Source organism: Spirochaeta dissipatitropha, from assembly GCF_054657935.1.
In genome coordinates, this window is record NZ_BAAHXT010000004.1 from 287,031 (window position 1) to 329,916 (window position 42,886).

Consider the following 42,886-nt stretch of genomic DNA (forward strand, 5'->3'; position numbering starts at 1 on the left):
AAATAAATGCGTCCTTTATTTCTTCCGGGCTGACTTTCTTCCCGGTTTCCTCAAGGATACTGGTGAGGGGTTCAACAGCCTTGTCCTTGATCTCCGGCGGTACCCAAATTACCTTGAAGAAGGTATCCAGAGGAATCGGTCCTACAAAACAGATAGCATTAATCATTATAAGATTTTCTATTTCAGTTACCAGAACATTGGCTATCTTTTTGCCACCGGCTCGAATACCTCCACGATGTTTATAAAAGCAGTCTACACCATAGTCCTTGAGTACCTTGACTATAAGATTACCGACCTTTGAAAATGCCTCTTCGTTACTCTGAAAGGTTTCCTTTCCGACAACCATCTGAAGGCTTACAGTAGATTCAGGTCCGACAAACACCAGAGTTCTGTTGCCAGTTAAAACAATATGTTCAAGGTGCGGTGTCTCCGGCCGTATTTCATTGATAAGGTTTGCAAAATTACTCAATGTAATAATAATACGGGCCTGGCAATCATTCAGAATATGAGCGATCTCTCTTCCCTTATACATAGTATTAAAGGGAACAGCTACCGCTGCCAGTTTCTGGATTCCGAAAAAACAGAACAGGAAGTCCGGTGAATTCGGAAGCATCATTGCAACCCGATCACCTTTCTTGATGCCTAGTTTTGATAATCCATTGGCAACCTTGTTGGCGTTTTCATCCAGCTCTCGATAACTGAATTCACGGCCTTCAAACAAAATAGCCTGTTTCTTTTTATATTTTTTAGCTGCATGCTCAAGCATGGCTCCGAGGGTTTGTATATCTGCCATGATTATTTTTCTCCCTCCTGTTTGTGCTCATGAATGAGTCGGTCATCTGTAGTTTCACCCCTGAGCTCTTTTCTGAGAACCTTGCCGGTAGCATTTTTGGGAAGAGCAGACATGAATTCAACTCGTTTCGGCATCTTGTATTCAGCGAGGTTAGCCCTGCAGTATTCGAGTACTTGTTGTTCAGTCAGCTGCACATCATCCTGAGGGACTACAAAGGCCTTGACCATTTCGCGGTCACGCTTGTCGTGTACAGATGCGACGGCAGCTTCCCTGATGCCAGGGTGTCCGAACAGAACCTCTTCTATTTCTCTTGGGCTGATATTGAATCCGCCGCGTATAATCAGATCTTTCTTCCTGTCGGTAATAAAAAAGAATCCGTCAGCATCCTTGTATCCAAGGTCACCGGTATATAACCAGCCATCTCTTATTGATTCAGCTGTTTCTTCAGGATTTTCCCAATAACCGGGTGAAATTACATCTCCATAAATAATTATTTCACCTTCAGTACCATCCGGAACCTCTTTCCCGTCATCGTCCACAACAAGCATTTTTATGCCTGGTGCAGGTACACCGATCGAACCGGGCTTGAAATTCTCCCCGGATTTGTTAAGACAGACAGCAGATGTACTTTCTGTCAGTCCATAACCCTCGGCAATTACGGTTCCAAAAGCCTCTTCAAATTCCTGCAGGGTTGCCAGCGGAAGCGGAGCACCGCCGGACACACATGTCTTGAGTGACTGAGGTATGCTTGCTTTCCTGACCTTGGCAATCTGAAGCAGATGCATGTACATGGTAGGTACTGCAATCAAAACCGTCGCTTTGGTTTTTGAAATTGTTTCAAGCAGTACTGACGGTGTGTATTGTGGAACAACTACCATAGCTGAACCGCCGTTAACTGCAGTAACCACACCGTTGGCAAGTCCATATACATGATACAAGGGAAGTACAAGTACAATGCGGTCCTTGTCATCGGTAGGCAGAATTTCTTCTGCGTTTCTGCATTGAGTAGCGAAATTCCGGTGGGTCAGTGTAACCCCTTTTGGTTTCCCGGTGGTTCCGCTGGTATACAGTAATACCGCAGGATCATCCGGCTCGGCCTCAACAGCCTTGAACTTTCGTGATGATTCCTTCAGCAGATCCTGTAAACTGAGGGTGTCTACAGGCTTCGGACCACCACGTCCGCTGCGGGCCATGATTGCAACATCTATATCATTTTTGGCCGCAATTTCTTTGTTAACTTCTACTTCAGCTCCGGCCAGAATGCCGTTGCGCTTGTAAGCAAGCACAACGACAGTATTCGGCAGGGACTCACCGGAAAGCATATACTTTCCGGCAATACGTCCCTCAATCAGGGCAGAAGGATAAGCCAGCATGTCCGCGGTTCCAGCATCTGGAATAAATAGGCTTCTCCAGTTTTCTCCCATAAAAGAACTCCTTATCGATTTGAACTTTCCGAGCGAAGGAACTCATCGACTTCGTCAAAAAATATTTCCTGAATCTCTTCACGTGGGGGAGGAGTAACAAGACTCACTACAATAAATACGAGAAGATTAAGAATCAGTGTTGGAATTACAGGATGAAGGTTGAACAGCAGAAAACGTCCACCATCAGCACCTGTTATAAGCAGGCCGAGAATCAGGTATATAACCCCGGCGGATGTTCCGGCTACCGCACCCTGTTTGTTGGCCCGTCTCCAGAGCAGACCGCCCACAAGTGCCGGAGCCCATTGTGCGAATCCTGGAACACTTACGTCGGTGAGGTACAGAGCCATTGCTTCATCTCCGATACCAAGCATTACCGCAAGTGTAACACTGAGACTGAGAATGACAATGCCAATAACAGCCCATCTAGCAGCTGCTGTAACCTGTTTATCGGTTGCATCCGGCTTGAAAATTCCCTGTACGAGATCCCTTGCTACAATAATACTGGTGGTCATGAGCTGTACGGCTGCAGTACTGACTGCGGCAGCTACAACGCCCATGAGAACAAAGACAGCAAACCATCGGGGAAGTGCATCAATAATAATGGTCTGTACAATCTGGTCAGCTGCACCGGCGTCGGTAATGCCAGGCATTGCTGCAGGAGCAATAATTGATCCCCAGATAAAGGGAATAATATAGAAGAAAAGTCCACCGAATGTGAAGATCAGAAGCGGCAGCCATTTAAAAAGATTCTTGTCACGGGCAGTCATACCACCGATAACTACGTGAGGCCAGCTGAAAGCCAGCAGACCAACAACGAATGTTCCAATCATGAGAACGGAACCGTATTCACCCATTGGACCAGGTGTAGCAAGTTTTTCCGGACTGCTGACAAGTACCTGCTGAGCTGCTTCTGCCAGGCCTCCGTTCGGGAAAAGTACGGCAACTACCCATATCAAGGAGCCAAGCAGGGCTGTAACGTAAACCGCACCAAGGAATATATTGACCCAGGCAACGATTCTCATTCCGCCAAGCAGTACAAGAACCAGCAGCAGAACAACGGTGTAGGTAGCACCAACCCAAAGCGGCATGCCGGTGAGGGCTTCAAATCCACGTCCGACACCAAGGGGTTGAATACCAACGTAAGGAATAATGAAAGCCAGCATGGTGACCGAAAGGATTATGCGGAGGTTCTTCGACTCATAGCGTTCCGCCAGCACTTCAATTGGTGACAGAAAACGATTCAGCTTTGAAAGTGCCCAGAGTTTAGGGCCGAGAAACATGTAGAGTCCGGCAAAACCGGCAACAGAACCCCAGATGAAAAATACATAGCCAGGGCCATGCAGGTACAGCATTCCGGGAAAACCATAGAAGGTCCAGCTTGAAGAAATAGCGAAGAGCACAAAAAAGAACATAACTACAACACCGATTGAACGACCGGCGAGCATGTAGTCTTCAGCTGTCTTGGCTGATACCTTGTATCCATAGGCCGCCATAAAAATAATTACGAGGCCAAATACGCTGAGCGCAACAATATCTAACATTTAATCAGTCTCCTTTATTCGCTTTTTTTAGCGGTATGGCCAGAATTTAAAGAAATAGACGAGGTAGGCAGCAAGCCATGCCAGTACAAACAGGATTCCAATTACCAGCGGCATTGTCATCCAGCCGAAGAGCAGAACAGGATCGGATCCCTCGGGGATTTCTGTAACACCCATCGAGATTGCAACAGACATGAGAATGATCGTTGCAAGTAAAAAAAGTAGAAAGATTCTTCCGGGCCAATGGCCCATAATTTCTGTCATTTTAAACCTCCATATTGATTTTCAACCGATGGCTGATTAGCGAAATAGTAAGTCGGTCAGCGGCCGATGTCAAGTATTTTCTCGGCCAGTAGCCTAGAAAAAGAAAAGCGCCTGCAAGTGTCGGAAAATGGTCTGCTTGTGATTGAATTATGAAGAAAAAAGATCAATACTGTGAGATATGACAGTTTCAAGGATAATGACCCGGGACCCAATCACTGTGACATGGAACACGCCGGTAACAGATGCTCAGGCACTTATGAGAAATAACAAGTTTCACCGCTTGCCTGTTCTCAGTCGGCATGGAAATCTCGCTGGAATAATCAGTGAAAAGGATCTTCTTTATGCGGCACCTTCACCGGCAACCATTCTGAATGTATATGAAATGAATGAGCTATTGAATCGCCTGACTGTTTCCGAGGTTATGACAGAAGATGTAATCACCATCAGCGAACATACACTGGTCGAAGAAGCCGCAAGAATTATGATCGATAATAATATCGGCGGTTTACCGGTAATGAGGCAAGAATCTCTTATCGGTATTATTACTGAAAGTGATATATTCCGCATTTTTATTGAACTTTTCGGTACACGCCGTGAAGGTATGAGGGTCAGTCTCCTCGTCAAGGAGAAGAAGGGAGTAATAGCTGATATTACAGGAGCCATCGCCCAGGCTGGAGGAAATATAGTTTCCCTTGGAACCTTTCCCGGTGAGGATCAAAACAGCGCTACCGTGATAATGAAACTTGAGGAGATTGAGCAAAAGCTTCTTGAAGATCTGCTCGAACCGCTTGATGTGCAGCTGCTGGAGATCCGTCACGAATAGTCCCTGCATGCAATCCCTTCATACGATAATGTCGGCTGGCTTGTCGAGCTTTGCATAAATATGCTAAATATGAATCAATCTTGCGGTATAAGGAGTTTTGTATGTTGGAAAACCTGTTCCAGTTAAAGGAACACAAAACAACGGTGAAAACCGAAATCCGGGCGGGTATAGCTACCTTCCTGACAATGGCTTACATTATTTTTGTAAACCCCGATATGCTGTCTAATATTGATGGCATGCCATTCGCTGGTGTACTGTTCGCTACTGTCATGGTTTCGGCCATAGCATCGATTCTCATGGGTTTATTTACCAATCTGCCTTTTGCCCTGGCACCTGGAATGGGTATTAATGCCTTTTTCACCTACAACCTGGTAATTTACGGACCGCTGGAATGGGAAACAGCACTTGGTGCAGTATTTATTTCCGGTCTGGTTTTCATTCTGCTTTCCCTTTTTAAGGTCCGGGAAATGATTGTGGCTGCAATTCCTCCTACCTTGCGATATTCGGTAGCAGCAGGTATCGGGCTCTTTCTGTCCTTTATCGGTCTCAAGAATGCTGGTTTTGTTGTTGGTAATCCCGCAACCCTGGTTGCATTCGGAGGAATGAACATCGGTACTGGCCTTTTTGTTATCGGACTTATGCTCACCTCCATTCTGGTAATAAAGAAAGTTAACGGCGCCCTTATTTATGGAATTCTGACTGTATCTGTCCTTGCAGTAATCGCGACCCTCCTGGGTTGGGTTGAAGGTATTGTATTCGTTCCTGAAGCAATATTTGCAATGCCAAGCCTGGAATTATTCCTTGCGATGGACGTTGTAGGTGCTCTGAGTCTCGGTGTTATTATGCCGGTCTTCACCCTGCTGTTCACCGATATGTTCGATAGTATCTCGACCTTTGTCGGAGTTGCTGAAGTCGGTGGATTCATGGACGAAGAAACCAAACAGCCGAAAAATGTTGGACGTGCCCTGCTTGTTGATGCAATCGCTACAACTATTTCCGGTATTTTCGGTACCAGCTCCGGAACCACGTATATCGAATCAGCAGCCGGGGTAGAAGAGGGTGGTCGTACCGGTTTGACAGCAGTTGTTACCGGTCTGCTTTTCCTGCCCTTCATTTTCCTCGCTCCACTGGTTGGCTTTATTCCTTCAGTTGCAACAGCTCCAGTACTCGTTCTGGTTGGTCTGTTCATGATTCATCCTGTCCTCAGCATTAAATGGGACAATTTCGAAGAATCTATCCCTGCATTCCTGGCTATGCTGCTCATTCCTCTGACCTTCAACATTACCCAGGGTATTGTGTGGGGATTTCTGAGCTATACAATCATCAAGGTTTTCCGCGGCAAGTTCCGTGAAATTCCTCCCATGCTCTGGATTGTAGACGTGTTTGCAGTTATGGCAGTTTTCTTTGCACACTGATTTCGCTGACAGATAATGTCTTGATGAAAGCCCGGCCTGACAGCCGGGCTTTCATTTTTAATACGCAATCCGTATTATTTTTTCTTTCGTTCTTGACCAAAACATTTCTGTGATTATTATGAGCACATGAGTAGGAGAGAGAATTTCAGAAACTGGTTTATGGAGCATATAACCCTCCATCATTACGAAGACAGCAGCTCGGAGCTTGCAAATGGATTAACCCATCTGTTTGGCGCTTGCCTGAGTCTGATCGCCCTCGCAGCAATTATCATCAAAACGATTCCTCAGGGAAATCATGCAATGACAACAGGTGGAATTATATTCGGCCTTACGATGCTATTCCTGTATTTTTCCAGCAGCATGTATCATCTGGTGCAGGGACCAATCGTGAAGCGTGTCATGCGAATCCTGGACCATGCCACAATCTATTTTCTGATTGCCGGAACCTATACACCCGTCATGCTCTCTATTGGAACCAGAGCCTCGCATACCGTACTTGCTGCAGTCTGGATTCTGACTTTTATCGGAATATTGTTCACACTGGCATTCTGGGGTAAATACGGTGCACTGCATGTAATATTCTACGTTGCCATGGGTTGGATGATTGTTCTGATATGGGAAAGTGTAAAAAACGCAATACCACAGGATTTTCTGTACTGGGCGATCGCCGGTGGCTTAACCTATACCTCAGGAACACTGGTTTATGCAGCCAAAAAGATACCGTATTACCATGCTATCTGGCATCTTTTTGTTGTCGGTGGCAGTGCCTGTTTTTTTATCGGGATTTATCTGCATCTTCTGTGATCCGGAATTTCAACAGCCTGGAGCAGATGCGGATATTACACTCCAGGCTGCTGCTGTTAACTCTCGGCTAACTCATCTTCATTATTCAGAAACCCGGCAATCATTGAGTCAATGTCATCCTGTCCTGAATCCAGTTTTCTTTCGAAGGCTAATTCCTGATTGGTATCACGTAATTTTCTCAGAAGGCTGTGGACCATGATAAGAAGAACTGTATTGGCTGCACGGGGCATTTTTCGTACGAACAATACAAACTGATCTCGGTGCAGACGTAGAATTAGTGCTTCATCTGCGGAGCGGACAGATGCCGTGCGGCGCATTTTCAGAAACACACCTGCTTCGCCAAAGACTTCCCCCTGGCCAAGACAACAGAGATACACCTCCTTGTCTTCCTCTCCGGCAAAAACATTTACGTTTCCATCCAGTACAATGTACATATACGGGCTTTTAGTGCCTTCTTCAACAATAGTTTCACCAGGTTCTGTCTGGAAGACCTCGATGAATTCGCCAAGGGTCTGCAGTGCCTGGTCATTCAGGTATCGGAACAGAAAGATAGAATTCAGGTTTCCAATTATCCTGCTTTTCTCTTTGGTGTCATTTATAAGCTTCATGCTAAAGATTATTGTCCTGTAAGGGTTCAAAGTCAAACAGTAATTTATATAATACCACGTTCAATCATGAACTGCTCGAACAGATCAAGCAGTATTGGATCCACCTTCAATTTATTCTCTACAAATTCTTCCCTGAGAACCTTAAGGGTTTCCCTGGCGCTTAAGGGAGATCTATATAGTCTGTTCGGATCGGTAAGGGAATCATATACATCGATTATTTCCAGCATCTTTGCAGGAAAGAACGCCAGAACTTCATAATCGATCAGAGGTTCCATTTCATAGGACATAATGTTCTGTATCTGAGCGTCAGGCCTCATTTCCTTGTACTTGGCCAGCAGTTCACGGAAATAGCCGTATCCTCCGGGATCTCCATAGTATTCATGATGATATCCGGTAATCAGGGCTGCTTCAGTGGGATAGATCGTTTTTTCCATGACGGCTTTGTATCCAAGCTTGACATGACGGACGACCTTTTCTCGATCATAACCTTCTTCACCCTCGTGATATTCAATGTCCTCGAGTTTTCCTATGTCATGAATCAGATAACCCATAGCAAATTTCCGTATTTCGTCAGAGCTGAGACTTCTCATGCCACCGTGAAAAACACGTTCAAGCGTGATTTCATCCGGATTAATATGGGGTAAAAGCTGGGTATAATAATGGCGGTATCTTGTTCCGAATCGGGCTCGTATTCTATTGGCAAGACTGGTTCTGGAATATTCACGGTTATAGTAGATCAGAAATGAGAAGCCCATCAGAAACACCCTGGTCATATGCTGCACCACTGTGCCTTTTGACTGCTGGATCATCTGGTTAATAAGATCTTCCTTGTACAGATCACTATCCAGCAGGGCTTGTGTTGCATCCATCATCTCTTCTGTAGCCGTTACCAGGAGTCTGGAGTGCCGTTTAGCCTCGGAATTTCCCATTCTCAGAGCTTCCTGGATAGTGGCCTTGTTGATCATTGCTGCCTGCGCGGTTGCATCCACCAGAAATCCATTGGCTGTTTCGGGATCAGCAGCAGGATTCACCATGAGTGAAGCGAGGCGATCCCGGTGTTCTCTCAGCCGGTTAATGCGTTCTACAGGCTGAAGCTCAATAATTTCTTCATAATCAGAACCAAAATTCTGGATGCGCTTGATGGGTCTCTCTTCTTTTAAGTTAGAACCCTTGTCTATAGAAATCCTGCTATCTGACTGGGTTTTAGGGTACATTTTGTATATCTCTGCGGCTGTGTCCGGATCAACAAAATACTCATATCCTGACTTAGCCTGGAAAAACTTGGGATTGTTCAGCAGTAACGAACGGATAGGAATCCTTCGTTCCTTGTCACTGCCTTTTCTGCAGGCAATGACAACAAATCCTCGTGAGGACATGTACTGAAGACTCCGCGGATCATGACGCACAATCTCTACGAGAGGTACGGAGTCGCTTTGTTTGATATTTTGTTCATCCACAGTTTATTTCTCGTGCATTCAGAATGAAAAGTCAATATTCTGAACGCCATACTGTACAGATTTCGAAACTCGGCTTAGGATATGTTCATGTCAACAAGTACAGTCTCATTCTCTTTTAACATGAACCCTGTAGTGTACAGTGGTCCAGGAACCATCGCAAAACTCCTGACGGTAATCAGCAGTATTTTCCCCGGATCTGTGCCCTGCCGCCGTATTCTCATCGTCAGAGGTGGTGATTCATTGCGTAAAAGCCGGCACTGGAGAAAAGTTATAGATATCCTGACTGATGCCCATATTGAGATTGTCGAGCAGGAAATAACCTGTGAACCCTCGGTCGAGTTGATTGATGGCGCTGTTGAAGACTACCGGGATACCGGAATTGATCTTGTGCTGGCTATAGGTGGGGGTAGTGTGCTTGATGCCGGGAAAGCCCTTGCGGCCATGCTTTGTTCAGAAGGTTCAGTTATAGACTATCTGGAAGGAGTCGGCAGCAAGAAACCATCAGGACAGAGACTGCCCTTGATTGCGGTTCCTACTACTGCCGGGACTGGCAGTGAGGCCACTATGAATGCGGTAATCAGCCAGGTCGGTCATAATGGTTTCAAGAAATCTCTGCGGCACCAAAGGTATATTCCCGATGTAGCAATACTTGATGCCGAGCTCAGTCTTTCCTGTCCACTGCCCATAACTGCAGCCTGCGGCCTGGATGCTTTTACCCAGCTGTTTGAGGCATATACATCGATAAAGGCAAGCGCAATTAATGACGCTCTGGCAAGATCCGGTCTTGAACATGCGGCTGCTTCCTTACCGATCTGCGCAGGAGGGGAACCCGACAACATAGAAGCACGGCAGTCAATGCTGTACGCATCTTACCTTTCGGGCGTCTGTCTTGCTAACAGCGGACTTGGAGTAGTTCATGGGCTGGCTGGCGTAATCGGCGGATTCTGCGATATTCCTCACGGGCTTGTGTGCGGCAGGCTGCTGTATCCCTGTCTGGAAAAAAATATTCAGCTCATGCAGAAAAATCCTGATAACTATGAGATCGCCCTGAAAAAATACGCTGAAGTAGGCTGTATTCTTGAAAAAGCGGCTGAGGGGACTGTATACGCTTGTTGCCGCGAGCATAGCAGAGAAGGGGATAATAATATCCAGCAGAATCTTGATTTCCTGCTGGAATACATACAGCACTGGAAAAATGATTTTGCACTGCCTCGACTCTCGGAATACGGGCTTGTTTCTTCTGATTACCAGCGCATTGCCGATGCAGCATCAGTAAAAAACAATCCTGTAAATCTTGAGTATGATGATTTTATAGAAATTCTTATTAATCAGGATACATAGCTCAGGTCTGCATTTGAAATTGTTTTAATTCCGCTTTCTGTTTCGAGCAGCGCTGCACCGTTTCTGTCAATTCCGGCAAAAACACCTTTTTCCCTCGTTTTATCCGGGAAAACGGCTTCAGCGCTGCAGCCTCGACAGAACAGCATTGAGTTAATTCTGCTGATAATGCTGTCTGAATCTTCGGTCTCCCCTTTGAAGAAGGAAAGCAGAATATCCTGAAGAAGAGTTCCCGCGGAGACAGACACACCAGCATCTGCCAGGCATGTCGCGGGTCGTCTTAATTCTTCCTGCAGATTGTCAGTGTTTGCAATATCCGGAACAGAAGAAATATTTATTCCAATGCCGCAGAGCAGCCATTGACTGCCTACCATTTCACACAGGATTCCGCCTAATTTTCGCCCTTTCAGCATAAGATCATTCGGCCATTTGATCTCTATGTTGAGACCCGGCTGAACTTTCAGGTTGGTCAGGTATCTATTTAATACCCGAGAGCAGATATGAGCAGAATAAAGGGATGCAGCCGGTTTTTCCGGGATTTTTGCGGAATCCAGAATTATGGTTGCCAGCATTGCATCACCTGGTTTTGTATGCCATGTACGTCCCGGTCCTCTCCCTCTTCCTCTGCTTTGATAATCGCAGAGCAGGGCTGTGCCGTGAGGAGTACCTTTTTTAACCATAGACCTGGCAATATCCATAGTCGAGCTTAACTCGGAATAGTGAAAAACCGGTGCATTCCAGGGATTTTTTACAATCATTGCAAAAAGTATACACGTATATTTTGATTAAATCGAGTTTAGCTAGTACAATCTAAATGTGAATGAATCGAACAGCCCTGATATACTTATAACTCGACAACAGCTGCAGATCGATAGTCTGAAAACCGAACTTGACAGTGTCCGCATGCAGAAGATTGAACTTGAGCATCAGCTTGAACGTACGACGCACCGCCGGCATGAGCTCGAGCGTATACTGTCCCTGCATGAAAAAACCGGTTTGCCTACTCATTACCGACTTAAAACCGAGATGAAGGCAGCTCTGGACATGTATAATTCTTCAAGAGATGAGCATAAGCTCGCCATTTTTATTCTACAGCTCGATAAAACAATCGAAACCCTGCAGCGCACTGCACAGCCTAGTGTCTCTGAATGGATACTTTATGAGCTTGGAAGTCGCTTTCTTCAGCTTCTGGAAGACGAAGACCAGGTTTTTCATACCCGTGATTCAGAATTCGTATTTATGCTGCGTATTGAGGATCATCAGCATTTTCAGAAAAAGCTTAACATGGTCTACAACCAACTACGCGAGCCCTTTTTCTTTTCCAACATCAAGGTCAACCTCGATGGAACTACCGGTATCTCATTCTACCCTGATCACGGAGTCAACCGTTCAACCCTGTTGCGTCATGCCGACGTAGCACTTGGCGCGGCATTTGAACAGCGTATTTCATCTCTGGTGTTTCATGAGCAGTTGCTTGAACAGGTTATTGCCAAAGCTGATCTTCAGCACAGTATTATTCGCGCAATTGAGGCACATGCACTCGAGAACATCGGTAAACAGTTTTCACTGGTATATCAACCCAAATACTATGTCAGCGAGATTAATGAGCGGCATGCCGTTGTCTCGTCCATTGAAGCTGAAGTTCTTATGCGCTGGCATCACCCCGAGAAAGGAGAAGTTCCTCCAGATCGATTTATACCGCTGGCTGAAGAAACAGGATTGATTGAGCCAATGGGAAAATGGGTGCTCTATGAAGTAGAAAGACAGAAAGGCGAGTGGGGGACTCATGCTGCGGCATCAATTCCACTTGCTGTGAATATCTCTGCCAGACAGCTTTCCAATAATGATATTTATGAAGTAATCGAGAATATGATAATAAACCGGGGTTTGAAGGGCTCTGATATAATCTGTGAGATTACCGAGACCAGTATATTTGACAACCCTAACACAGCCAGGAATCTTATGGAGCGCTTATGTGAAATCGGCGTCAGGATTTCCCTGGATGATTTCGGTACAGGTTTTTCATCGCTGAGTTATCTGAGTCGCTTTCCTCTGCATGAAATCAAGATTGACCGTTCATTCATTTCGCGCCTGGCGGATCATGAAAAAGATCATGCCATAATAAGCAGCGTATGTGATCTTGCAAAAAGAATGGGCTGGGTTATTGTAGCTGAAGGGGTGGAAACCGAGTATGAATTCCGTCAGTTGTTTAAAATCGGAATTAGATGTTTTCAGGGTTATTTTCTGGGCAGACCGTTTGCACCCTCAATATTTGCAGAAACAGTCGAACGACTTAACCAGAATGAAATGCTGCTGAGCTTCTGAGTCAACACCCAGGCTCAGCAGTCCGGGGAATCCCGGAGATCATTCCATCCTGTGGGTAAACAGTCTCAGCTATGAGCCTGCGCGATGGCTTTTTTCAATTCAGCCATCTCTATAGCCGTCATGGCAGCATCCCAGCCCTTGTTTCCGGCTTTTGTTCCGGCACGTTCCAGGGCCTGTTCAATGTCGTTGGTGGTTATAACACCAAAGATTACCGGAACACCGGTCTCCATACTTGCCTGAGCAATACCCTTGGCAGCTTCATTGGCAACAAAATCAAAATGAGGTGTGGAACCCCGGATTACAGCTCCAAGGCAGATTACCGCATCATAGCGCTTGCTGGCGGCAAGATCGCGGGCAATAAGGGGAATCTCGAATGCCCCTGGCACCCTTACTACAGTTTGATCGCTGTCAACAGCACCATGACGGATCAAACAGTCAAGTGCGCCACTGACAAGCTGTTCTGTTATAAGACTGTTGAATCTTCCAGCTACAATTGCTGTTTTCAGACCCTGTGCCGTAAGTTTTCCGGCTATTTCTATCGTTTGCATAATGCCTCCTGTGCATTGTGTTCTGCGGATTTTTCAAGTCCTGCAGAGATTTCCAGATATTGAGTAATTTCTTCTATGCTGAGAAATGGCATGCCATGTTCATCGGCTATTTCCTGAAGTTCAGGGCCACGTGCCATACTACCGTCGGGGTTCAGCACCTCGCAGATAATTCCTGAGGGGTATGCACCGGTCAGTTCTGCCAGACATACTGCCGCTTCGGTGTGTCCTCTGCGGGCTGAAAGCCCTCCCGGATGTGCAATGAGCGGAAACATATGACCAGGCCGTCCGAAATCTTCCGGTTTTGTATCCGGGCTGCACATGGCCTGAATAGTAGCTGCTCTGTCCGCACAGCTGATCCCGGTGGTGGTTCCGTGGAGGTAATCAATGCTGACGGTGAAGTTTGTCTCATGAACTGCGTTATTCTTCTGTACCATCAGTGGAAGGTCCAGTTCTTCAGCACGTTCTGCTGTTATCGCCTGGCAGACAAGTCCGCGTCCCTCTGTAATCATAAAGTTTACCGTATCCGCACCTGTTTCCGAGGCAAGAGAGATAAAGTCGCCCTCGTTTTCCCGGTCAAAGTCATCTGTAACCAGAATGATTCCTCCGCTACGCAGAACTGCGAGCGCCTGTTCGATCCTCTGTATTAGCGCTTCATTATGTTTCCGGTCTGTATTTGTATTACTATTCATTTTTTTATCCTTTTAGGTGAAAGCCGAGTTCCTGCAGCCTTGATTCGCTTATTGCAGTTCCTTTTTCATGAGCAGTACCAAAGCCAAGCAGCCGGTCAACCGCCCGGATAAGCATATCCGTCTCGATATTCACAGCATCCCCAGGGCGCTTGTTTTTCAGGCTGCTGTGCTGCATGGTATGCGGTATTATATTAATACTCAGTCCGTCTTCCTGAAGTTCTGCAATAGTCAGGCTGATGCCGTCCACGGCTATTGAGCCTTCGGGAATGCAGTGGCGAAGCAGGTTTTTATCCATAGCCAGGCGGAGGTATACATTCCTTCCGCGCATTTCGAGATCCTGTATCCGGGCTGTACCGTTTACGTGACCCTGTACAAAGTGACCTCCCATTGGAGTTGAGGGAGTCAGACTACACTCAAGGTTAACCTTATCTCCGCTTCTCAAGTTGCCAAGGGTGGTCTTTTTCAGAGTCTCTGCCAATGTATCAAACTCGAAGCCGTCGCTGTGTAGAATCGTGACGGTCTGACAGACACCGTTTACGGCCACCGAGGCACCAGGTTCCAGTTCAGGAAGAATACTGCTGCAGCTGAGTCTCATTCGGGCAGATTCACCTTCAAAACTCACTGAACGGATTTCACCAAGTTCCTGTACTAAGCCTGTGAACATGCTGCCTCCATAAGTGCCTCACATTTTTCTCCGCCTGATGAAGCAGTATTGATGAGTATTTTCCGTAGATGCGCAGCGGACTCGGGATTCAATGATGAAACCGACATTGTAGTACCGTAAGCCTGGTAGTGTTGGTCCGTCATTCTGAGTGCGCTGGCAATGGTTCTGGCTGCTGGAATACCGCTGCTTGGCCGTCTGCCACTTCCCAGGAGAATTGGTTCTGTGAAAACAGTCAATCTGTCATAAAGCCCTGCGGAAAGGAAAGCACTGTGAATCAAGGCACCGCCCTCTACGAGTATGCTGTGAATACCGTCTGCATACAAATCATCCATTATCTTTTCGAGAGACAGTCCTGTACTGGAATCTGTTTCAATACGTCGTACGGTGACGACGTTTTTCTCGAGGTTCCGACAGCGGGTTTCGTCGGCATCTGTGCTGCAGTAAACTCTGGTCGGTATGCGATGAGCATCCTTGACCAGTCGACTGTCGATCCTCAGATCTGCATTGCTGTCAAGAATTACACGGAGCGGTTGTTTAACATTTTCGTTGTCTGTATGTAGTTCATGTAATCCGGCACTTGCCCTGCTTGCTGCTCCGCCAAGGCGGATTGTAAGCTGAGGATTATCAGCCTCGGCCGTTCCGCTGCCTATAAGTACTGCATCACAAGATTTGCGGATACGATGAACCTCTTCACGAGCTTCACGGGAACTGATCCATTTTGAATCACCGCTTTCAGTGGATATGAAACCATCCAGGGTCTGCGCCCACTTCAGATGGAGATACGGACGCTGAAGCCGCATGGAGAGGATATAGGCTTCATTCTGATTGAGTGCTTCCTCCGCCAATACCCCGACAATTGTCTCGATACCAGCATCACGGAGAGCAGTAATACCATTTCCGCTGACAAGCGGGTTTGGATCTGCAATAGCAATTACTACCCGTGAGAATCCCTGTTCGATTATACTGCGTGTGCATGGTGGATTATGCTTGTGCGGTGAACAGAAAGAGCAGGGTTCAAGGCTACAGTACAGAACTGCTCCCTCTAAACTGTGACCATTAGCGAGTGTATTCTCGATAGCATTCGCTTCGGCATGAGGGCCGCCGTACTCTGCATGGTATCCACTGCCGATAATTTCGCCGTCTCGGACAATTACTGCCCCCACCAGCGGGTTGGGTGATACATGCCCCCGGCCGTTTTCAGCCAGCCGAAGAGCCTGCTCCATAAACATGGTGTCCATAACTGGACCTCCTGGGTCGTGCTGTTCCCAGGGCGCTACAATCAAAGCCTCAAAAAAACCCTGATAATCCACCAAGGGCATGGCAGATATCAGGGCTAGGGCTAGGATGGATATGCACGACGCGTGCGATTTTCTTTCATCCGGACTATACCGTCGGCACTGGAGTTCCACCAGTTCAGTCCCCTGGAGAAGGGAGTCGCGGGCTATAACCGCCGGTCAGGAATTGCCTCGTAACACGAAGCTCACCCTGCCCTGAAAATCATGTAAATAATACTGCTTTCTGCAATATGTGTCAAGCGTTATCGATAAAAAATTAACTAAAGACGACGCTGCTCTTCAGTCAATATATGCTCATCTTCGTCCTCTGGATCAATCTGATCCCGTGGAAGCAGAAGGTTTACAATAATTCCCACGAGGGTAGCCAGAGCAACACCTGAGAGATCAAAAGTAACGCCTTCGAGGAATGGCAGAGGGAAAAGCAGCTTGCCGCCGCCGATACCAATTACCAGAATAATTGATGTCAGTACCAGATTGCGCTTGTGAGCATAATCCACACCGCTTTCTACAACCGTCCGGATACCGGCAGATGCAATTATTCCGAAGAGCATCGCGCTGATGCCACCCATGACTGGACTTGGAATTGTCTGTATGAGCGCTCCGAACTTGCTGAAAAAGCTGAGAAAAACAGCAATACCAGCAGCTCCGGCGATAACAGGAACAGAATAAACTCGGGTAATAGCCATAACTCCAATGTTCTCACCATAGGTGGTGTTCGGAGGACCGCCGAATAGTGATGCAAAAGAGGTTGCAATACCATCACCGATCAGGGTTCTGTGGACACCTGGATTCTTGTAGAAGTCACGGCCTGCAACAGTTCCCATTACAAGGGTATCCCCAAGGTGCTCTGCAATTGTTGCCAGAGAAACCAGCAGGAAGGTGATGGTCGGAATAAGTGCAAACTTTGGAGCGGTAAAAGTCGGCAGGCCGAACCAGGCGGCTTCTCCGACTGAGCTGAGATCAATCAAGGCCAGTTCAGGAAGAAACAGACCGAATATCAGTGCGAAAACGTATCCACCGACAATTGCAATCAATACAGGAACGACTGTGAAAAAGCCTTTCAGAAAGATACTGCAGAGGACACCGATTCCAAGTGTGACGGCTGCAACCAGGAAGTAGTGCCACTGATAACCGTTAGCAGGATCAGCAAAGGGGTACATGGACATGTTCATAGCAACAGGTGCCAGACTGAGGCCGATTACCATGATAATGGAACCAATAACAACCGGTGGAAGCAGTCGATCCAGCCACGTGCGGCCAAATGCCCGGATTATTCCAGCAATCAGTATGTAGAATAAACCAACGAAGAAACCTGCACCGAGTGCATACTCAATACCGAAACTGGCAGCTACTGCAACAATTGGGGGAATGAACGCAAAGCTGGAGCCAAGGTATGCCGGAACCTGTGCTTTGGTAACCAGAATGTAGAGCAGGGTACCAAAGCCTGAGGTGAACAGAGCAATTGCAGGGTCCAGACCGGTAAGCAGCGGAACCAATACGGTCGCGCCGAACATGGCAAAGACATGCTGAAAGCTCAAGGGGATCCACACCTGTAAAGGGGGCCTGTCTTCAACATCGTAACGAGCTTGATGTGACATAAATACTTCTCCTGAGGGATTTTTCCTAAATTTGCCCAAAGCACGACGGTTGTCAAGTGCCTCCAGAAGCATGTACCTTATTGTAGTATGCAAAAGAACTATTTCCGGCTTCCAGGCAACTATAGACAGCTCAGTAACCGCTTTATTCATCGTGTCAGTCATGCTTCCCGGCAGGAGCAATGGGGCCGCACATTCGTTCAGCTCGCCTGGACTGCAGGTCCGGTGACATATCTCGCATTACAGGCAGGCTATATTCTAGGTTTTGGTCACCGCCCACCGGAAAATCTTTTCTTTTATTTTGGCGGCTATACCCTGGTAACAGGTATTGTTTCGGTTGCTACCCGGTTTGTATATAATCTCACCCGGGGCCGCGATCTCCTTAAGGCTGAATCCGCATTACAGAGTTCAATGAGCAGTCTTCCAGATATGGTTGCAGCCTGCCGCAATAGCATGATCAGTTTTTATGAACCAGAATACCGCCCGGCGATAACATCCCGCTATATACTGAATAATCCTGACGCGGGACCTGAAGCGGTTGAGCATGCGGTAGAGCTCTTGACCGGCAGCAAAAAGCTCGGAAAGTCCGCCCGGAATGTAGAAATCTACAGACGGCAGGGATTAAAAATTCTCTGTCAGGAAACAGCAGAGTCTGTACTCCCGGAACTCAGGACGGCATGTGCTACAGTAGCAGAAGCCAGTCCCGAGCTGTCCCGAATTCTGTATGACAGGATGAACGGAAAGGTCGTCAGCAAACGCGACGGTCAACCGAGGACCGAAGGCTTTCTGTTCCGCGGTCAACGTGCACTGGAATACAGTGATCCATCTATTCTTACCCTGAGCGATACCATTGAGATCGCAACCCTTGTATTTGAACTTCTGGCTGGTCGGAAATTTCCGAGAATTACGCTTAAATACCATGGAGCACGTATAATCAGTGAACGTGGTGAACAACTCGAACGCAGCCGCAGGGCTGTCAGAGCAGCCGTCAATAGGCGGAACGCCAGACTCTGGGATCTCGGTGAACATCTCAGGAGTCGGCGCAGCATGAAACGCTTCGCAGCGGCGGTACATGCAATTCACAGTCCGCAGGTCTGGTTGAATGAAATTGAAGAGTCCCTGAAGGAATTGAAACCTTCGATGCGGAAAAAAAACAGTGCCAAAGATATTGCCTTCCTGCGGAAAACCATGAACAGACTTCGTGAACTTGAACGTGCCGACAGGCATCTCAGCAAAGCCGAAGAAGACATGAACAGGGCCCAGACACGATATACGGAAGCCAGAAAACAACTCGAAAAAAAACTCGGGACAGGACGCGGGCCGGTTATCCTTAGAGAGGGACAGCGGCTACGGCGGCGGGACAGGGCAGGTATTTCCCTGGTAAGCAGCGAAATTACCCTGGATCGCAAACAGCAGAGAGAGCTTGCCAGGCGTGTGGCACCGGTTCTGGAAGTTCTTGATGAAGGTAATTATGAAGCAGATGAACTGGTTCAATCCGGATATGCCCTTATGCAGATTCTGGAGGGAACCATTCCTATTTACCGATGGAGTATAGCCTCAGCCCTGGAACGCAGTAATGCGCCTGATTTGTCACAGCTCGAACAGGGGCTGACTTCTGCAACAAAAATCGGATGGGGACTGTCTCTCGTTCGTGAGCTTCGAAGCAAACAGTCAGAGATACTCCATGCACTGGCCCGGAGCCTGGTAAACTATCACCGAATCGAGCTGAACGAAGACACAATCAAGTATTTCACTGATTATTTCAGCGCAAACGAACAGTATCTGCGCTCACTCCAACCCTCTGATGAAGAGGATATCGTGAATAGCCGTTGCCTGGACTGGAAGGGCATACATGCTGCCGCGGCAGCACTCGGCGGAAGTGGATATCCACAGCTGAATTAATTACTATTGAATTGAGCTTTTTTTTTCTGGAGAAAAATATGAGTAGAAGATTATTGTTGTATATGATTCCGCCAGCATTGCTTGTTTTGAGTATTCTAGTTTATCTGTTAACTTTTAGCGGTGAGAATCAATCCATCCTGAACAATGATGTAAGAAATTATCAGGAATCAATCAGTGCAGGAACAGATTCAATCAGTGCAGCATCTATGGTTCACTATTTTCCGGATTCTACACTGACAAAAACGCAACTGCAAGGTTCGCTCGGCAGCAGTATACCATCTGCCAGTATCGCAACTGTCAATGAAGACGGCAGTCCGAATATAGCCATGCTGAGTCCGGTAGTAATTTCAGATGATTACATTATGATTATTCTTTCGGATACTCAGACACGCAGAAATCTCGAACTGCAGGGTATCGCTGTAGCCACAGCATATAGCTATACGGCAATGGCTGCTCCTGACGCTCAATATAAGGGAAGCCGATTGGTTCTCGAGCTCGTGAATGATCCACAGCTGATACAAAGACTTCGGAACAAAAGTGAAACCGATTCTCCCTATGCTGTCTTTCTCAGAATTGTCAGGATTCTTCCCCTGGGCTGAAAACTCTGCTATAATCATTTTATATGAACACCTTACCAGCAGACTACAAATCGATTCTGGATGTACAGCAGACAGAGAGAGCAATTAAACTGATCAAGGATTATTTTGAGCGCAGTCTATCTGCCGAATTGCGGCTGTTCCGCGTGACATCTCCATTGTTCGTGCCAGTCGGATCAGGCATTAATGATGACCTGAACGGGGTAGAGCGCCCGGTGAGTTTTCCGGTTGCAGCCCTGGAAAACAGCCAGGTTGAAATTGTTCAGTCACTGGCCAAATGGAAGCGGATGGCCCTGGCAGATTACGGTTATTCATGCGGAACAGGAATCTACACCGACATGAATGCAATCCGGCCGGACGATATTGTAGATGCAACACATTCGATCTACGTTGATCAATGGGACTGGGAAATGGTAATCGACCCCAGTCAGCGGAACCTGGAGAAGCTGAAGCACACCGTCAGACGAATTTACCATACTATTACACGAACCGAATTCGTCATTCATGAGCAGTATCCGGAAATCGTCCCCTGTCTTCCTCCTGAAATAACTTTTATACATGCTGAAGACGCACAGAAACGTTATCCTGAACTCAGTCCCGAACAGCGTGAACATGAGCTTGCGAAAGAATACGGTGCTATCTTCGTAATCGGAATCGGAGCTGAACTTGCAGATGGTGTACCTCATGGTTCCCGCGCACCGGACTATGATGACTGGACCACTGAATGTGCTGTCGGACGCAAGGGACTGAACGGGGACATAGTAGTCTGGGATCCAGTGCGCGAAACCGCACTCGAACTCTCCTCAATGGGCATCCGTGTAGATCAGGAGACCCTCATGCGTCAGCTTGTATTAACCGGAACCGAATCACGCAAGGATCTTTACTGGCACAGACGACTGCTGAATAATGAATTTCCTCAGACACTCGGTGGTGGAATTGGCCAGTCCAGGCTCTGTATGTTTCTTTTGCGCAAGATTCACATAGGTGAAGTCCAGGCATCGGTCTGGCCGGAAGAATTTAAGCGGAAATCGCTGGAAATTGGCCTCAAACTGATGTAGACTTTTCCTGACAGGTACTCACAGAAAGGAGCCAGCATGTATAATAACGTTGATCCCAAAGAACTGCCGGCTACAATGCTTATTGTAGACGATGACCGTCAGAATTCCGAAATTGCTGCCGCTTTTTTCTCCAGCTGGAAACTTGATATTTATCAGACTGATTCACCGGCTGATGCCTTGAGCATGATAGAGGACACAACCTTCGATATTATACTCATGGACATTATGATGCCCGCCATGGATGGCATTACCCTTACCGAGAAAATCCGTTCTCGTGCGGCCTATGTGGATGTGCCAATTATTTTTCTGACTGCAAAGACTGACAAGGAAACCCTGCGTCAAGCTTTCAACGCCAAAGGATCAGATTATATTACCAAACCCTATTGGGGTGAGGAACTTCAGTTACGGGTAGGCGCGCAGCTACGAAACCGTCATCTACAGCTTTTTCTGGGAAATCTGCATGTTGAAGTCGAGCAGCAGAAACAGCGGGCTGAGAAAGCCGAAGCTGAACTGCTTGAAGCGCGCAAGCGAATTGCCCAACTGGAAGCCTGACGGGAAGAATTACTCGGTATATCGATCGACATGCAGTAGAATCCCGTTCTGACTTTCACAAGGAATGATCTCCACTGTAGTGAAGAATGTCTGTATAACCGTATTCTCAAGCAGATTGTTGACAGCTCTCTGCAATGCCGACTTGAGATCATCTGTCTCTGAAACATGACGACTGTCAGCAAATATAATAATACTGCGATCCGCTGCGAGTATCTTCGCATTACAACGGCTGCAGAAGCCACTGAATTCCTTCAGCATCATGGACAGTCCAACTGCAATAACACAGGCATCCTGGGTATTCGCCTTCAGCCCACCTGTATTTCCGACCAGCGCACAGGAAAAGCTGCTGCTGTTCTGGATACTGTAAAAAATAACGGATCTGATCAATCGCTCTAAGTCCACACTGGATGACTCGGGGTTTTCCAGAAATATATCGTTGACAGCAGTAACAGCATGGAGCTGCTGCAGAATATCCTGTACGGAAAAATTTTCCTGTTCAATCTGCAGGTGTACCAGACTGCTCATTAGCTGTAGATTATTCTGTACACGATGATGTAGTTCCTGAAGCAGGTCACTCTGTTTTTCCAGAGCATCTGAAAGCACAGCCTGAATTCCCTGGCTTTCGACCAATCGGGATTTAAGCTCCTCAGCAAGCTGACTCTGAATCCTGAGCGCTCCGCTTATACTTTCAAGCATATGTACAATCAGATAGACCAGAACCAGAGAAATCAACAGCAGGTTTGATGCTATTATCAAAACCGACAGAGAATTATAGCCATGATCAAGCAGTGCAAAATGTATAGCCAGCGCATACAACAGCATACTGATTGTGGATAACAGAAGTATTGCGGTGACCATTCGACGCCGGCTGAAGAGGGCGGAAAGCACAATTGCAGAAATAAACCAGATATAGCCAGCACCATCCGGTCCGGTTGCCAGTAGGACAGTCAGACCAACAAGATAACTGCTAACCACCAGCAGCAGTATCTTGTGTTCAGCAGACATTTTTTTATTAAAATAAGCGACGAAAATGACGACGTATATAGCAGTATCGACAAAAGCGATCATGTACAGGCGCTGATAAACAGCGGCAATCATACTCGGTACATAGGCAATAGCGCCAGCAACGAGCAGAAACCGGAAAAGGTTCTGAACGATCCTGGTTTTTTCCTCGGAGATGCTATACATATTGCTATTGTCTACCATCATGAATCACGGGTCAAGGAAATCAATGAACAAGCGTTTTCAGAACATCTGTAAAAAATTCTGCTCAGCGATCCTGCTGCTTATCGCCTCGATAACACTGTTTATAATAACAGCAGCCCGCATACCCGTGTCCGAGCCGGAACTCGAGCATCATGAGGGGAATCTGGCCATGGTCATTGTACAGGACTGGCGGCCAGACAGCGAACTACATTTCTCCCGCGCTCCTGAATCAACGCTTCAAACAGAGCCAGTAGAAATTATAGACGGCCAGACCCTGTTCCAGACAGCCTCTATCAGCAAATGGCTTACAGCAATCGGAGCTCTGAAACTTGTCGCCGACCAACAAACTGACCAACAAACGAATCAGCAAGCCAACGGGGAAATTGATCTCGACGGCCCCGTCCTGCATCTCATTCCACCACAATTCCTGCCGCGCTCACTGGAACCGGAACACTACAGCCCGGATGACATAAGCCTCCGCATGCTCCTGAGTCACACAGCCGGACTGACTGACAATCTCGGCTACCTTGGTTTTACAGACGAAAACACACAGAGCCTTCGGGAATCACTCATCCACGCAGATGACGCCAAAGAGGGTTCCTCGGCTGTCATAGAAATTGGACGTAGACCCGGCAGCAACTGGCAGTATTCCGGCGGAGGTTATGCCCTGCTTGAACTTATAATAGAGACACTAAGCGGGGAAGACTTCGATTCCTACATGCGCCGTGAAATACTGCAGCCCCTGGGAATGCACAATGCCCGTTTCAGGTATGAGAACAACGATTCCACAGAATCCGTAGGACATGCTGAACTTGCAGAACTCGAATCCAGGCAGCCCGTCCCGCCGCTCGCGCTCCATTTTGCCCCCGATGGCAGCATACATCCGCACCGAACCTTCGCCGCAGCTTCGGCATCTTCACTCTATGCAGGAACAGATGACCTCACCGCATTTCTGGCGTCCCTGCAGCCAGGCGCCGCCCTCGATCAGCTCATTGGCTCCGAACTCCGCAGAGAAATGTTCAGAAATCAGGTAAAAATAGCCGGTCTGAACGGCTACGGCCTCGGCGTCATGCAGTACCGGCCATTCACCAGCCGTGACCCCGTAATCGGCCATGACGGTAATAACTGGCCAGGCATAAGCACAAGCGTCCGCATCCGTCCGCAGAGCGGGGCAGGAATAATCATTCTCTCATCCGGCAACCCCGATCTTGCCGCCAACATAGCATCCGCCTGGCAGCAGCAGGAAACCGGCTGGCTTGACAGCCTCGGTCTCATGAAACGCCTCAGCAGCCCCGGCTGGATCATCTCCTTCCTGGCAATTTATCTCCTCCTACTGATTCTGATGAAGGCCGCCGCCCGACGCCACGACCGCAGACAATCTGGCCCATAATCTGCCACCGGTACCGCCCGGCTTGCAGACCGGGCTCACAGCGTGTAGAATTCACTGCATGAACCTTATTAGCACAATACAGGGAATTCTCTATCTCTCTGCCGTTCTCATTCTCACCGCACTGCTCGTAGTCTGCTGGCTCATCCACGCCCTGGTTTTCCACCTGCTCAAGCGCCAGGCAGACCGCCGGGAACGCGACACCATGCGCATCTTCCTGCGCCGCAGCGGCCCCCCAAGCCGCCGTCTCCTGCTCAGTGCCGTAATCTGGTTCTCGCTGTCCCTGTTCAACCTCGAGCCTGAAATACTCGAACTCATCCGCCACGTGCTCAGCCTGCTCATGATACTCCTGACCGCAATTCTGGCCGCCGTACTCGTGCATGCCGGCAGCTACCTCATGCTCCGTCGATTCAACACCAACGTCCCCGACAACCTCTCGGCCCGCAAAGTCACCACCCAGGTCAAGGTATTCGAACGCATCATAATCGCCCTGATTATCCTCATTGCCGTATCCACCGCCCTCATGACCTTCGACGGAGTCCAGCAGATCGGCAGCTCCCTGCTCGCATCCGCCGGGATCGCCGGACTCATACTCGGTGTCGCCGCCCAGAAAAGCCTCGGCAACGTCGTCGCCGGAATTATGATCGCCATAACCCAGCCAATCCGCCTCGATGATGCCGTAGTAATAGAAAACGAGTGGGGTTGGATAGAAGAAATAACCCTGACCTACGTTGTAGTCCGAATCTGGGACAAACGCCGCCTCGTCGTGCCCATAAACTACTTCGTGGATCAACCATTCCAGAACTGGACCCGCACCAGCTCCGACATCCTCGGCTCCGTCACCCTGCACGTCGACTACCGCACCCCCGTCGACCTCCTGCGCCGCAAACAAAGCGAAATCCTCGCCGGCACTGAACTCTGGGACGGACAGGTCGACGTAATCCAGGTCGTAGACAGCACCCCCACCACCATGATCCTGCGCTCCCTGATCAGCGCCTCCAACTCACCCCGCACCTGGGACCTGCGCGTACTCATTCGCGAAGAACTCATCTCCTACCTGCAGCAGGAACACCCCGAATACCTCCCGCGGACCCGCGTAGATATGAACCCGCAAAGTCATAATAAAGATATAAACTGATTCGTGACTATCAATAGTAGGCCGTCAACGGGGCGCGCGCCGGAAGCAAAACTTCCGGCTCTCCCGGAATCGACCCGGCAGGTGTGAGGGGGAGGGCTGAAAGAAAGTTGTGTAATGAAAATTTGATACACCAGTGGTTTTGAATTATCCTTCCAGCCAAGGGGAGGAGGTGAATCATTACTGCAAGTAAAACCAGACCAGTCTTACAGGTCTCCGACAACAACGGATTGTATGTAATATCTTTTTCCTACAGTGAAGAACTTGTAGCGGCTGTTCGAAAGCTACCTGGCAGGCAGTATCTGCCTGATACAAGGCAATGGACTGTTCCTCAAGAAAATATAACCCGTAACGGATTATCCGAACATTTTAATTCCATAGCTCATGTACAATTCCCTGAATCCGGAGAAAAAGCCAGGAGTAAATCAAAAGACAAAAAGAAAGATAATAGTCCGCATGTAGAGGAATGTTTGAGGCATCTGCGTCGGAAACGATACAGTCCGAACACCATAAAAAGTTATTTGTTTCATATCCGGCAATTTCTAATATTTACAGAAACCGAAGGGACTCCGACAACCGATCAGATTCTTGCTTACTTTGACTCTATTGCAGCAAATGAACGATTCAGCAGCGCGTATCAGCAACTGGCAGTCAATGCCGTCAAGTTCTACGTACAAACAGTATGTAAAAGCAGCATGCCGGATGTCTCACTGAGACCTCGACGAGAAAAAAGATTGCCCAGCATACTCTCTGAACAGGAAGTTGCCGGAATATTGCGAAACATTGCTAACACGAAACACAAAACGGTAATCAGTCTGATCTATTCCGGTGGATTACGGGTCAGCGAAGCGGTTAATCTGAAAATATCCGAACTGGATACAGATCGGAATATGATTCGCATTAGTCAATCAAAAGGAAAGAAGGACAGAATGGTATCGCTATCTCCACGGTTCCTTCTGTTGCTGCAACAATACCTGAGTGAATATCAACCAAAAACATGGCTGTTTGAAGGTCAGAAGGGAGGGAAGTATACCGTTCGCAGCATTCAAGCGGTATTCCATGCTGCCTGCAAGCGGGCAGGAATCCAGAAAAAAGCAACAGTCCACACCCTGCGTCACAGTTATGCAACCCATTTACTGGAAAAAGGAACAGACCTACGGATTATCCAGGAACTGCTTGGTCACAGCAGCAGCAAAACAACCGAAATCTACACCCATGTCTCCTCAGCAACCATAAGCAATATTCGCAGCCCCTTTGATGAGCTGGAAATGTGAAGGGGCACTGTGATATATGCGTTTAATGAAAGGAAATTGCTGAAACTTATAATACGTTTGATTTTTTCGATCGGATAATTTGTAATCTTACAGGGAACACATTATGCTAAGCCAATGTAAAGAGCAGCGCCAAAGACCCATGTACACATTCGTTTTTCAGCTGACTGCAAAACATTACACGCAATATGAAAGTGTACAAGGTAATTATACACGTAATTCTGCGGGTATGGCGGAGTTATCGGCAATACCGCGCCAAGACAGAAAGAAGAAGATAGAATGGAATAGCGGAAGATCTTAAAATCCCCGCGCCCCAAGAAGCCCGGCGTCCATGCCGGGCTAAGAAAAAGAGGTTGAAATGAAGATAGCATATTTTGAAATTCAAAACTTTAGAAAACTTAAATCCTGTCGTATTGAACTAGGATCAAAAGAAACTGTTTTTGTTGGAGCAAATAACAGTGGAAAAACCTCTGCAATAGATGCACTAATTCTTTTTTTGAAAAAAGAAAGAAGAACAGATATATCTACAACAGATTTTACTCTGTCCCATTGGAAAAATATAAACAAAATCGGTCAAAATTGGATTCAAGCTAAAGAGGAGGAAGAATTAAATTTTGAAGTAAATCAATGGTATCCTTATCTACCAACTGTGGATGTTTGGATAAATGTTAAGCCAACAGAAATTCATTATGTAAGTCATCTTATTCCTACCCTTTCATGGGAAGCCGGAGAATTAGGTGTACGTTTAATATTAGAGCCTAAAAATATTGAAAATCTATATAAAGATTTTATCCAATCATATAGTGCAGCCACGGAAACAAAAGAGAGTACAAAAAAGAATCTAAGACTTTGGCCAAATTCATTATCTAATTTTATTGAAAAAAAACTAAGTCAGTATTTTGCGATAAATGCATATTTGCTTGATCCAAAATTATGTATAAATCCTGAAGATGGTGTAGCTAAACCTCAGATTTTATCAGATACAGCCATGTCTATAGGTGGAGATCCGTTTTTTGATTTGTTTAAAATAGATATTATTAATGCACAACGAGGTTTTACTGATGCTAATACTACTGAATATTCTGGTGGTGTTGTATCAACACTATCATCTCAATTAAGGGCATATTATGATAAACACCTTAATCCGACAGAATTACCAACGCCTGAGGATCTTGAAGCATTAACAGCATTAGAGAGTGCTCGAGAAGTCTTTGATGATAAATTGAAGAGCAGTTTTTCCGTAGCGATAACTGAACTTGAAGGTTTAGGCTACCCTGGTTTTAGTGATCCACACATTACTTTGTCTAGTGAATTAAAAATGCTTGATGGACTAAATCATGAATCAGCAGTACAATTCAATGTTTTAGAAAAAAATGGTGGACTAGAGCCAATTTCTTTGCCAGAAAAATTTAATGGTTTGGGCTATCAGAATTTAATTTCTATGGTTTTTAAACTCATAAGATTCCGTGATGATTGGATGAAAATTGGTAAAGCTTCTAAAAAATCAGAAATAGAAGAAAAAATCACCGAACCACTTCATATTGTTTTAATTGAAGAACCGGAAGCACATCTTCATGCACAAGTGCAGCAAGTTTTTATAAGAAAAGCTTATAAAGTCTTACGTAATCATGATAATCTAAGAAATTCTGATAAGCTTTCCACACAGCTAATAGTTAGCACACACTCTAGCCATATTGCCCACGAAACTGATTTTTCTTGTTTGCGATATTTTAGAAGAAAGTCTGCAACTGAGAAATTTGATGTCCCTAGTAGTACAGTTGTTAATTTATCAAAAACTTTTGGTGAAGAAACTACAACCTCTAAATTTGCTAAGAGATATTTGAAAACAACTCATTGTGATCTATTTTTTGCTGACGCTGTTATTTTAGTAGAGGGCCCTGCAGAACGGATGCTGATACCTCACTTCATAAGCAAACATGAATTTCTGAATTCTCGTTATATAACTATATTAGAAATTGGCGGTAGTCATGCGCATAGACTAAAACCTCTCATTGAAGATTTGGGATTAATTACTTTGATTATAACCGATATTGATTCTATAAATGAAAGTACAACAAGTAAAATACAACCAAAACGAGATGTTACTTACCGATCAGGAAATACTACGCTAAAAGATTGGATTCCTAAAGAAAATAATATAGTTAAGCTATATGAGCTTTCTGAAGCAAAAAAAATATCAGATAATCAATTGTTACGAATAGCCTATCAATGTCCTATAAATATAGATTACAAAGACAAAAAGGATGAAGAGGTTTTTCCATACACTTTTGAAGATGCTTTGGTATTTAGTAATTTAACACTATTTGAAAACTTGGAAAGCTCAACTGGATTAATGAAAAAAATGCATTTGGCATTAACCGAAGATGATGCAATAAAAGCTTCTACAAAAATGTTTGATGCTTTGGAAAAAGGCAAAAAGGCTGAAATGGCACTGGAATTATTATATCTTGAAAAAGACTCAATAAATTCACCCAAATATATTGAAGAGGGTATTATTTGGTTGGAGAATATACTGCGAAACAAAGATTACGACTATATACTGAATAGTGAAGCAGAGGAGAAGTCTAAATGATTATCCCGTTGGATGCTTTAAATAAAGAAGAGAAAATTATCTATTCATGTCTGGATCTTGAAAATCCTAAAAGCTTCTTTCTGTTTGCTGGTGCAGGTTCCGGAAAAACAAGATCTTTAGTACAAGTTTTGAAAAAGTTTAAAAGTGAAAACAGAAATTTATTACAGATTAATGGCCAAAAAGTTGCGATTATAACATACACAAATGCTGCTAGTGAAGAAATCAAAAGACGTTTAGAATATGATCCGGCTTTTGTTGTCTCGACTATCCATAGTTTTTCATGGGAATTAATTAAGCCGTATCAAATAGATATAAGGGAATGGTTAAGGACCAATCTTAAAAATGAGATTAGTGAGATTGAAGAGCAAGAATCAAAGGGGCGTTCTGGGACAAAAGCCTCAATTGATAGAATAGCCAAAATAAAATCTAAACAGAATAGATTAGACCGATTAGATTTAATTAGAAAATTCACATATAATCCAAATGGTTCTAACAATTCGCATGATTCACTAAACCATTCTGAAATTTTAAAAATTACTTCTGAATTCCTAATTAATAAGAACCTAATGCAGATGATACTTGTTAGGAAATATCCGATATTGTTAATTGATGAAAGTCAAGACACAAAAAAGGAGTTAATTGAATCTTTTTTTGAAGTTCAATTAAAACAAGGTTCAAGTTTTACCTTAGGTTTGTTTGGCGATACAATGCAACGCATCTACACTGACGGGAAAATAGATCTTGATGTAAATATACCAAAAGATTGGGAAACCCCAGCGAAAATAATAAATTATAGATGCCCTCCAAGAATAGTAACCTTAATTAATAAAATCCGTGCTGATGTAGATACTCAAATGCAGGAACCCTATAAAAAATATGATGGTTATGTTCGTATGTTTATTGTTGATACAAACAAATATATTATTAAAAAAGATATCGAGGATACAGTTGGAACAAAAATGAGCACAATTACAGGCGATGAAAATTGGAGTAACATTCGAGAACATGTAAAAAGCTTGACATTGGAACATCATATGGCTGCAAAAAGGGGTGGTTTTTTTGAATTCTTTGAACCTTTATACAATGCCAGTAGTGATTCAACAGGTCTTCTTGATGGAACAATGCCAGGTATTCCTTTCCTAAAGAATCAAGTATTGCCTTTATACTATATGATGCGTGAGAAGAATGAATTCGAAGTTGCGAATATCATAAAGGAATTCTCCCCTTTAATGGATAAGGAGCGATTAAGAAGCTCAAAAAACCAAGTTGAAAACATTAGAGAAGCAGATGAAGCGGTAAAAAAATTTATCAAATTATGGGGAGCCAATTTTGATAAAGATCCAACTCTTTTTGATGTAATTAAAAATATTTCTGAAAATGATTTATTCAAGATCCCGGATATATTATCTATTATAATTAGCAGGAAAGATATTGAAGTTGAAGATGAAGACGACATAACCAATAAAACGATAGAGGCTTGGGAACAAGTATTGAAAACGCCATTCCATCAGCTGGAGCGATACTCTGAATATATTAGTGATAAATCTTCTTTTGGCACACATCAAGGGGTAAAAGGATTGGAATTCCCCAGAGTAATGATTGTGCTTGATGATGAAGAAGCTCGTGGATTTTTGTTTAGTTATGAAAAACTACTGGGAGCAAAAGAATTGTCAGCAGCTGATACCAAAAATATTGCTGATGGCAAAGAGACTACTCTTGATAGGACACGCAGGCTTTTTTATGTCGGTTGTAGCCGGGCAGAAGAAAGTTTAGCAATTGTTGCTTATACGAAGGATCCAAGAGCAGTTAATAATTTTGCTATCTCTAACAACTGGTTTAATGAAAAAGAGATTATTCTGTTAAATTGACTAAGAGAAATTTCTGTAAAATCACTTACCAGGGAATATATGACGGAAACTAAAGAATAAGGAAGAGAAATTATGAACGGAACAAGCCTAACCCCCGAACAAGAAAAAATTAACGCCTTACGCAAGATACTACCCGAAGCATTCAGCGAAGGAAAAGTAGACTGGGAAAAACTCAAAGCCACTCTTGGTGAAAATATAAATTTCTCTAATGAACGCTATATATTAAACTGGGCAGGAAAAAGTGACGCTTTCAAAGTACTGCAAACCCCTACAACTAAAACATTAATACCAGCAAAAGAAGAAAGTATAAATTTTAATGAAACACAAAATATCTTCATTGAAGGCGAAAACCTTGAAGTGCTGAAAGTACTGCAAAAAAGCTACTTCGGCAAGGTGAAAATGATTTATATTGACCCGCCTTACAACACCGGGAATGATTCCTTTATTTATCCCGACAAGTTCTCTGAAAGCAAAGCTGACTATGAAAAACGAGTCGGGGACAAAGACGAAGAAGGTTATTTAACCAAAGATGGAATGTTCCGCAAAAACAGTAAGGAAAACGGACAATATCACAGTAATTGGCTCAACATGATGATGCCAAGATTGTATTTAGCTAAAAACCTGCTACGCCAAGATGGTGTAATATTTATTTCTATTGATGATAACGAAGTGCACAATCTGCGTCTTTTGATGAATGAGATTTTTGGAGAGGAGAATTTCATTGCATCATTCTTATGGGAGAAAAGAACAAATCGTGAAAATAGGAAAGTCGTTTCAGTTAGACATGATTACTTACTTTGCTACTCAAAATTTCAGGTTGAAGGAGTTCGACCAATTAATCAAACTCCGATGACGGATAAAGCATTATCCAATTATAAAAATCCAGATAATGACTATAGAGGTTTATGGAAATCTGATCCTGCAACAGCTCAGGCAGGTCATGGTACATCATCTCAATTTTATGATCTCACAGCTCCAAATGGGAAAGTACATAAACTAGAAAGTGGTAGATGTTGGTTATATACTCAAGAAGTAATGAATGAGGCTATTAAAGATAATCGTATTTGGTTTGGTAAAGATGGGAATGGCGTTCCGAGAGTTAAAACTTACTTAGATGCTAAAGAACGGGGCTTGACGCCAGAAACGATTTTATTTGCTGCCGATGTTGGAACAACTGAAACTGCAAAGAATAAGATTAAAGAATTATTTGATGGAATAGCCGTTTTTGAAACACCAAAATCAGTTGCCCTGGTTAAAAGACTTATGCAAATGGGTGCGAATGATGAAATTATACTGGACTTCTTTTCTGGATCAGGATCTACAGCAGAAGCAGTAATGGAGTTAAATACGGAAGATGGGGGTAATCGAGAATATATTTGTGTTCAGCTCGCCGAATTATGCGAAGAAAAAAGTGAGGCCTACAAAGCAGGATATAAAACAATAGCAGAAATTTCAAAAGAACGAATTCGCAGAGCAGGCAAGAAACTACAAGAAGAAATAAAGACTGAAATTAAAAATATAGAAGCTAAAATCAAAAAATTGCAGGGCGAACTACCTACAGAAGAAACCAAAACAGAAATCGAAAATCTTCAAACCCGAATAGAACAATTAAAGATACAAGATTTAGGATTTAAAGTTTTAAAATTAGAAAATAGCAACTTCAAACAATGGCAGCAAATTACAGGTAAAGATGCAAAAGCATTAGCCGAACAAATGAAATTGTTTATAGACCCAGTTTCAGAAACAGCCACCATCGAAAATATGGCGTATGAACTCCTACTAAAAAGCGGAAAAGACCTGAATAGTAAAATCGAAAAGAAAGATGGGTTCTTTAGTATTAACGAAAATGAAATGGTCCTGATGCTTGAAAAAGCCAATCAAAAAATCATCGAATTAGTAATTGCTTCAAAACCTAATAAAGTCATTGCTCTGGACAAATTGTTCAAAAGCAACGACCAGCTAAAAACCAATACGGTGCTGCAAATGAAAGACGCAGGCATTGAATTTAAAACGATATAGGAAATTGTATGAAATTAACGTTTGAATCCAATCTGCTTTACCAACACGAAGCCATAAAATCTGTTACTGATTTATTTGAAGGTCAACCTTTGGGAGACTCCATTATGGAATTCAATCTTAAAGAAGAAGGCTCTTTAAATCTAATCAATGGCGTAGGTAATAATCTGATTCTATCGGAAGAGCAAATCCTTGAAAATCTGCAAACCATACAGGCAAGTAATGATGTTCCTATTTCGGACAAGCTTGATGGTATGCATTTTTCCGTTGAAATGGAAACCGGAACTGGTAAAACCTATGTGTATCTTCGAACCATTTATGAACTAAACAAGCAGTATGATTTCAAAAAATTTGTGATTGTCGTTCCTTCGATCGCCATTCGGGAAGGTGTGTTAAAAAACCTTGAAATAACACATGAGCATTTTCAAACATTATACGATAATATCCCTGTAAACTTTCAGGTCTATGACAGTACCAAGGTTTCAACATTACGGGGGTTTGCAACGACCAGTAATATTGAAGTTTTGGTCATCAACATTGATTCCTTCGCCAAGGATGAAAACATTATCAATAAATCCAACGATAAACTAAACGGACAGAAACCTGTTGAGTTTATTCAGGCAACCCACCCGATCGTGATTGTTGATGAGCCGCAAAATATGGAGACCGAGAAAAGAAAAGCAGCCATCGAAAACCTGAAAGCTCTTTGTACCCTTCGTTATTCGGCAACGCATAAAAACCAATATAACCTAACCTACAGCCTTAATCCGGTAAAAGCTTATGATCTGGGGCTGGTAAAACAGATTGAAGTTGATTCGATTATTGAAGAAGATGCCTACAATGATGCTTTTGTTTCGGTTGAATCCATTACAGCGACAAAAACCAAAGTAACTGCCAAAGTTTCAATAAACAGCAATGAAAATGGTGGCGTTCGAAAGAAATCTCTCACTGTCAAAGTAGGTGATGATCTATATAAACTTTCCAATGAAAGAGAAATTTATGCTGATGGATATATAATCGAAGAGATTGATGCTGTAAACCAGTGTATTTCATTATCAAATGGAAACCTGCTTTATAAGGGCGACAGTCAGGGCGGTTTAACTGATGAAGTCATGAAATTCCAGATCAAAAAGACCGTAGAAGAACACTTGAAGAAAGAAAAACGGTTGAACAAACTTGGCATAAAAGTTCTGTCCCTGTTCTTCATAGATAAAGTTGCCAATTACCGTTCCTATGATTCTGCCGGAAACCCGGTCAATGGCAAATATGCCGAATGGTTTGAAGAAATATACAATGACTATATTACAAAACCGGCTTTTGGTGAACTGGATAAATTTACGGCTGTCGAAACCCACAATGGCTATTTTTCACAAGATAAAAAGGGTGTTTTTAAAGACACGTCAGGTGAAACTATTGCCGATGATGATACGTACAGTCTGATAATGAAAGATAAAGAGAAACTGTTAGGACTGGATAATTCACTGCGCTTCATTTTTTCTCATTCTGCCTTGCGTGAAGGTTGGGACAATCCCAATGTTTTTCAAATATGTACTTTGAATGAGACCAAGTCCGAAATAAAAAAACGTCAGGAAATTGGCAGAGGTTTACGCTTAGCCGTTGACCAGACCGGTTCACGGATTTATGACCAGAATATCAATCGTTTGACCGTCATAGCCAATGAATCGTATGACGATTTTGCCAAAGCTCTACAACAAGAGATCGAAGATGATTGTGGTGTTGAGTTTAAAGGACGCATTAAAAACAAGAGAGAAAGAACTGCAATAAAATACCGGAAAGGATTTGAAGCTGACCCAAAATTCCTTGAGATATGGGAACAACTTAAAAAGAAAACAACTTACAGGGTTGACTATAAGACAGATGAGTTAATCACTTTAGCAGCAAAAGCCGTAAGAGATTTACCCGAAATAAAAGCCCCTTCCATTCGTTCTACCAAAGTACAAATAGATATGACCGATGAAGGCGTGGGAACAATGTATGCTGGAAGCAAAGTGGAAACTTATGGCGGTTATTCCTGGAAAATACCCGATGTGCTGGGTTATATCCAAAGCGAAACAGAATTGACCCGCTCCACTATCGAAGGAATCTTAAGTAAATCTGATCGGATAAAAGATATTTTAATCAACCCACAACTGTTTTTAGACCTCTCGACCCTAGTTATCAAACGAACATTATATGATTTGATGATTGACGGTATCAAATACCAGAAAATCGGCGGTTCTGAATACGAAATGGCTTTGTTTGAAGCACAAGAACTGGAAGTATATCTCAATGATTTTTCATTCAAAGTGACAGATACAAAAAAAACAATTTACGAAGAGTTTGTTCCTTTGGATTCAGGAGTGGAAAGCAAATTCGCACAGGATTGTGAAAATAGTGACCAGATAAAATTCTACTTCAAACTCCCCAATTGGTTTAAAATCCCGACGCCGATTGGGAATTACAACCCGGATTGGGCACTGGTTTTTGAAGATGACAAGAAGATTTACTTTGTAGCTGAAACAAAGGATACCGGCACACCACAGGTTGATCTGTCAAAACTTCGTGAAGAAGAGAAGATGAAAATAAAATGCGGTGAAGCTCATTTTAATGAGTTTGATGATTTAGAATACAGGGTTGTGAGTAATGTCGGTCAGCTTGTTAAATAGAAGAACCCGGAGCTTATGCCGGGCAAATACGATTTTTTAAGGAATTATTATTGTGAGAAGTAATGGATTGAATTTTGAAATTGTCTTAAATGATTCACTGATGGGTTTAGATCTTAAATCAGAAATTAATCCTAATTCTAATAAATCTATCCTGAGTATTCTAAATGATTATGAGGATGGGGAATGGCGGTCTGAGAAATTTGATAAATTTATTTGGGATAATATTGCTCAAACAGCATTAAGTGCAGATGAAAGAAATAATTTAGTAAATAGTGCTTATAGTGAATTAGTTGAATCTGCAAAAAAGCTCCGGTTGTCAGATGCTGAAAAAGATGAAATTGGAAAAGGAAGCGAGCTTGCAGAAATTTTTCTTTATGGAGTAATGAAGAATTTTTATAAAGCATTACCAGTCGTTCCAAAAATATTCTATAAACAGAATAATCAGGATAATGCAAAAGGAGCCGATAGCGTACATATTGTCATAGAAGATAACAATTTTTCAATCTGGTTCGGCGAAGCAAAATTTTACAATAGTATTGAAGATGCTAGATTAACAACAATAATTGAATCTGTCGGGAACTCTTTAAAGACTGATAAGTTAAGGAAAGAGAATAGTATTATAATTAACGTAAATGATATTGAGAAATTGCAGATTGATTATCTTCTAAGAGAACAAATAAAAAAAGCATTACAAAATACAGAGTCGATAGATCATTTAAAACAGAAATTGCATATTCCAATTCTAATTTTGCATGAATGTAAATTTACAAAAGATTGCAAAGAGTATTCAGACGAATATAAAAACGGAATCATTGATTATCATAAAGAGCGAGCAATTTCATATTTTAAAAAACAGGTATCTAAATTAAAGAACGATGTCTATAAATATGACGAAGTCCAGTTTCACTTAGTCCTATTTCCTGTTCCTGAAAAACTTCCAATTATTAATCGGTTTTTAAGTAAAGCAAGAGTTTTTAGAGAAGGATAAACATTTACATGGAAATCTTTGAAAAATGCCAAATTATAAATGATTTATTTAACTCCAATAACAAACAAGAAGCCAGAAATGAGTTAATCAAGTTATTGGATTTACATAAGAATGAAAATATTGAATATACACCCTTAGTAAATCATCTAATAAGAGATACCGGACTTTATCCTTATATTGATATTGATACAGCATCTTGGCAAGAAAAATATATACATGAAGCCTATAAAGTAAATGTTGGCAAACAAATGGCTACATTACACAGAGAACAGTCTTCCTTATTAAAAGATCTTATTGAAGAAAAAAATATCGCTGTCAGTGCTCCGACAAGCTTCGGCAAAAGTTTTGTTATCGATGCATATATTCAGCTAAAAAAGCCTAACAATGTTGTACTGATAGTTCCAACTATCGCATTGACCGATGAAACAAGACGTAGACTGTATAAAAAGTTTTCAGATGAGTACAAAATCATAACTACAACAGATGTAGAACTTTCAGAAAAAAATATACTTATATTCCCACAGGAGCGAGCAATTCATTATATTAATAGATTTAAGACAATAGATTTACTAATAATAGATGAATTTTATAAAGCTAGTTCCATCTTTGATTCTATAGACCGATCGTCAATTTTAATGAAAGCGATTATTCATTTAGGGAAGAAAGCAAAACAACGGTATTATTTAGCACCTAACATATCTAAAATATCAGATAACGCTTTTACAAAAGATATGATATTTAAGGAATTATTAAATTGCAACACTGTGTTTCTGGAAAAGCATGACTTGTTTCCAGATATTGGGCGAGATTTAACCAAAAAAAGTAATGCTCTAATTAAAATTCTTAAAGAAAACAATGGTACAAAAAGCTTGATCTATGCTGGGACTTATACGCAAATAGATAATGTATGTAATTTAATTCAAGAGAACTTTGACCAGCAGCCAACACCATTATTAGGAATGTTTCAAAACTGGCTATCAATTAATTATGATCCCAACTGGTTGCTTACGAATGTTGTTGGCAAGAGTACAGGTATCCATAATGGCCAAATGCACCGTTCATTAAGTCAAATACAAATAAAATTATTCGAAGAAAAAGATGGCTTAAATAATATCGTTTCTACTTCATCCATAATTGAAGGTGTAAATACTTCTGCAGAAAATGTAATTATCTGGCGAAATAAGAACGGTCAATATAATCTAAATGATTTTACGTACAAAAATATTATTGGACGTGGCGGAAGAATGTTTAAGCATTTTATTGGTAAAGTATATATTTTAGAAAAACCACCAGTGGATGAGAAAACAAATCTCGAACTACCTTTTCCCGATGATTTGGTCAATGATATAAATGAAGGTGAATATAATGATTATATAAACGATGAACAGGCCACTAAGGCTAAAACATTTCACCAAGAGATGGCGGAAATATTAGGAATAGACAAATACAATAGTTTGAAAAAAGCTAATGTATTGCAAAATATAAATTCAGAATTATTACTAAAAATAGCATCTTCTCTAAAATATAATTCATCAGACTGGAATGGATTAGCATATCTTAACTCGGGGGATGTTAATTCGTGGGATAGGTTATTGTATCAATTTATTGGATTAAATCCAGGCGGATGGGATATTCAATACAAAAGATTTGTCAGCTTTGTGAAAACTTTAAGTACTAATTGGGAAAGAAGTGTTCCTGAAATGCTTTATGAATTAGATGAAATTGGTGTTGGGATAAATGATTTTTTTAAATTGGAGCGAAACGTTACCTTTAAGCTTTCTTCTCTTGTTAACGACTTAAACGAACTTCAAAAAATTATATTAAATAATGGCGTTGATATCTCTCCATTTTTATTCAAAACAACACACGCATTCATGCCACCATTAGTTTACCAGCTAGAAGAATACGGCTTACCAAGAATGCTTTCAAAAAAAATGGAGAAGAATAGTATTTATAACTTCAAGAATCCTGAAAATACAATTCATAAATTTATAAAAGACATGCACAATATCGGAAAAAATCAGCTTCTATCATATTCATTTTGGAATGATTTTGAGAAATATATAATCAACTACTTCTTTGATGGAATTACAATATCAGAGGATAGTAGTTTATGACGATAAAACCGCCTACGCACGTCCTGTGCTTCGGCGGTGGGGCGCGGGGATTTTAAGAAACTGGAACCAAAAGGGCGCGGTACAGCCGATAACAGCGTGTAGCCGGTTCGGGCGGAGTACCGCCCTCTCCCAAATTGCCTACGCTACGCTTCGGCAACTTCGGCTACTCGCGGAACGTTAGGTGTAATACTCGATTCCATTTATATAAAACCTCGCCATCCATGGCTCGGAGAAGAAAAAAATGAGCAAAAAATACCAAGTTTTTATATCATCAACTTATAAGGATCTTATAGAAGAAAGAAATGCAGCTGTAGAAGCAATTTTGAAAGCTGGCCATATACCTGCGGGTATGGAACTTTTCAAAGCAGGAAAATCACAACTTGAAACAATTAAAGAATGGATTGATGATTCTGATATATACCTACTTATTTTAGGGAAAAGGTATGGTAGTATTGATCCTGAAACTGGGAAAAGTTATACACAGCTAGAATATGAATACGCTTTAGGTAAAGAAAACTTTCCAATTTTTTCAATTGTCTTAAAAGATGAATATATAGAATCAAAACTTGAAACCGGGATAAATAGAGATGAGCTATTTGAATCTGAAAATAACGAGTTGCTTGGAGAGTTTTTGGAATTAGTTAAGACTCAAATTGTAAGCTTTGCTGGTTCATTACCAGAAGTCAAATTGGCTATTCATGAGAATATACCAGAAATTGAAAGAAATAATGATCTTGATGGTTGGATAAGAGCTTCAGTAGGAAACAATGACAAAGTAATAAAAGAAATCCATCAACTAGCTAAAATAGCAGGATCTTCTACTGAGGGAAACAGTGAAATTGAATTTGATCTCGAAGAAGAAATCGAGAAATCAATAGATATATACGGGAAAAGACGAGTTCAAAGTGGAAGTGGATACGGTATTCACTATAGTAATTATAATGAAAACGCAGCTATTTCATATAAGGTAATATTCTGTGGTATTGCACCTCGTCTTTTAGAACACCCTAATGATTATACAGTAAAAAAAATTATATCATCATTGGTAGTTGATAAAACCGACATCAAAGATAGTGGATCATTTACCATAAAGGATGAATCATTTCAAAAGGTAAAAATTCATTTGACGAAAATAGGTTTGGTTAGTACAAGATATTCTAAGACGACAAGGGGTGGCATGTCATTATTCTGGTCTTTAACAAAAAAGGGTAAGGAAAAGATGGTTGAATGGGTAGAAACATAAATCAAACAGTATTACTAAGTACATCCTTGTACTTAGTAAAATTACAGAACACTATCGAGTACTACACCTAACAGCGAATATATGTTCCGCTTCGCTCCATGCTTCGCCAAATCTACCACTTCGGGGTAGGCTTCATATATTCGCAAAACGTTATGTGCCATTTGGTTTGAATTGGTTATAAAATCTATCAATATATATATGGACAGGTGAAAAAATTGTGTATAATTGTTTTATGGATATTAAAGATGCATATACCGATTTAAAAAAGCCACCGTTCCGGAATCCGGTGAGCCGCCTATCTGAAATTTTTGAGCCATGGCTCCGGAATATTGGAGCCATGCTCATACAGTTCTAATTTAACCTATTGCCGAATACCATACAATTCTCGCATAGAAAACTCAGCATCTGCTGACTTGATGTACAGAGAGTAAGAATCGTGGACAATACGATCCAGAATAGCATCGGCAATTGTAGGTTCACCAATTTTCCCATGCCACCCTGCCGGTTCAAACTGAGAACAAAAGATCGTAGATGCTCGTTTATGACGTGCGTTTACAATTTCCAGTAGGTCTCGAGCTTCATGTTCCTGTAATGAAACAAGCATCCATTCATCCAGAATCAAGAGACTGACTTTTTTGTATTGAGCGAGAGTTTTCTGGAAAATACCCTGTCCTCTGGCAACAGCAAGTTCAGTGAGCAATTCTGGGAGTCGAATATACTTAACCGTGAATGATTGTTGACAGGCAGCAATTCCAAGTGCACAGGCCAAGTAGGTTTTTCCCATTCCCGATACGGATAGAATGATGACATTGAGTTGCTCATGAATATATTCACATCCTGCTAACTGGGATATAAGATCTTTATCGAGTTTCCGCCTGGGAGTGTAATTAATATCCGCGATATGTGCCGTTGGCTGCTCAAAGGTGGCATTGTGTATCAGAAGGCTTAATCGTTTGTTTTTTCGTATCCGGAATTCCTGATCGACCATCAATCCAAATCGCTCTCCAAAACTCATGGATTCATACGAGGTATCACACACCTGTGCTCGAAATGCATCAGCCATCGTTGAAAGTCTCATCTCGATTAGTTTGTTAATTGTAGCTTCATGAGTCATTGATTCTCCCTCCTGTAATATGAAGCACTACGAGATAGGCCGAATTCACTGGGTTTCGATTCTGCATGCTGGTGATTCTGAATTTTGTCCTGACCAGTGGATAAGATTGTTTTCACACTTTTGTACCCAGGTCTTGGAGTATATGTCAGAGCTTTTAAGCACGCTGCTTCTAATCGTGCCACCGAGTATTTATCCGCCAGTTTCAGCAATCCAAAGCAGCTCTTGTAACCCTGCTGTTCAATTTTGTGAGTTTGCAGAATCGCCTTAACCGTTGCACTAGTATGTGGTCCGATTTTTTCTGCCCAGGAAATGAATCTGTCAGCATTCCAGCTTAATTACTTTTGATGATTCGGCGGCATATGTGATTCAACTGTACTGAAATGGCCTATATGGCCGGTTATCCGTGGATGCGAGCAAATCCTTATGTGATTGTAAAATACCTCGATGATATTTCGGGTTATGCGAACATCAACCTTGTGTTTGATATACTCATAGGGTACCGAATACTGATTTTTCTCGACACTTATGTGATAATTGAATTGAACCGTGGCTTGCTTCCAGGTAGCCAGTTCGAATGGTGCAGCAGGTATTGGCATAAGCAAAGACTTTTCCTGCCCAAGAAAAGTCGATCGCCTGCTGCCCATTTTCTTCTGGAATGGTCTATCATTCAGTTCCTCAAGCTTTTCCCGAATCGCCCTGTTCAACTCCGTAAAGGAGAAGAATGGCCTGTTTCGTAACGCAGCAAGAATCTGCTGGGAGACCAAACTAACAGTACCTTCAACATTAGGCTTATCCTTTGGCTTTCTGATTCTGGCAGGAACTATGGCGGTGTTATAGAATTCCGCCATCTCCTGATATGCACGGTTTATTGTTGGAGAATAGCGATCAGTTTTACTCACCCCTGTCCGCAAATTATCAGGGATTATTATTCGCGTGACACCTGAGAAATACGTAAACATATGCACATGTGCCGTGATCCAGCTTTCAGTGTCCCTATTAGGAAATGCCTCAACAAAAGCATACTGGCTGAAAGATAGCACACCAACGAAAAGCCAGGCAGGAAGTGGTTTTTTAGAATCACGGTGATAAATGGATGCTGTTTTACCTGCCCAATCAACCTCAATTTGCTCTCCCGGTTTTCTCGGTATATGCATTGAAGCACGTTTGTGTTGTGCATAATCCTGGTACTGTTTGCAGAATTGAGAATACATGAAGGGCATCGTCTGCTGTAGACGACATTCTTCACAGTATTCAGTCCATAGGAGTTTGAGTGTTACTCCATGCTTCGCCATTTCCTTGTGGATATACTCCAGATCCGGAGGCTTTCTTAAGGAACTCGTAGAAGCGGCGTCTTTTGGAAAAAGAAGCTTTCGTATTTCACCGTCTGTTGGATCATCCTTCAAAGGCCATGAAATGGCCATTTCGGACGCCTTCAGTAGCACTTTGGCGACAGTGTTCCGGGAACACCCACAACTAAGGGCAATTTGCCTCTGACTAATCTTAAGACTATTCAATCTTAAGATCTCACGATACTTGGTCATATTCTGACCTCCTGAATTGAGATTTCACTGGTTAACAGTGATACTCTCATTGT

The 42,886-nt window shown here is 43.1% G+C and carries 35 protein-coding genes and 1 riboswitch (1 of these 36 running past the window's edge); of the genes, 20 read left to right on the forward strand and 15 right to left on the reverse strand.

Annotation, left to right across the window (positions count from 1 at the left end; all coding sequences use genetic code 11):
* The 4 genes in view from ACYQ2L_RS06775 to ACYQ2L_RS06790 are tightly spaced (at most 27 nt apart) and all read right to left on the reverse strand, a layout consistent with a single transcriptional unit that may run on beyond the window.
* Positions 1 to 793, reverse strand: the 5' portion of a protein-coding gene (locus ACYQ2L_RS06775) for an AMP-binding protein (protein ID WP_460053107.1). The gene continues 107 nt to the left of window position 1, outside the view; only the first 793 of its 900 coding nucleotides appear in the window; it begins with the start codon at positions 791 to 793; its stop codon lies off the left edge, out of view.
* Positions 794 to 795: 2 nt separating this feature from the next.
* Positions 796 to 2,217: an AMP-binding protein gene (locus ACYQ2L_RS06780; protein ID WP_460053110.1), complete on the reverse strand. Its 1,422-nt coding sequence runs from the start codon at positions 2,215 to 2,217 to the stop codon at positions 796 to 798.
* An 11-nt stretch (positions 2,218 to 2,228) separates the two neighbouring features.
* Positions 2,229 to 3,758 carry a sodium:solute symporter family protein gene (locus ACYQ2L_RS06785; RefSeq protein WP_460053113.1) on the reverse strand — a complete coding sequence of 510 codons (1,530 nt, stop codon included), beginning with the start codon at positions 3,756 to 3,758 and terminating at the stop codon, positions 2,229 to 2,231.
* A 27-nt stretch (positions 3,759 to 3,785) separates the two neighbouring features.
* Positions 3,786 to 4,019, reverse strand: coding sequence for a hypothetical protein (locus ACYQ2L_RS06790; protein ID WP_460053116.1), 234 nt, complete (start codon positions 4,017 to 4,019; stop codon positions 3,786 to 3,788).
* Between the two features lie 178 nt (positions 4,020 to 4,197).
* Here ACYQ2L_RS06790 and ACYQ2L_RS06795 point away from each other — a divergent pair, with 178 nt between their 5' ends.
* From ACYQ2L_RS06795 to trhA, 3 genes are all read left to right on the forward strand, one after another.
* The gene (locus tag ACYQ2L_RS06795; protein ID WP_460053118.1) at positions 4,198 to 4,842 is read left to right on the forward strand and encodes a CBS domain-containing protein; all 645 of its coding nucleotides are present in this window, start codon (positions 4,198 to 4,200) and stop codon (positions 4,840 to 4,842) included.
* Positions 4,843 to 4,943: 101 nt separating this feature from the next.
* Positions 4,944 to 6,257: an NCS2 family permease gene (locus ACYQ2L_RS06800; RefSeq protein ID WP_460053120.1), complete on the forward strand. Its 1,314-nt coding sequence runs from the start codon at positions 4,944 to 4,946 to the stop codon at positions 6,255 to 6,257.
* Between the two features lie 126 nt (positions 6,258 to 6,383).
* Positions 6,384 to 7,061: a PAQR family membrane homeostasis protein TrhA gene (gene trhA / locus ACYQ2L_RS06805; protein ID WP_460053124.1), complete on the forward strand. Its 678-nt coding sequence runs from the start codon at positions 6,384 to 6,386 to the stop codon at positions 7,059 to 7,061.
* Positions 7,062 to 7,117: 56 nt separating this feature from the next.
* On the opposite strand, the gene ACYQ2L_RS06810 is transcribed toward trhA, so the two are convergent.
* Positions 7,118 to 7,669: a cyclic nucleotide-binding domain-containing protein gene (locus ACYQ2L_RS06810; RefSeq protein WP_460053126.1), complete on the reverse strand. Its 552-nt coding sequence runs from the start codon at positions 7,667 to 7,669 to the stop codon at positions 7,118 to 7,120.
* A gap of 44 nt (positions 7,670 to 7,713) precedes the next feature.
* Positions 7,714 to 9,126, reverse strand: a complete 1,413-nt coding sequence (locus ACYQ2L_RS06815) for an HD-GYP domain-containing protein (RefSeq protein WP_460053130.1) — start codon at positions 9,124 to 9,126, stop codon at positions 7,714 to 7,716.
* 87 nt (positions 9,127 to 9,213) lie between these two features.
* Between ACYQ2L_RS06815 and ACYQ2L_RS06820 the strand changes: the two genes are divergently transcribed.
* Positions 9,214 to 10,467: an iron-containing alcohol dehydrogenase gene (locus tag ACYQ2L_RS06820; protein ID WP_460053132.1), complete on the forward strand. Its 1,254-nt coding sequence runs from the start codon at positions 9,214 to 9,216 to the stop codon at positions 10,465 to 10,467.
* Here ACYQ2L_RS06820 and ACYQ2L_RS06825 read toward each other — a convergent pair.
* Positions 10,455 to 11,222, reverse strand: coding sequence for a biotin--[acetyl-CoA-carboxylase] ligase (locus ACYQ2L_RS06825; protein WP_460053135.1), 768 nt, complete (start codon positions 11,220 to 11,222; stop codon positions 10,455 to 10,457). The two genes, ACYQ2L_RS06820 and ACYQ2L_RS06825, sit on opposite strands and share 13 nt — an antisense overlap.
* 58 nt (positions 11,223 to 11,280) lie before the next feature.
* On the opposite strand from ACYQ2L_RS06825, the gene ACYQ2L_RS06830 reads away from it, so the two are divergent.
* The gene (locus ACYQ2L_RS06830; protein WP_460053139.1) at positions 11,281 to 12,789 is read left to right on the forward strand and encodes a putative bifunctional diguanylate cyclase/phosphodiesterase; all 1,509 of its coding nucleotides are present in this window, start codon (positions 11,281 to 11,283) and stop codon (positions 12,787 to 12,789) included.
* A 65-nt stretch (positions 12,790 to 12,854) separates the two neighbouring features.
* On the opposite strand, the gene ribH is transcribed toward ACYQ2L_RS06830, so the two are convergent.
* The 5 genes from ribH to ACYQ2L_RS06855 form a co-directional block, all read right to left on the reverse strand.
* The gene (ribH, locus tag ACYQ2L_RS06835) at positions 12,855 to 13,337 is read right to left on the reverse strand and encodes a 6,7-dimethyl-8-ribityllumazine synthase (protein WP_460053142.1); all 483 of its coding nucleotides are present in this window, start codon (positions 13,335 to 13,337) and stop codon (positions 12,855 to 12,857) included.
* Positions 13,325 to 14,026: a 3,4-dihydroxy-2-butanone-4-phosphate synthase gene (gene ribB / locus ACYQ2L_RS06840; protein ID WP_460053144.1), complete on the reverse strand. Its 702-nt coding sequence runs from the start codon at positions 14,024 to 14,026 to the stop codon at positions 13,325 to 13,327. Before ribB ends, ribH begins: the two co-directional genes overlap by 13 nt.
* A gap of 4 nt (positions 14,027 to 14,030) precedes the next feature.
* A complete protein-coding gene (locus ACYQ2L_RS06845) occupies positions 14,031 to 14,690 on the reverse strand; it encodes a riboflavin synthase (RefSeq protein ID WP_460053149.1) in 660 nt (219 codons plus the stop codon).
* Positions 14,675 to 15,928: a bifunctional diaminohydroxyphosphoribosylaminopyrimidine deaminase/5-amino-6-(5-phosphoribosylamino)uracil reductase RibD gene (gene ribD / locus ACYQ2L_RS06850; RefSeq protein ID WP_460053153.1), complete on the reverse strand. Its 1,254-nt coding sequence runs from the start codon at positions 15,926 to 15,928 to the stop codon at positions 14,675 to 14,677. Before ribD ends, ACYQ2L_RS06845 begins: the two co-directional genes overlap by 16 nt.
* A 124-nt stretch (positions 15,929 to 16,052) precedes the next feature.
* Positions 16,053 to 16,192, reverse strand: a riboswitch (FMN riboswitch).
* A gap of 53 nt (positions 16,193 to 16,245) precedes the next feature.
* Positions 16,246 to 17,583 (reverse strand): uracil-xanthine permease family protein, encoded by a 1,338-nt coding sequence (locus ACYQ2L_RS06855; protein WP_460053157.1) that lies wholly within the window; start codon positions 17,581 to 17,583, stop codon positions 16,246 to 16,248.
* Between the two features lie 87 nt (positions 17,584 to 17,670).
* Here ACYQ2L_RS06855 and ACYQ2L_RS06860 point away from each other — a divergent pair, with 87 nt between their 5' ends.
* The 4 genes from ACYQ2L_RS06860 to ACYQ2L_RS06875 are packed head-to-tail and all read left to right on the forward strand — an operon-like array spanning position 17,671 to position 21,688.
* Entirely contained in the window at positions 17,671 to 19,482 is a 1,812-nt protein-coding gene (locus tag ACYQ2L_RS06860; RefSeq protein WP_460053160.1) for a hypothetical protein, read from the forward strand.
* Between the two features lie 38 nt (positions 19,483 to 19,520).
* Entirely contained in the window at positions 19,521 to 20,081 is a 561-nt protein-coding gene (locus ACYQ2L_RS06865) for a hypothetical protein (RefSeq protein ID WP_460053164.1), read from the forward strand.
* Positions 20,082 to 20,104: 23 nt separating this feature from the next.
* Positions 20,105 to 21,136, forward strand: a complete 1,032-nt coding sequence (gene asnA / locus ACYQ2L_RS06870) for an aspartate--ammonia ligase (RefSeq protein ID WP_460053167.1) — start codon at positions 20,105 to 20,107, stop codon at positions 21,134 to 21,136.
* A 36-nt stretch (positions 21,137 to 21,172) separates the two neighbouring features.
* The gene (locus ACYQ2L_RS06875) at positions 21,173 to 21,688 is read left to right on the forward strand and encodes a response regulator (protein ID WP_460053171.1); all 516 of its coding nucleotides are present in this window, start codon (positions 21,173 to 21,175) and stop codon (positions 21,686 to 21,688) included.
* Positions 21,689 to 21,697: 9 nt separating this feature from the next.
* Here the strand turns inward: ACYQ2L_RS06875 and ACYQ2L_RS06880 are convergent, their stop codons facing one another.
* Positions 21,698 to 22,897, reverse strand: a complete 1,200-nt coding sequence (locus tag ACYQ2L_RS06880; RefSeq protein ID WP_460053173.1) for a histidine kinase dimerization/phosphoacceptor domain -containing protein — start codon at positions 22,895 to 22,897, stop codon at positions 21,698 to 21,700.
* A gap of 22 nt (positions 22,898 to 22,919) precedes the next feature.
* Between ACYQ2L_RS06880 and ACYQ2L_RS06885 the strand changes: the two genes are divergently transcribed.
* The 11 genes from ACYQ2L_RS06885 (at position 22,920) to ACYQ2L_RS06935 (ending at position 40,533) form a co-directional block, all read left to right on the forward strand.
* Positions 22,920 to 24,284, forward strand: a complete 1,365-nt coding sequence (locus ACYQ2L_RS06885; RefSeq protein WP_460053177.1) for a serine hydrolase domain-containing protein — start codon at positions 22,920 to 22,922, stop codon at positions 24,282 to 24,284.
* Between the two features lie 58 nt (positions 24,285 to 24,342).
* Positions 24,343 to 25,419 carry a mechanosensitive ion channel family protein gene (locus ACYQ2L_RS06890; RefSeq protein WP_460053180.1) on the forward strand — a complete coding sequence of 359 codons (1,077 nt, stop codon included), beginning with the start codon at positions 24,343 to 24,345 and terminating at the stop codon, positions 25,417 to 25,419.
* A gap of 227 nt (positions 25,420 to 25,646) precedes the next feature.
* Complete coding sequence (gene xerA / locus ACYQ2L_RS06895; RefSeq protein WP_460053183.1) at positions 25,647 to 26,690, forward strand: site-specific tyrosine recombinase/integron integrase; 1,044 nt, start codon at positions 25,647 to 25,649, stop codon at positions 26,688 to 26,690.
* 355 nt (positions 26,691 to 27,045) lie between these two features.
* The gene (locus tag ACYQ2L_RS06900; RefSeq protein WP_460053186.1) at positions 27,046 to 29,280 is read left to right on the forward strand and encodes an ATP-dependent nuclease; all 2,235 of its coding nucleotides are present in this window, start codon (positions 27,046 to 27,048) and stop codon (positions 29,278 to 29,280) included.
* On the forward strand, positions 29,277 to 31,148 hold the full coding sequence (locus tag ACYQ2L_RS06905) for a UvrD-helicase domain-containing protein (protein WP_460053188.1): 1,872 nt from the start codon (positions 29,277 to 29,279) through the stop codon (positions 31,146 to 31,148). Before ACYQ2L_RS06900 ends, ACYQ2L_RS06905 begins: the two co-directional genes overlap by 4 nt.
* 72 nt (positions 31,149 to 31,220) lie before the next feature.
* Positions 31,221 to 33,167: a site-specific DNA-methyltransferase gene (locus ACYQ2L_RS06910; protein WP_460053190.1), complete on the forward strand. Its 1,947-nt coding sequence runs from the start codon at positions 31,221 to 31,223 to the stop codon at positions 33,165 to 33,167.
* Positions 33,168 to 33,175: 8 nt separating this feature from the next.
* Positions 33,176 to 35,830 carry a restriction endonuclease gene (locus ACYQ2L_RS06915; RefSeq protein WP_460053194.1) on the forward strand — a complete coding sequence of 885 codons (2,655 nt, stop codon included), beginning with the start codon at positions 33,176 to 33,178 and terminating at the stop codon, positions 35,828 to 35,830.
* A 52-nt stretch (positions 35,831 to 35,882) separates the two neighbouring features.
* Entirely contained in the window at positions 35,883 to 36,818 is a 936-nt protein-coding gene (locus tag ACYQ2L_RS06920; RefSeq protein WP_460053196.1) for a HamA C-terminal domain-containing protein, read from the forward strand.
* Positions 36,819 to 36,826: 8 nt separating this feature from the next.
* Complete coding sequence (locus tag ACYQ2L_RS06925; RefSeq protein WP_460053199.1) at positions 36,827 to 38,935, forward strand: DEAD/DEAH box helicase; 2,109 nt, start codon at positions 36,827 to 36,829, stop codon at positions 38,933 to 38,935.
* Between the two features lie 241 nt (positions 38,936 to 39,176).
* The gene (locus ACYQ2L_RS06930; RefSeq protein ID WP_460053202.1) at positions 39,177 to 40,178 is read left to right on the forward strand and encodes a DUF4062 domain-containing protein; all 1,002 of its coding nucleotides are present in this window, start codon (positions 39,177 to 39,179) and stop codon (positions 40,176 to 40,178) included.
* A gap of 232 nt (positions 40,179 to 40,410) precedes the next feature.
* On the forward strand, positions 40,411 to 40,533 hold the full coding sequence (locus tag ACYQ2L_RS06935) for a hypothetical protein (protein WP_460053204.1): 123 nt from the start codon (positions 40,411 to 40,413) through the stop codon (positions 40,531 to 40,533).
* 6 nt (positions 40,534 to 40,539) lie between these two features.
* Here the strand turns inward: ACYQ2L_RS06935 and istB are convergent, their stop codons facing one another.
* Both istB and istA read right to left on the reverse strand, forming a co-directional pair.
* Positions 40,540 to 41,292 carry an IS21-like element helper ATPase IstB gene (gene istB, locus ACYQ2L_RS06940; RefSeq protein ID WP_460053207.1) on the reverse strand — a complete coding sequence of 251 codons (753 nt, stop codon included), beginning with the start codon at positions 41,290 to 41,292 and terminating at the stop codon, positions 40,540 to 40,542.
* Between the two features lie 335 nt (positions 41,293 to 41,627).
* A complete protein-coding gene (gene istA, locus ACYQ2L_RS06945; protein ID WP_460053209.1) occupies positions 41,628 to 42,833 on the reverse strand; it encodes an IS21 family transposase in 1,206 nt (401 codons plus the stop codon).
* Positions 42,834 to 42,886 lie beyond the last annotated feature (53 nt).

Coding starts and splice junctions, on each gene's coding strand:
- ACYQ2L_RS06800 (WP_460053120.1), top strand. CDS start 4,944: ATGTTGGAAAACCTGTTCCAGTTAAAGGAACACAAAACAACGGTGAAA.
- ACYQ2L_RS06845 (WP_460053149.1), bottom strand. CDS start 14,690: ATGTTCACAGGCTTAGTACAGGAACTTGGTGAAATCCGTTCAGTGAGT.
- asnA (WP_460053167.1), top strand. CDS start 20,105: ATGAACACCTTACCAGCAGACTACAAATCGATTCTGGATGTACAGCAG.
- ribB (WP_460053144.1), bottom strand. CDS start 14,026: ATGAATAGTAATACAAATACAGACCGGAAACATAATGAAGCGCTAATA.
- ACYQ2L_RS06930 (WP_460053202.1), top strand. CDS start 39,177: ATGAGCAAAAAATACCAAGTTTTTATATCATCAACTTATAAGGATCTT.
- istA (WP_460053209.1), bottom strand. CDS start 42,833: ATGACCAAGTATCGTGAGATCTTAAGATTGAATAGTCTTAAGATTAGT.
- trhA (WP_460053124.1), top strand. CDS start 6,384: ATGAGTAGGAGAGAGAATTTCAGAAACTGGTTTATGGAGCATATAACC.
- ACYQ2L_RS06785 (WP_460053113.1), bottom strand. CDS start 3,758: ATGTTAGATATTGTTGCGCTCAGCGTATTTGGCCTCGTAATTATTTTT.
- ACYQ2L_RS06915 (WP_460053194.1), top strand. CDS start 33,176: ATGAAATTAACGTTTGAATCCAATCTGCTTTACCAACACGAAGCCATA.
- ACYQ2L_RS06795 (WP_460053118.1), top strand. CDS start 4,198: ATGACAGTTTCAAGGATAATGACCCGGGACCCAATCACTGTGACATGG.
- ACYQ2L_RS06825 (WP_460053135.1), bottom strand. CDS start 11,222: ATGATTGTAAAAAATCCCTGGAATGCACCGGTTTTTCACTATTCCGAG.
- ribD (WP_460053153.1), bottom strand. CDS start 15,928: ATGGACACCATGTTTATGGAGCAGGCTCTTCGGCTGGCTGAAAACGGC.
- ACYQ2L_RS06790 (WP_460053116.1), bottom strand. CDS start 4,019: ATGACAGAAATTATGGGCCATTGGCCCGGAAGAATCTTTCTACTTTTT.
- ACYQ2L_RS06905 (WP_460053188.1), top strand. CDS start 29,277: ATGATTATCCCGTTGGATGCTTTAAATAAAGAAGAGAAAATTATCTAT.
- ACYQ2L_RS06925 (WP_460053199.1), top strand. CDS start 36,827: ATGGAAATCTTTGAAAAATGCCAAATTATAAATGATTTATTTAACTCC.
- ACYQ2L_RS06880 (WP_460053173.1), bottom strand. CDS start 22,897: ATGATGGTAGACAATAGCAATATGTATAGCATCTCCGAGGAAAAAACC.
- ACYQ2L_RS06935 (WP_460053204.1), top strand. CDS start 40,411: ATGGATATTAAAGATGCATATACCGATTTAAAAAAGCCACCGTTCCGG.
- ACYQ2L_RS06860 (WP_460053160.1), top strand. CDS start 17,671: ATGCAAAAGAACTATTTCCGGCTTCCAGGCAACTATAGACAGCTCAGT.
- istB (WP_460053207.1), bottom strand. CDS start 41,292: ATGACTCATGAAGCTACAATTAACAAACTAATCGAGATGAGACTTTCA.
- ACYQ2L_RS06820 (WP_460053132.1), top strand. CDS start 9,214: ATGTCAACAAGTACAGTCTCATTCTCTTTTAACATGAACCCTGTAGTG.
- ACYQ2L_RS06780 (WP_460053110.1), bottom strand. CDS start 2,217: ATGGGAGAAAACTGGAGAAGCCTATTTATTCCAGATGCTGGAACCGCG.
- ribH (WP_460053142.1), bottom strand. CDS start 13,337: ATGCAAACGATAGAAATAGCCGGAAAACTTACGGCACAGGGTCTGAAA.
- ACYQ2L_RS06910 (WP_460053190.1), top strand. CDS start 31,221: ATGAACGGAACAAGCCTAACCCCCGAACAAGAAAAAATTAACGCCTTA.
- ACYQ2L_RS06900 (WP_460053186.1), top strand. CDS start 27,046: ATGAAGATAGCATATTTTGAAATTCAAAACTTTAGAAAACTTAAATCC.
- ACYQ2L_RS06810 (WP_460053126.1), bottom strand. CDS start 7,669: ATGAAGCTTATAAATGACACCAAAGAGAAAAGCAGGATAATTGGAAAC.
- ACYQ2L_RS06885 (WP_460053177.1), top strand. CDS start 22,920: ATGAACAAGCGTTTTCAGAACATCTGTAAAAAATTCTGCTCAGCGATC.
- ACYQ2L_RS06855 (WP_460053157.1), bottom strand. CDS start 17,583: ATGTCACATCAAGCTCGTTACGATGTTGAAGACAGGCCCCCTTTACAG.
- ACYQ2L_RS06865 (WP_460053164.1), top strand. CDS start 19,521: ATGAGTAGAAGATTATTGTTGTATATGATTCCGCCAGCATTGCTTGTT.
- ACYQ2L_RS06890 (WP_460053180.1), top strand. CDS start 24,343: ATGAACCTTATTAGCACAATACAGGGAATTCTCTATCTCTCTGCCGTT.
- ACYQ2L_RS06875 (WP_460053171.1), top strand. CDS start 21,173: ATGTATAATAACGTTGATCCCAAAGAACTGCCGGCTACAATGCTTATT.